The 55,287-nt window shown below is 63.3% G+C and carries 47 protein-coding genes and 1 tRNA gene; 15 read left to right on the forward strand and 33 right to left on the reverse strand.

Translation table 11 applies throughout. The features are described from left to right. Window positions 1-367: 367 nt before the first annotated feature. Window positions 368-2,575 carry a catalase/peroxidase HPI gene (katG, locus tag ACR0DA_RS18385; protein ID WP_480755198.1) on the reverse strand — a complete coding sequence of 736 codons (2,208 nt, stop codon included), beginning with the start codon at window positions 2,573-2,575 and terminating at the stop codon, window positions 368-370. 304 nt (window positions 2,576-2,879) lie between these two features. On the opposite strand from katG, the gene ACR0DA_RS18390 reads away from it, so the two are divergent. After that, the gene (locus ACR0DA_RS18390) at window positions 2,880-4,499 is read left to right on the forward strand and encodes a GMC family oxidoreductase (protein WP_480755200.1); all 1,620 of its coding nucleotides are present in this window, start codon (window positions 2,880-2,882) and stop codon (window positions 4,497-4,499) included. Here ACR0DA_RS18390 and ACR0DA_RS18395 read toward each other — a convergent pair whose 3' ends face one another. Then, window positions 4,500-5,360, reverse strand: coding sequence for an SDR family oxidoreductase (locus ACR0DA_RS18395; RefSeq protein ID WP_480755202.1), 861 nt, complete (start codon window positions 5,358-5,360; stop codon window positions 4,500-4,502). A 42-nt stretch (window positions 5,361-5,402) separates the two neighbouring features. Between ACR0DA_RS18395 and ACR0DA_RS18400 the strand changes: the two genes are divergently transcribed. Continuing rightward, window positions 5,403-6,083 carry a class I SAM-dependent DNA methyltransferase gene (locus ACR0DA_RS18400; RefSeq protein ID WP_480755203.1) on the forward strand — a complete coding sequence of 227 codons (681 nt, stop codon included), beginning with the start codon at window positions 5,403-5,405 and terminating at the stop codon, window positions 6,081-6,083. Between the two features lie 6 nt (window positions 6,084-6,089). Here the strand turns inward: ACR0DA_RS18400 and ACR0DA_RS18405 are convergent, their stop codons facing one another. From ACR0DA_RS18405 to ACR0DA_RS18415, 3 genes are read right to left on the reverse strand one after another with little or no spacing between them, the layout of a single operon-like run. Next, window positions 6,090-6,869 (reverse strand): carnitinyl-CoA dehydratase, encoded by a 780-nt coding sequence (locus ACR0DA_RS18405; protein WP_480755204.1) that lies wholly within the window; start codon window positions 6,867-6,869, stop codon window positions 6,090-6,092. After that, window positions 6,866-8,929, reverse strand: a complete 2,064-nt coding sequence (locus ACR0DA_RS18410) for an acetate--CoA ligase family protein (RefSeq protein WP_480755205.1) — start codon at window positions 8,927-8,929, stop codon at window positions 6,866-6,868. Before ACR0DA_RS18410 ends, ACR0DA_RS18405 begins: the two co-directional genes overlap by 4 nt. Window positions 8,930-8,931: 2 nt before the next feature. Then, entirely contained in the window at window positions 8,932-10,092 is a 1,161-nt protein-coding gene (locus ACR0DA_RS18415; RefSeq protein ID WP_480755206.1) for an acyl-CoA dehydrogenase family protein, read from the reverse strand. 78 nt (window positions 10,093-10,170) lie between these two features. On the opposite strand from ACR0DA_RS18415, the gene ACR0DA_RS18420 reads away from it, so the two are divergent. Beyond that, window positions 10,171-11,118, forward strand: coding sequence for a GlxA family transcriptional regulator (locus ACR0DA_RS18420; protein WP_480755207.1), 948 nt, complete (start codon window positions 10,171-10,173; stop codon window positions 11,116-11,118). Here the strand turns inward: ACR0DA_RS18420 and ACR0DA_RS18425 are convergent. Then, window positions 11,115-12,104 carry a sterol desaturase family protein gene (locus ACR0DA_RS18425; RefSeq protein WP_480755208.1) on the reverse strand — a complete coding sequence of 330 codons (990 nt, stop codon included), beginning with the start codon at window positions 12,102-12,104 and terminating at the stop codon, window positions 11,115-11,117. The two genes, ACR0DA_RS18420 and ACR0DA_RS18425, sit on opposite strands and share 4 nt — an antisense overlap. A gap of 11 nt (window positions 12,105-12,115) precedes the next feature. Further along, window positions 12,116-12,871, reverse strand: a complete 756-nt coding sequence (locus tag ACR0DA_RS18430) for a class II aldolase and adducin N-terminal domain-containing protein (protein ID WP_170600715.1) — start codon at window positions 12,869-12,871, stop codon at window positions 12,116-12,118. 114 nt (window positions 12,872-12,985) lie between these two features. Here ACR0DA_RS18430 and ACR0DA_RS18435 point away from each other — a divergent pair, with 114 nt between their 5' ends. After that, window positions 12,986-13,870, forward strand: coding sequence for a LysR family transcriptional regulator (locus ACR0DA_RS18435; RefSeq protein WP_480755209.1), 885 nt, complete (start codon window positions 12,986-12,988; stop codon window positions 13,868-13,870). A 3-nt stretch (window positions 13,871-13,873) separates the two neighbouring features. Here ACR0DA_RS18435 and ACR0DA_RS18440 read toward each other — a convergent pair whose 3' ends face one another. Then, entirely contained in the window at window positions 13,874-14,299 is a 426-nt protein-coding gene (locus tag ACR0DA_RS18440) for a VOC family protein (protein ID WP_480755210.1), read from the reverse strand. 127 nt (window positions 14,300-14,426) lie between these two features. Here ACR0DA_RS18440 and ade point away from each other — a divergent pair, with 127 nt between their 5' ends. The 3 genes from ade (at window position 14,427) to ACR0DA_RS18455 (ending at window position 18,107) form a co-directional block, all read left to right on the forward strand. After that, complete coding sequence (ade, locus tag ACR0DA_RS18445; protein WP_480755211.1) at window positions 14,427-16,229, forward strand: adenine deaminase; 1,803 nt, start codon at window positions 14,427-14,429, stop codon at window positions 16,227-16,229. Beyond that, window positions 16,226-17,689, forward strand: coding sequence for an AMP nucleosidase (locus ACR0DA_RS18450; RefSeq protein WP_480755212.1), 1,464 nt, complete (start codon window positions 16,226-16,228; stop codon window positions 17,687-17,689). Before ade ends, ACR0DA_RS18450 begins: the two co-directional genes overlap by 4 nt. 130 nt (window positions 17,690-17,819) lie before the next feature. Beyond that, entirely contained in the window at window positions 17,820-18,107 is a 288-nt protein-coding gene (locus ACR0DA_RS18455; RefSeq protein WP_170340577.1) for an HU family DNA-binding protein, read from the forward strand. A gap of 108 nt (window positions 18,108-18,215) precedes the next feature. On the opposite strand, the gene ACR0DA_RS18460 is transcribed toward ACR0DA_RS18455, so the two are convergent. Continuing rightward, window positions 18,216-19,412 carry a BCCT family transporter gene (locus ACR0DA_RS18460; RefSeq protein WP_170440363.1) on the reverse strand — a complete coding sequence of 399 codons (1,197 nt, stop codon included), beginning with the start codon at window positions 19,410-19,412 and terminating at the stop codon, window positions 18,216-18,218. A gap of 184 nt (window positions 19,413-19,596) precedes the next feature. On the opposite strand from ACR0DA_RS18460, the gene ACR0DA_RS18465 reads away from it, so the two are divergent. After that, on the forward strand, window positions 19,597-20,484 hold the full coding sequence (locus ACR0DA_RS18465) for a DMT family transporter (protein WP_170364266.1): 888 nt from the start codon (window positions 19,597-19,599) through the stop codon (window positions 20,482-20,484). Here ACR0DA_RS18465 and ACR0DA_RS18470 read toward each other — a convergent pair. Then, the gene (locus ACR0DA_RS18470) at window positions 20,460-20,981 is read right to left on the reverse strand and encodes a glutathione peroxidase (RefSeq protein ID WP_480755213.1); all 522 of its coding nucleotides are present in this window, start codon (window positions 20,979-20,981) and stop codon (window positions 20,460-20,462) included. The two genes, ACR0DA_RS18465 and ACR0DA_RS18470, sit on opposite strands and share 25 nt — an antisense overlap. A 145-nt stretch (window positions 20,982-21,126) precedes the next feature. On the opposite strand from ACR0DA_RS18470, the gene msrB reads away from it, so the two are divergent. Both msrB and msrA read left to right on the forward strand, forming a co-directional pair. Further along, complete coding sequence (msrB, locus tag ACR0DA_RS18475; protein ID WP_170360999.1) at window positions 21,127-21,576, forward strand: peptide-methionine (R)-S-oxide reductase MsrB; 450 nt, start codon at window positions 21,127-21,129, stop codon at window positions 21,574-21,576. Continuing rightward, a complete protein-coding gene (gene msrA / locus ACR0DA_RS18480; protein WP_170391424.1) occupies window positions 21,573-22,085 on the forward strand; it encodes a peptide-methionine (S)-S-oxide reductase MsrA in 513 nt (170 codons plus the stop codon). The genes msrB and msrA overlap by 4 nt, the downstream gene beginning before the upstream one ends. 3 nt (window positions 22,086-22,088) lie before the next feature. Here the strand turns inward: msrA and ACR0DA_RS18485 are convergent, their stop codons facing one another. The 8 genes from ACR0DA_RS18485 to ACR0DA_RS18520 form a co-directional block, all read right to left on the reverse strand. Further along, window positions 22,089-24,092, reverse strand: coding sequence for a hydantoinase/oxoprolinase N-terminal domain-containing protein (locus tag ACR0DA_RS18485; protein ID WP_480755214.1), 2,004 nt, complete (start codon window positions 24,090-24,092; stop codon window positions 22,089-22,091). Between the two features lie 71 nt (window positions 24,093-24,163). Beyond that, window positions 24,164-25,201 carry a tRNA epoxyqueuosine(34) reductase QueG gene (gene queG, locus ACR0DA_RS18490; protein WP_480755215.1) on the reverse strand — a complete coding sequence of 346 codons (1,038 nt, stop codon included), beginning with the start codon at window positions 25,199-25,201 and terminating at the stop codon, window positions 24,164-24,166. A gap of 75 nt (window positions 25,202-25,276) precedes the next feature. Then, window positions 25,277-25,942 (reverse strand): FtsZ-binding protein FzlA, encoded by a 666-nt coding sequence (gene fzlA, locus ACR0DA_RS18495; protein ID WP_170364267.1) that lies wholly within the window; start codon window positions 25,940-25,942, stop codon window positions 25,277-25,279. Window positions 25,943-26,001: 59 nt separating this feature from the next. After that, window positions 26,002-26,742 carry a monofunctional biosynthetic peptidoglycan transglycosylase gene (mtgA, locus tag ACR0DA_RS18500; RefSeq protein WP_480755216.1) on the reverse strand — a complete coding sequence of 247 codons (741 nt, stop codon included), beginning with the start codon at window positions 26,740-26,742 and terminating at the stop codon, window positions 26,002-26,004. Between the two features lie 40 nt (window positions 26,743-26,782). Continuing rightward, window positions 26,783-27,700: a Hint domain-containing protein gene (locus ACR0DA_RS18505; protein WP_170443780.1), complete on the reverse strand. Its 918-nt coding sequence runs from the start codon at window positions 27,698-27,700 to the stop codon at window positions 26,783-26,785. Between the two features lie 176 nt (window positions 27,701-27,876). Continuing rightward, window positions 27,877-32,409: a glutamate synthase large subunit gene (gltB, locus tag ACR0DA_RS18510; RefSeq protein WP_480755217.1), complete on the reverse strand. Its 4,533-nt coding sequence runs from the start codon at window positions 32,407-32,409 to the stop codon at window positions 27,877-27,879. Then, entirely contained in the window at window positions 32,406-32,843 is a 438-nt protein-coding gene (locus ACR0DA_RS18515) for a GFA family protein (protein ID WP_005979708.1), read from the reverse strand. Before ACR0DA_RS18515 ends, gltB begins: the two co-directional genes overlap by 4 nt. 28 nt (window positions 32,844-32,871) lie before the next feature. Next, the gene (locus tag ACR0DA_RS18520) at window positions 32,872-34,305 is read right to left on the reverse strand and encodes an NAD(P)-dependent oxidoreductase (RefSeq protein WP_170529472.1); all 1,434 of its coding nucleotides are present in this window, start codon (window positions 34,303-34,305) and stop codon (window positions 32,872-32,874) included. A 228-nt stretch (window positions 34,306-34,533) separates the two neighbouring features. Between ACR0DA_RS18520 and ACR0DA_RS18525 the strand changes: the two genes are divergently transcribed. Then, window positions 34,534-35,337 (forward strand): undecaprenyl-diphosphate phosphatase, encoded by an 804-nt coding sequence (locus ACR0DA_RS18525; RefSeq protein WP_170438847.1) that lies wholly within the window; start codon window positions 34,534-34,536, stop codon window positions 35,335-35,337. Here the strand turns inward: ACR0DA_RS18525 and ACR0DA_RS18530 are convergent, their stop codons facing one another. Then, window positions 35,338-36,321, reverse strand: coding sequence for a complex I NDUFA9 subunit family protein (locus ACR0DA_RS18530; protein ID WP_170342505.1), 984 nt, complete (start codon window positions 36,319-36,321; stop codon window positions 35,338-35,340). It lies immediately after the preceding gene. A gap of 211 nt (window positions 36,322-36,532) precedes the next feature. Here ACR0DA_RS18530 and ACR0DA_RS18535 point away from each other — a divergent pair. After that, a tRNA-Leu gene (locus ACR0DA_RS18535) sits at window positions 36,533-36,619 on the forward strand. A gap of 56 nt (window positions 36,620-36,675) precedes the next feature. On the opposite strand, the gene ACR0DA_RS18540 is transcribed toward ACR0DA_RS18535, so the two are convergent. The 12 genes from ACR0DA_RS18540 to ACR0DA_RS18595 form a co-directional block, all read right to left on the reverse strand. Continuing rightward, a complete protein-coding gene (locus ACR0DA_RS18540) occupies window positions 36,676-37,656 on the reverse strand; it encodes a hypothetical protein (RefSeq protein WP_480755218.1) in 981 nt (326 codons plus the stop codon). A 91-nt stretch (window positions 37,657-37,747) separates the two neighbouring features. Continuing rightward, window positions 37,748-38,200, reverse strand: coding sequence for an SRPBCC family protein (locus tag ACR0DA_RS18545; RefSeq protein ID WP_170370423.1), 453 nt, complete (start codon window positions 38,198-38,200; stop codon window positions 37,748-37,750). A gap of 106 nt (window positions 38,201-38,306) precedes the next feature. Beyond that, the gene (locus ACR0DA_RS18550) at window positions 38,307-39,119 is read right to left on the reverse strand and encodes an XdhC family protein (RefSeq protein ID WP_170600737.1); all 813 of its coding nucleotides are present in this window, start codon (window positions 39,117-39,119) and stop codon (window positions 38,307-38,309) included. 12 nt (window positions 39,120-39,131) lie between these two features. After that, complete coding sequence (locus tag ACR0DA_RS18555; protein ID WP_480755223.1) at window positions 39,132-40,322, reverse strand: vWA domain-containing protein; 1,191 nt, start codon at window positions 40,320-40,322, stop codon at window positions 39,132-39,134. Further along, the gene (locus ACR0DA_RS18560) at window positions 40,322-41,122 is read right to left on the reverse strand and encodes an AAA family ATPase (protein ID WP_254434022.1); all 801 of its coding nucleotides are present in this window, start codon (window positions 41,120-41,122) and stop codon (window positions 40,322-40,324) included. Before ACR0DA_RS18560 ends, ACR0DA_RS18555 begins: the two co-directional genes overlap by 1 nt. Window positions 41,123-41,290: 168 nt before the next feature. After that, window positions 41,291-43,708 carry an aerobic carbon-monoxide dehydrogenase large subunit gene (locus tag ACR0DA_RS18565; RefSeq protein ID WP_480755219.1) on the reverse strand — a complete coding sequence of 806 codons (2,418 nt, stop codon included), beginning with the start codon at window positions 43,706-43,708 and terminating at the stop codon, window positions 41,291-41,293. After that, the gene (locus tag ACR0DA_RS18570) at window positions 43,705-44,199 is read right to left on the reverse strand and encodes a (2Fe-2S)-binding protein (RefSeq protein WP_093963851.1); all 495 of its coding nucleotides are present in this window, start codon (window positions 44,197-44,199) and stop codon (window positions 43,705-43,707) included. The genes ACR0DA_RS18565 and ACR0DA_RS18570 overlap by 4 nt, the downstream gene beginning before the upstream one ends. A gap of 14 nt (window positions 44,200-44,213) precedes the next feature. Continuing rightward, window positions 44,214-45,047 (reverse strand): FAD binding domain-containing protein, encoded by an 834-nt coding sequence (locus ACR0DA_RS18575; RefSeq protein WP_222457837.1) that lies wholly within the window; start codon window positions 45,045-45,047, stop codon window positions 44,214-44,216. A 133-nt stretch (window positions 45,048-45,180) separates the two neighbouring features. Then, a complete protein-coding gene (locus ACR0DA_RS18580; protein WP_170365947.1) occupies window positions 45,181-46,257 on the reverse strand; it encodes an MHYT domain-containing protein in 1,077 nt (358 codons plus the stop codon). A 141-nt stretch (window positions 46,258-46,398) separates the two neighbouring features. Next, window positions 46,399-47,937 carry a tripartite tricarboxylate transporter permease gene (locus tag ACR0DA_RS18585; RefSeq protein WP_093963852.1) on the reverse strand — a complete coding sequence of 513 codons (1,539 nt, stop codon included), beginning with the start codon at window positions 47,935-47,937 and terminating at the stop codon, window positions 46,399-46,401. A gap of 9 nt (window positions 47,938-47,946) precedes the next feature. Then, the gene (locus ACR0DA_RS18590; protein ID WP_170340610.1) at window positions 47,947-48,378 is read right to left on the reverse strand and encodes a tripartite tricarboxylate transporter TctB family protein; all 432 of its coding nucleotides are present in this window, start codon (window positions 48,376-48,378) and stop codon (window positions 47,947-47,949) included. A 78-nt stretch (window positions 48,379-48,456) separates the two neighbouring features. Further along, on the reverse strand, window positions 48,457-49,425 hold the full coding sequence (locus tag ACR0DA_RS18595; RefSeq protein ID WP_170361035.1) for a Bug family tripartite tricarboxylate transporter substrate binding protein: 969 nt from the start codon (window positions 49,423-49,425) through the stop codon (window positions 48,457-48,459). Window positions 49,426-49,582: 157 nt separating this feature from the next. On the opposite strand from ACR0DA_RS18595, the gene ACR0DA_RS18600 reads away from it, so the two are divergent. Genes ACR0DA_RS18600 through ACR0DA_RS18610 form a run of 3 tightly spaced genes read left to right on the forward strand, consistent with a single transcriptional unit; the run spans window position 49,583 to window position 52,681 of the window. Beyond that, window positions 49,583-50,254 carry a response regulator transcription factor gene (locus tag ACR0DA_RS18600; protein WP_093963855.1) on the forward strand — a complete coding sequence of 224 codons (672 nt, stop codon included), beginning with the start codon at window positions 49,583-49,585 and terminating at the stop codon, window positions 50,252-50,254. Further along, window positions 50,247-51,644 (forward strand): sensor histidine kinase N-terminal domain-containing protein, encoded by a 1,398-nt coding sequence (locus ACR0DA_RS18605; protein ID WP_480755220.1) that lies wholly within the window; start codon window positions 50,247-50,249, stop codon window positions 51,642-51,644. Before ACR0DA_RS18600 ends, ACR0DA_RS18605 begins: the two co-directional genes overlap by 8 nt. Further along, window positions 51,641-52,681 carry an ABC transporter substrate-binding protein gene (locus tag ACR0DA_RS18610; RefSeq protein WP_480633862.1) on the forward strand — a complete coding sequence of 347 codons (1,041 nt, stop codon included), beginning with the start codon at window positions 51,641-51,643 and terminating at the stop codon, window positions 52,679-52,681. Before ACR0DA_RS18605 ends, ACR0DA_RS18610 begins: the two co-directional genes overlap by 4 nt. Here the strand turns inward: ACR0DA_RS18610 and ACR0DA_RS18615 are convergent. Together ACR0DA_RS18615 and ACR0DA_RS18620 are read right to left on the reverse strand one after the other, a co-directional pair. Beyond that, window positions 52,678-54,186 carry a heme biosynthesis HemY N-terminal domain-containing protein gene (locus tag ACR0DA_RS18615; protein ID WP_480755221.1) on the reverse strand — a complete coding sequence of 503 codons (1,509 nt, stop codon included), beginning with the start codon at window positions 54,184-54,186 and terminating at the stop codon, window positions 52,678-52,680. The genes ACR0DA_RS18610 and ACR0DA_RS18615 overlap by 4 nt on opposite strands. Before the next feature lie 10 nt (window positions 54,187-54,196). Beyond that, the coding region (locus ACR0DA_RS18620) for a COG4223 family protein (protein WP_480755222.1) at window positions 54,197-55,287 on the reverse strand (1,091 nt) is incomplete at its 5' end.

The raw sequence follows: 55,287 nt of genomic DNA on the forward strand, positions 1-55,287 counted from the left end.
CCGGTCTCTCCCAGGCGTCTCAACCGTCTTTCCAGTCCGTCAGGCCGTCCTTCCGACCAACCAACACCGCCTCAGCAGCGCCGGTGAAGGGGTATTTACGGATTAGGTCCGGGACCTGCAACCCCCATTTCGAAAAAACTTCGCAATTCTCGGCGGAATCTTTGCGGTGTTAATAAAAACAATAGGTTAGCTTAATAAATCCCACGGTATTCCCCATTATTGCGGTATGCGCCGTCCATTTTTCAGGGTCCCTCTACGCGGTGCGGATGGAATCGTCGCCGCGCGTCTTGGCAAGACCAGGACTCGGGCACGACAAACGCCGCCACGGTTTCCCCTGGCGGCGCTGATCATGGGAGCTGTTCCGCCCTCAAGTCAGGTCGAAGCGGTCCGCGTTCATCACCTTGGTCCACGCCGATACGAAGTCACCGACAAATTTGGCGTCGGCATCTTTCTGGCCGTAAACCTCGGCCAGAGCCCGGAGTTGTGAATTGGAACCGAATACCAGGTCAACGCGGGTTCCGGTCCACTTCACCTCACCCGAAGCCCGATCCCGGCCTTCATACACTCCTTTAGCGTCTGCCGCCGGCTTCCATTCGGTGCGCATGTCCAGCAGATTGACAAAGAAGTCATTGCTCAGAACCCCGACCCGGTCTGTCAGGACGCCATGCGCCGTGCCACCGAAATTCGCACCCAGAACGCGCATACCGCCGACCAGGACGGTCATCTCGGGTGCCGACAGGGTCAACAGTTGCGCCTTGTCCACCAGCAACTCTTCAGGAGACACGCTGTACTCCTTGCGCTGGTAATTCCGGAACCCATCCGCGATTGGTTCAAGCGGGGCGAAGGACTCGGCATCGGTCTGGTCCTGTGTGGCATCCGTACGGCCGGGCACAAAGGGAACATCGATGTCATGCCCGGCAGCCTTGGCGGCTTTTTCGATCGCCGCAACGCCGCCCAGCACGATTACATCCGCAAGTGAGACCTTCTTGTTGCCGGACTGCGCGGCATTGAACTCGGCTTGTACCGCCGCCAGAGCATCCAGCGCCTTGGACAGTTTCTCGGGCTCGTTGACGTCCCAGTCTTTCTGGGGCGCTAGCCGGATGCGGGCGCCGTTGGCGCCACCGCGCTTGTCCGAGCCGCGGAAGGTCGAAGCTGAAGCCCATGCCGTCGCGACCAGTTCCGACACCGACAGGCCACAATCCAGCAGCCGGGCTTTCAGGTCGGCCACGTCCGCGGCATCGATCAGATCATGGTCCACCGCCGGCACGTTGTCCTGCCAGATGAGCTCTTCTGCTGGCGCCTCGGGACCGATGTAGCGCGCCTTTGGCCCCATATCGCGATGGGTCAGCTTGAACCAAGCGCGAGCGAAGGCGTCGGCGAACTCGTCGGGGTTTTCGTGGAACCGCTTCGAGATCGGCCCATAGATCGGATCCATGCGCATCGCCATGTCGGCGGTGGTCATCATCGTCTTGACCTTTTTCGACGGATCATGCGCAGCTGGTGCCATGTCCTCTTCCTTGACGCCGACCGGCTCCCAGATCCACGCTCCGGCAGGGCTTTTGGTCAGGTTCCAGTCATAACCGAACAGAAGGTCGAAATAGCCATTGTCCCACTTGATCGGGTTCGCGGTCCAGGCGCCCTCGATTCCGCTGGTCGTGGTGTCGTCACCCTTGCCTGTGCCGAATTTGTTGATCCAGCCAAAGCCCATCTCTTCGATCGGCGCGGCCTCGGGTTCGGGGCCGACCAGCGCCGGGTCCCCGGCACCATGCGCCTTGCCGAATGTGTGGCCACCGGCAACCAGTGCGACGGTCTCTTCATCGTTCATTGCCATCCGGGCAAAGGTGTCGCGAATGTCACGGCCCGAGGCCAGCACGTCCGGCTCTCCGTCCGGGCCTTCGGGGTTCACATAGATCAGGCCCATCTGCACGGCGGCCAGCGGATCTTCCAGATCGCGCTCGCCCGAGTAGCGGCTGTGCGGGTTTTCGGTCGGGGCCAGCCATTCGGTCTCGGCACCCCAATAGATGTCCTCCTCGGGCGCCCAGATATCTTCCCGGCCGCCGGCAAAGCCGAAGGTCTTGCCGCCCATCGATTCAATGGCGCAGTTGCCGGCCAGAATCATCAGGTCGGCCCACGAAATCTGGTTGCCGTATTTCTGCTTGATCGGCCACAGCAGACGACGGGCCTTGTCGAGGTTGCCGTTGTCCGGCCAGCTGTTGAGCGGCGCGAACCGCTGGTTCCCGGTCGAGGCGCCGCCCCGCCCGTCAGCCGTCCGGTAGGTGCCGGCGCTGTGCCAGGCCATGCGGATGAACAGACCGCCATAATGGCCGTAATCCGCCGGCCACCAATCCTGCGAATCCGTCATCAGGTCATACAAGTCCTGTTTCAACGCGTCATAGTCGATCTTCTTGAACGCGTCGGCATAGTTGAAATCGGCCCCCAGCGGATTCCCGGCCGGCTGGTGCTGGTGCAGGATCGCCAGGTTCAGCTGGTTGGGCCACCAGTCCCGGTTCGATCGGGTTCCGGCGCCGTGCATGATGGGGCATTTGCCCGTGTTGGGGTTGTCGCTTCCGTCCATCTCAATCTCCGATCCTGGCTGGTGTCTGTCTGTTTGCGAGGCAACCGTGCGTATGGCACGTGAAAAAGGGGCGGACCGCAGTCCGCTTGAATACACCGAGTCATAGCAAATCACAGTCATGAGAAAAAATTTTGTTTTCAGATTGATTTGATAGCTATTGATTATGGCTCTGCCATGATCTTTCAAACCGATCCCCATTCACATGACGCGGCGTTCCCCGCCGCCCCGATTGCGTTTTGCCGCCGGTGCTTCAAACTGCGGGCCGTGACGCGCGACACCGCGCGGGCCACAGGGGAGGATCGCCATGCAATTCGACTACGTCATCGTCGGCGGAGGGTCCGCGGGATGCGTGCTGGCCAACCGTCTGAGCGCCAATCCGGGCACGCGGGTCTGCCTGCTCGAGGCGGGCGGGGGCGGCAACAGCATTCTGGTGCGGATGCCTGCCGCTGTGGTTGCCATGCTACCGGGGCGACCCAAGATCAACAACTGGGCCTTTGAAACGGTGCCGCAACCGGGGTTGAACGGGCGAACGGGCTATCAGCCGCGTGGCCGGGCCCTGGGCGGGTCCAGCGCGATCAACGCAATGCTCTATGTGCGCGGGCAGCGGCAGGATTATGACGGCTGGGCCGATCTGGGCTGCGAGGGCTGGGACTGGGACAGCGTTCTGCCCTATTTCAAACGGTCCGAGAACAACGAACGCGGCGCGGATGGCCTGCATGGCGCCGACGGCCCGCTTCAGGTGTCCGACCAGAAAGAAGAACGCCCGATCACGCGCGCCTTCGTCGAGGCCGCCGCCCAGTTGCAACACAAGGTGACCGACGATTTCAATCGTGGCGACAACGAAGGCGCGGGGCTGTACCAGGTCACCCAGTTCCATGACCCCGCCAAAAACGGCGAGCGGTGCTCGGCCGCCGCAGCCTATCTGTTTCCAGTCATGGACCGGCCCAACCTGACGGTCATCACCGGGGCGCAGGCGCGCGAGATCACCTTTGACGGCCACCGCGCCACGGGCGTGATTTATCGCCAGGGCGGCAAAGGCGCCGATCTCACCGTCACCGCCACGCGCGAGGTTCTGGTCTGCTCGGGCGCGCTGAAATCGCCGCAACTGCTGCAGCTGTCGGGCATCGGCGACCCCGAGGACCTGAGCCCGCATGGAATCGCCGTCCGCCACGCGCTGCCGGGCGTGGGCAAGAACCTGCAAGATCACCTGGATTTCATCCTGGCCTACAAGACAAAGGACACAGACAATTTCGGCATCGGCGCCGCCGGTACGGTGGGGCTGGTCAAACACCTTTTGCGGTGGCGCAAGACCGGTGTGTCGATGGCGGCCACCCCCTTTGCGGAAGGCGCGGCCTTTCTGAAGACCTCTCCCGATCTGGACCGCCCCGACATCCAACTGCATTTCACCATCGCGCTGGTAGATGACCACGCGCGCAAACTGCACCTGGGCTACGGGTTCAGCTGCCATATCTGCAAACTGCGCCCCGAAAGCCGCGGCACCGTTTCGCTGCACAGCGCCGACCCCTTTGCCGCCCCGGCGATCGACCCGGCCTTTCTGTCCGACCCGCGCGATCTGGACACGATGATCAAGGGCGCGCGGATGACGCGCGAAATCCTCGAGGCACCGGCCCTCGCCAAATACCGCCACAAGGAAATGTTCGGCACCGACACCGCCCGGACCGACCCGGATTGGGAAGGCCATATCCGCGCGCGGGCCGATACGATCTATCACCCCGTGGGCACCTGCAAGATGGGGGTGGACGATTTGGCAGTGGTCGATCCGCAGCTGCGCGTGCGTGGGCTGCAGGGGCTGCGGGTGGTCGATGCCTCGGTCATGCCGACGCTGGTCTCGGGCAACACCAACGCCCCCACGATCATGATCGCGGAAAAGGCCGCCGACATGATCCTGGCGGATGTGGTCTGATCAGTCGCCGTTCAACGTCTGATCCGCGTGCAGCGCATCAAGGCCCACGCGGTAGTTGGGATATTTCAACGTCACGCCCAGATCGGTCTTGATCCGGTCGTTCCGAACGCGCTTATTCTCGTTGTAGAAACTGCGGGCCATCGGCGTCAGGTCGGCCGTGTCGAAATCCACCGCAGGCGGCAGCGGCAGGCCCTGAAGTTGCGCGGCATAGCCGATCACGTCCTGCGGCGGCACCGGTTCGTCATCGCAGACATTGTAGATCGCGCCCGGATCGGGACGGCGCATCGACGCCTCGAGCACCTGTGCGATGTCCTCGACATGAATGCGCGAAAACACCTGCCCCGGCTTGATGATCCGCCGCAGCCCGCCTTTCTTCAGCTTGGAAAACGGCCCCCGCCCCGGCCCATAGATGCCCGCAAGGCGAAAGATGTGCAGCGGCAGGCCGGGGATCGCGGCCCAGTCCTGCTCGGCCTGCAACCGCCAGCGCCCGCGCTCGGCCGTCGGGGTCGCCGGCGTGGTTTCATCGACCCAGCCCCCTTGGTGGTCGCCATAGACGGCGGTGGTCGACAGGTACCCGACCCAGTCGAACTGCCCGGCGCGGGCGGCGATCTCATCCCGCAGGGCGGCCAGAACCGGATCTCCCTTGGCCGTGGGCGCGGTCGAAATCAGCAGATGCGTGACCCCGTCCAGATCGGGGGCCTCGCCTGGCCAGACCAGCGGTTCGGCTCCGGCGGCGCGGATGGCGTCCTTCTCGGCGGCATCGCGGGTGGTTCCGACGATGCCCCAACCCTTGGGGGCCAGCCGGCGCGACAGGGCGCGGGCAGTATAGCCGTGCCCGAATGAAAAAAGCGTTCCAGTCATGGCCCCTTGATGAGCGCGCCGTGGGCGGGATGCAAGCGCCGGATGGCCGCACTTGATTCGAATCCCCGCCTGCGCCTTCATGGTGGCATGAGTGATGACAAACCCAGCCTGCACGCGGCTTACGCGCTGAAAACTCCGGCAGACAACAAACGGCTCTATGCCGAATGGGCCGGAGACTACGATCGCGGATTCGCCGCGCGCGAGGATTACCAGCTGCATATCCACACCGCCCGCGCCTTTGTCGGCGCCGGGGGACAGGGTCCGGTGCTGGATGTGGGCGCGGGAACCGGCCTGTGCGGCGCGGTTCTCGCCGATCTGGGCGTGGGGCCGATCGACGCCACCGACATCAGCGCCGAGATGCTGGACGAAGCGATGCGCAAAGACATCTACCGCGACGCGATCGAGGCCAACCTGAACGAGGGCATCCCCGTTCCGCGCGACAGCTATTCGGGCATCGTGTCGTCGGGCACCTTCACCCACGGCCATCTGGGCCCCGAGGTTCTGCCCGCCCTGCTGCGGGTGGCCCGGCCCGGGGCGCAATTCGCCCTGTCGATCAACGCCAATCACTTCGAGGCGCTGGGATTCGCAACCGCCTTCGACAAGCTGCAGGCCGAGGGCCGGATCGAACATCTGACCCTGACCCCGGTCCGCATCTATGGCGATCTGGCCGCCGGCCCCAACAAGGACGACAACGCGCTGATCGCCCTGTTCGAGAAATCCTGATCCGCCTCAGCGGCCCTTCCAGACCGGGTCACGCTTCTCGGCGAAGGCGCGAGCCCCTTCCAGATTGTCCTCGGAGCCATAGAGCACATCGACCGTGCGCAGCTGGCGCTTGGTGATACGGTTCATGATGTCCTGAAACTTGGAATCTTCGGCCTCGCGCACGATCTCCTTGATCGCGGCATAGACCAGCGGCGGGCCGCTCGCCAGCAGGCGCGCCAGGTCCCATGCCCGGTCCATCAACTGGTCTGCCGGGACGATCTCGTTCACCAAGCCCCAGCGATGCGCTTCCTCGGCGTCGAACCAGCGGCCGGTCAGCAGCAGTTCCATCGCAATGTGATAGGGAATGCGCTTAGGCAGCTTGACGCTGGCCGCGTCCGCCACCGTGCCCGAGCGTATTTCCGGCAGGGCAAAGGTGGCGTGATCGGCGGCCAGAATCATGTCGGCGCTCAGGGCCAGTTCCAGCCCGCCGCCGCATGCGATGCCGTTCACGGCGGCAATCACCGGCTTGTTCATGTCGCGCAACTCCTGCAGGCCACCGAAACCGCCGACCCCGTAGTCTCCATCCACCGCATCGCCCTCGGCCGCGGCCTTCAGGTCCCAGCCGGGGCAAAAGAATTTTTTGCCGCCGCCCGTCAAAATCGCCACGCGCAGGTCGGGATCATCGCGGAAGTCGCGGAAGACCTCGCCCATGACGCGGCTGGTGGCCAGATCGATGGCATTCGCCTTGGGCCGGTCCAACGTGACCTGAAGGATTGCACCATCGCGGTAGGTCTTGATTGGGTTCATGAACATGCCTTTCGGATCAGGGCATCAACGGCGACCACACCGTCGGCCGCGCAGATGAGAGGGTTGATTTCAACTTCGTCCACGACCGCCGCGTTGGCAATGACGTAGTTCTGCACCGCCATGGCCACCCGCACGACCGCATCGATATCCACGCCGGGCTTGCCCCGATATCCGCTCAACACGGGCGCACAGGCCAGCTTGCCCAGCGCGTCGCGGACCGCAGACGGCGTGGACGGGATCAGGATCGAGGTCGAGTCGCGCAGGATCTCGGTCAGAACCCCGCCCGCCCCAAGGGTCAGCACATAGCCATGCGCCGGGTCGCGGGTGACGCCGATCAACAGCTCGACAATCCCGGCCGGGGCCATTTCCTCGATCAGAACCTCATCGGTGCCGATTGATCTCGCGACCTCGGGCAGATCTTGTGCAGAAATGCCCAGCCGCACCGCGCCATGTTCGGATTTGTGCGCCAGGCCAACGCCTTTCACCGCAAAGGACCCGCTCAGACCGTCCACCGCCTTTTCCGCCCGATCCGCCCGCGCGACGACCGAGCGGGGAATCGGCACGCCGCAAGCAGCCAGTTCGGCCTTGGCCTGGGCCTCGGTCAGAGCGGTTGTGGCCGCATTGGCGGCGGGCAGCAGAACCGGCTCCTGCGGTTGGGGATGCGGGCGGGCCGCAGCGCGTGTCGCCGCCAGCGCCTCACGCAGCCCGGCAAAGGGCACGACACCGCCCGCCATCAGCCGCTCGGCTACGTCCTCGGGCATCAGTTCCGGCAAGGTCGCGGCCACGGCAAAGGGACGACCGGTTTCGCTTGCGCAGGTCAACGCCGCACGGGTGGCGCAGTCCCAATCGGCGGCATCGGTGTGAGGGTAGTCAACGATCGAGATCGTCATCGCCACATGCGGCCCCGTCATCGCCGACCACGCCCGTGCCATCGCGTCAGCGTCGCGCCAGACATAGGTGTGGTAGTCCAGCGGATTGGCCAGCGCCACCATCGGCCCCAGCGCCGCGCGCAGGCCCGAGACCTGATCCGCGGTCAGCGGCGGAAAGTGCAGGCCGGATCCTTCGGCCATGTCGGCGGCCAAGCTGGCCTCGCCACCGGAACAGCTGATCGTCGCCACTCCGGTCCCGTCCAGCGGGCCGGTGACATGCAACAGCTTCAGTGTTTCCAGAAACTCGGGCACGTCCCCCAGCCGCGCGATTCCCAGCCGGTCCAGAAACGCCTGCGCCCCGGCATCGTCCCCCGCCAGCGATGCCGTGTGCGAAATGGTCGCTGCCTGCGCGTGTTCCGACCGCCCCACCTTGAGCGCCACGATCGGCACGCCACGGTCATGCGCCTTGGCGGCCAGCGCCTCCCACTTGCGCAGGTCGCCAAAGCCTTCGACATGCACGCCGATGGCGGTGATCCGGTCATCCTCCAGCAGCGCCATGGCGATCTCGGCCTGATGGGTTTGCGCCTGATTCCCGCAGGTCAGCATGAAGGCCAGTGGCAGCGCCCGGCGCTGCATGGTCATGTTGATGGCGATGTTCGAGCTTTGCGTCAGGATCGCGACGCCCCGGTCCACCGGGCGCATCCCGTGCTGGTCGGGCCAGATCGCCACCCGGTCCAACCCGTTGACGAAGCCGTAACAGTTGGGTCCGAGGATCGGCATGTCCCCCGCTGCAGTTACAAGCTGCACCTGCAAATCGGCCCCATCGGCGTCCTCGGCCTGCGCCTCGGTAAAGCCCGAGGCGAAACACACAGCCCCGCCCGCGCCGATGCGGGACAGAACCTCGACCGCCTCGATGGTGGCGCGGCGATTGATGCCGACAAAGGCCGCGTCGGGCGCTTGGGGCAGGTCCTCGATCGTGGCAAAGACGCGCTCGCCCGCCACCTCGTCGGCCTTGGGATGCACCGGCCAGACCGGGCCGGTGAAACCCAGTTTCCGCACCTGCCGGATGACCTCGGCGCACCATGCGCCCCCGCCAATCACCGCCAGCGAGCGGAACCCTAGCATCCGCCTCAGCGCGGCGAGCTTTCCCGGCGCGAGCGCACCCGCCGCGCCGCTCAGGCCCGGCGTCATGTTCACGCCCCCAACGCGCGCAGAAGATCGCGGCTGATGATGTGGCGCTGGATCTCGCTGGTGCCGTCCCAGATCCGCTCGACCCGGGCATCGCGCCAGAAGCGTTCCAGCGGATAGTCATCCATCAGGCCCATCCCGCCATGCACCTGGATCGCCGCATCGGTCACCCGCGCCAGCATTTCCGAGGCATAGAGCTTGGCCGAGGCGATCTCGCGGTTGGCGGGCAGGCCCTTGTCCAGCCGGTCGGCGGCGGCCAGGGTCAGCAGGTCGGCGGCGTCGATCTCGGTGATCATGTCGGCGATCTGAAAGCTGACGCCCTGAAACTTGCCGATCTTCTGGCCAAACTGTTCGCGGGTGGCGGCATAGTCCAGCGTATAGTCGAAGGCCCGGCGGGCGCGGCCCACGCACATGGCCGCCACGGTGATGCGGGTGGCATACAGCCAGGTGTTCATCACCTCGAACCCGCCATCGACCTCGCCCAGCACCTGCGCGTCGGGCAGGCGGCAGTCGTCGAAATCCAGCACCATGTTCTTGTAACCGCGATGACTGACCGATTTGTAGCCGTCGCGGATGGTGAAGCCCGGCGTGGCGCGGTCGACCAGAAAGGCGGTGATGCGCTTTTTGGGGCCTTTCGGCGTCTGATCCTCGCCCGTTGCGATGAAGACGATGATGAAATCGGCATGTTCCGCGCCCGAGATGAAATGCTTGGTGCCGTTCACCACCCAATCGCCGCCATCGCGCACGGCCGAGCATTTCATGCCCCGCACGTCCGAACCCGCGCCCGGTTCTGTCATCGCCAGCGCGTCCATCTTTTCGCCACGCACGGCGGGCATCAGATAGCGTTCGATCTGATCCCCCTGACAGGCCATCAGGATGTTCTGCGGCCGCCCGAAGAAATGGTTCAACGCCATCGACCCGCGCCCCAACTCGCGTTCGACCAGCGCGAATTCCAGATGGTTCAGCCCCGCGCAGCCGACGCTTTCGGGAAAGTTGCAGGCGTAGAAGCCGAGTTCGATCGTCTTGCGCTTGATCTCGTCGGCGATCTCTTTCGGCACCTCGCCGGTGCGTTCGACCAGCTCTTCATGGGGATAGATCTCATTTTCCACAAAGCTGCGGACGGTCGAGACGATCATCTCCTGCTCGTCGGTCAGGCCAAATTGCATCGCGGGTCTCCGATTCCTGGGCGTGCGACAATCCTGACGCGGCTTGAGGTCTCAATAATGCAGAACTAGACTTCAATCATGCAGAAATGGACCAAATCACCCGCCGCACTGCAGCGATTCGGGGTACTTCTGTTCGACGGGTTCTCGAACCATTGCCTGGCCAATGCGGTCGAGCCGCTGCGCGCGGCCAACACGCTGTCGGGGCAGCGACTGTATGACTGGCAATTCCTGTCACTGGATCCGAGGCCGGTCACGTCGTCCTCAGGGTTGCAGGTGGCACCCCATGCGGCGCTTACGGATGCGGATGGGGATATGCTGCTGGTGATGCCCTCCTACGGGTTTCAAGCACATGGTGGTTGGCGCACCCAGGCGGGGTTGCGTGCGGCGACGCGGCGCTTTCGCACCCTCGCCGGGCTGGACACCGGCAGTTGGTTGCTGGCCCAGGCCGGATTGCTGAACGGCCACCGCGCCACGATCCATTGGGAGGAACTGACCGCGTTCACCGAGCGATTCCCCGAAGTCGAGACCTGCCGCGAGCGCTATGTCATCGACGGTGACCGCATCACCTGCTCGGGCGCCATGGCCGCCTTTGATCTGGTGATGCACCTGATCGGCCAGGATCACGGCCAGGCTTTGGCACTGGAAGTCGCGCAGCTGTTCATGACCCGCGACTCCGCTCGGTCACATTCCGGCGGCGCAGGCTCGGCCAGTTCGCATGTCAACAAGGCGCTGGCACTGATGCAGGAAAATCTCGAGACCCCTCTGCCGATTCCCGAGATCGCCCGGCGCGCGGGACGGTCGCAAAAAGCGCTGGAATCCAGGATGCGGGCGGACTTGGGGGCCGGGCCGGCCAAGGTCTATCGTCGGATGCGTTTGAACCTTGCGCGCAAGCTGGCCGCGGAAACCGACCTGAGTGTCGCCGAAATCGCTCTGCGCGCGGGCTATGAGGACCCCAGCGCGCTGACCCGCGCCTTTCGGGCCGAGTTCGGTCTCAGTCCACGAGCCCTGCGCAGCCGGGCCCGCTAGGTATACATCTGTTTCTTGTAGGCCCGCGTCCGCGTCGTCGCCTCGGCCGATCCGTCGTGGTATGTGCCGAACCACTTGTCGAACGGAATCTCGGACGTGCCGTAGTTGCACTCGAAATACCGGTGGTGCAGCTGGTGAAAGAAATCGCCGGCCCGCGCGGCATCCGTGTTCCCTGCTTTCAGCTTTTCGAACCCCGAATGAGACAGGACCGGGCTGATCTGCTGAAAATAGACATGAAACAGCAGATGCAACGGGTTTGAGGGCACGACCAGGTGGATGAAATAGGTCGTGAAGTACAGAAGGTTCTCGTACCAATGGTTCGAGATGCCGGACCACGGCCCAACATTGACGTTGCGGTGATGCACGGCGTGCACATGCTTGTACAGTTTCGGGTGATGCTCCAGCCGGTGTACCCAATAGAAATGCAGACCCGACCACATCGGAATGAACAGCATCCAGACCACGCACCAAACAGGCGCGCTGGCCCAAGTGACCGTTGGCGCATACCCGTTGGCCATCGCCCAGTAGATACCCCATTGATAGACCGTCGCCACCGTCATGGCGCTGCCCAGGGTCCACCAGATGTTGTCCCAAACCTGATTGCGGAAGGTGAAGGTTCCGTTGTCGCGGGTCAGGTCGCGGCGATCGAACTTTTTGTACATATCCTGCCCCTTGCGCATGTAGAGCCACCAATGCAGCCCACCTGCAACAAGGATCTGAGGCACCATGTTCAGCAGCCAGATGCGGAACATCCAGCCCGGTGCAAAGCTCTGCATCGCTTCGAGCGGCGGCAGGAACAGCACATAAGCCGTCAGCGCCAACCCCATGCACAGGGTCAGCGCTGTGATCTGCAACCACGCACCTCTGTACCATTTCACAACCGCCATTGGTCTGGGCGGCCAGCTGAACAAAGGGTTCAACGCCACAGGGTCAGACGGCCGGTAGTGCCAGCGGGCGGCTTCGGGATCATGCGGGGCATCGGTCATGACAAAACCCTCTAGGTGGCGTAGTCCGAGCCTTCGGCATCCAGAACGGCCTTGATCTCGCGCAGATGCGCCTCGGCCTGCCCCGGATAGTCGTCCAGCTCCTGCGCGGTCTTTTCGGCGATCTCGTCTGACAGCACCCGCAATGGCTGGCCCGTCTGAAGAGCGCGGATATAGGTTTCGGCGGCGCGCTCGAAATAATAGAGTCTATTAAAGGCATCTGCAGCGTCGCTGCCGATCACAAGCACACCGTGGTTGCCCATGATCATGACCTTCTTTTTCGGGTCCTGCAGCATTGTCGCGCAACGCTCACCCTCGCTTTCAAAGGCCAAACCGCCGAATTCGTCATCAATGACATAGCGGTTGAAAAAGGTTGCAGTGTTCTGGTCGATCGGCGGCAGGTTGCTGTCGGCCAAGGAGGCCAGGACGGTGGCAAAAATCGAATGCACATGCATCACGCAACGCGCATGTGGGCATTTCCGGTGAATCGAACCATGCAGCCCCCACGCGGTGGGGTCCGGTGCGCCGGGCTTGCGCATCGTGTCGGGATCGTTGGCATCCAACAGCAGCAGGTCCGAGGCACGGATGCGCGCGAAATGCATCTGGTTCGGGTTCATCAGGAACTGCGTGCCATCCTCGTTCACGGCAAGGCTAAAGTGATTGGCGACCGCTTCGTGCATGTTCAACCGTTCGGTCCAGCGGAAGGCGGCGGCCATGTCCACGCGCTCCTGCCAATGGTCGATATTCGGTTTCAGACTGGTGACGGTCATCCGGGGGCTCCATTCGGCTTGGACAGGTGGCTGGTGAAAACCGTGCCGGGCCGGGGCGCACTTGACCAACGAAAAAATTGGCGTTTTGACATTAGCTGAACTTATGATTGGATTATGAAACCCCGGACTCCCCTTCCCCCGCTTGGCTGGCTGCGCACGTTCGAGGCCGCCGCCCGCCACCTGTCGTTCACCGGAGCGGCGCGCGATCTGAACATGACGCAAAGCGCCGTCAGCCAGCAGATCAAGTCGCTCGAGGGCTATCTGGGCCAGCCCCTGTTTCACCGGCGCCCCCGCGCATTGGAACTGACCGAGGCCGGAATCACCTATCTGCCCGTGGTGCGCGAGGCGTTCCGGACGCTGGTGCGTGGCACCCAGGCCGTGACCGGGCAGCAGGAAAATACCGTTCAGGTGCAGTGCAACATCACCTTCTCGGTCAACTGGCTGGCCCCCCGCCTGCCCGCCTTCCGCGCGCTGCACCCCGATGTCCACCTGAACATCTTCACCGAGTTGTGGGAGCCGCGCGAGATGGCCGAAGGCGCGGCGGTCGAAATCCGCTATTCCCTGCGCCCGGCCGACACGGTCCGCACCGAGCTTTTGCGCAGCGATCACTACTACCCCGTCTGCGCCCCCGACTATCTGGTCACACTGGAAAACCTTCAGCAGCAACCGCTGTACGACTGTTCGAATCTTCTGTCGAACTGGGCCAGCTGGGCCGAAGATCAGGATCTAAACTGGGGCAATCCACCGATTACCTATGCCACGACCTATATGGTCGGCCTGTCCGTCGCGATGGCCGGCGGCGGGCTTTGCCTGGCCCATGACACCATCGCAAAGCGCCTGCTGGACGAAGGCCGCCTGATCGCACCCTTTGAACATCGCGCGCCGATGCCCGAAGCCTATTACCTTCTGCTGTCGCCCCAGGCCGAGGAGACCCCGGGTGCCGTGGCCTTTGCCGAGTGGATCCGGGCGGAAATCGCGGCCGATCAAAACCACGCCTGACTTTCAGCCCTCCTTGGGGCGGCTGGCGACCCAGGCATAGCCGTTCTCGCACAGGATATAGGTCTCGCGCAGGCCATGGGGCTTGTCGGTCGGCTCCTGCAGCACGACCGCGCCTGCGGACCTGGCGCGCTCCGCCGCCTCGTCCGGGTCGGTGTCGTACAGGTGGATCTCGATCCCGCCACCGCGCGGCGGCGTTTCAGGAACCAGCCCCAGCAGCGGGTTGGAATGATAGGTGCCGTCCGAATGCAACTGAAACACCTGATCGCCATAGGTGACGATCGCAAAATCCGCCGCCACCTGATGGGATTTCAGGCCAAAAACGGTCTCCAAAAAAGCGCATTCCGCTGGAACGTCGCGCACTAGCAGGTTCAGCCCGATCCCGCGTAGGCTGCGGCCGAAACTGTCCGCATCTATGGTTTCGTAATCCATGTCCCTACCAGACCCCGCATCGCAGCGCGGATCAAGCATTTGCTGCCCCGCGCCCGGTCGGATGACGGTTTCATGAAGGTGGCACGGCAGGGGTTGCACCTTCCGATGCATTCGGGAAAGTTGTGCCATGGAATACGCACCCTTCCCATCCTGGCCCGACGTCGCCCCCCGCCTGATCGCCGTTGCCGCCGGCCGCGAAGCCGCCGACATGGTCATTCGCGGCGGGATCTGGATCAACGTGCACAGCCGCGAGGCGCTGCCCGATCACTCCATCGCCATCGCCGAAGGTCGCATCGCCTATGTCGGCCCCGACGCCAGCCACTGCATCGGGCCCGACACACAGATCATCGAGGCCAAGGGCCGCTACATGATCCCCGGCCTGTGCGACGCGCATATGCACATCGAATCCGGCATGCTGACCCCGGCCGAGTTCGCCCGCGCGGTGATCCCGCATGGCACCACGTCGATGTTCACCGACCCGCATGAAATCGCCAATGTCCTGGGGTTGGACGGCGTGCGGATGATGCATGACGAGGCGCTGATGCAGCCGGTCAACATCTTCACCCAGATGCCGTCCTGCGCGCCCTCGGCGCCCGGGCTGGAAACCACGGGCTACGAGATCACCGCCGAAGACGTGGCCGAGGCGATGACCTGGCCCGGCATCATCGGGCTGGGCGAGATGATGAACTTTCCCGGTGTGATCAACTCCGATCCCAAGATGCTGGCCGAAATCGCCGCCACCCAGCGCGCGGGAAAGACGGTGGGCGGACACTATGCATCCCCTTATTTAGGGCCTGATTTTGCAGCCTATGTCGCCGGCGGCCCGGCGGATGACCACGAAGGCACCTGCGAGGCCGACGCCATTGCCCGCGTGCGGCAGGGGATGCGGTCGATGATGCGGCTGGGCTCGGCCTGGTATGACGTGGAAAGCCAGATCACCGCCGTCACCGAAAGGGGGCTGGACCCGCGCAACTTCATCCTGTGCACCGATGACTGCCACTCGGGCACGCTGGTGAACGAGGGTCACATGAACCGCGTCGTGCGCCATGCCATCGCCTGTGGCTGCGACCCGCTGATCGCCCTGCAGATGGCCACGATCAACACCGCCACCCATTTCGGGCTGGAACGCGAGATCGGCTCGATCACGCCGGGCCGCCGGGCGGACGTGATCCTCAGCTCGAACCTGACCGACTTGCCGATCGAGATGGTCATCGCGCGCGGGCAGGTGGTAGCCGAGAATGGCGCGATCACGGTGGATTGCCCGCACTACGACTGGCCCGACCGGGCGCGCAACACGGTGCATCTGGGCCATGCTCTGACCGCCGCCGATTTCGAGATCCCCGCGCCCGAAGGCGCCAATCGCGTGCGTGCAAACGTGATCGGCGTGGTCGAGAACCAGGCCCCCACCCAGGCGCTGAAAGCCGAGCTGCCGATCATCGGCGGGCTGGTCGAGGGCGAAGGCGATGTCTGCCAGATCGCGCTGGTCGAGCGACACCGGGCCACGGGCGGCGTCACCAACGCCTTCGTCTCGGGCTTTGGCTATCAGGGCCGGATGGCCATGGCCTCGACCGTGGCGCATGACAGCCACCACATGATCGTGGTCGGCACCGACCGCGATCAGATGGCGCTGGCCGCCAATCGTCTGGCCGAAGTGGGTGGCGGCATCACCATCTTCCGTGATGGCGAAGAGCTGGCGCTGGTCGAACTGCCCATTGCGGGCCTGATGTCCGACAGCCCGGCCGCGGACGTCGCGGCCAAGGCGCAGAAGATGGTCGAGGCGATGCAGGCCTGCGGCTGTCAGTTGAACAACGCCTATATGCAGCACTCGCTGCTGGCCCTTGTCGTCATCCCCGAACTGCGGATATCCGATCTGGGACTGGTGGATGTCCGAACATTCGAAAAAATTGACCTTCTGGAACCCCTCGCATGACAAAAATAACAACTCCCGACCCACGGGACCCCGAGATTTTCACCGATGCCGCCGCAGCCGTTGCCCGGCTGGAAGAGCTGTATAACGAGGCCACCGCCTTTCTGTGCGAAAGCTTTGCCGAGGCGATGGAAAGCGGCGCGCCCAAGGTCCGGTACAGAGCCTATTACCCGGAAATCCGTATCCGTACGGCGTCCTACGCGCATGTGGACAGCCGCCTGAGCTTTGGTCACGTGTCCGAGCCGGGGGTTCATGCCACTACCGTGACCCGCCCGGATCTGTTCCGGTCCTACCTCACGCAGCAGATCGCGCTGCTGATCAAGAATCACAATCAACCGGTGACCATCGGCCCCTCGACCACGCCGATGCCGGTGCATTTCGCCGTGGCCGGCAACCCCGATCTGGTGGTGCCGCATCAGGGAGCGGCCGGGTTCACCCTGCGAGACGTGTTCGACGTGCCCGACCTGACCACCACCAATGACGACATCGTCAACGGTGTGCACGAACCGCAGGATGGCGTCGGCCCGCTGGCCTTGTTCACCGCGCAGCGCATCGACTATTCGCTGGCCCGGCTAGCCCACTATACCGCCACCGATCCGGACCATTTCCAGAACCACGTTCTGTTCACCAACTACCAGTTCTATGTCTCGGAATTCGAGAACTACGCCCGCGCGCAACTGGCCGACCCGAACAGCGGCTATACCAGTTTCGTCTCGACCGGGAATGTCCAGATCACCGATCCCGACGCGCCGCTGGAACAGCCGCTGAAACTTCCGCAAATGCCGACCTATCACCTGAAACGCGCCGACGGGTCGGGGATCACGCTGGTCAATATCGGCGTCGGCCCATCCAACGCCAAAACCGCCACCGATCACATCGCGGTGCTGCGACCACACGCCTGGCTGATGGTCGGCCACTGTGCGGGGCTGCGCAACACGCAGGCTCTGGGGGATTTCGTGCTGGCCCATGCCTATCTGCGCGAAGACAAGGTGCTGGACGACGATCTGCCCGTCTGGGTGCCGATCCCGCCGCTGGCCGAAGTTCAGGTCGCGCTGGAACGCGCCGTAGCCGAAGTGACCGAGCTGGAAGGCTATGAGCTGAAGCGGATCATGCGCACCGGCACGGTGGCTTCGGTCGACAACCGTAACTGGGAACTGCGCGACCAATCCGGCCCGGTGCAACGGTTGAGCCAGTCGCGCGCGATCGCGCTGGACATGGAAAGCGCCACGATCGCCGCAAACGGCTATCGCTTCCGCGTGCCCTACGGCACTTTGCTGTGCGTGTCCGACAAGCCCCTGCATGGAGAATTGAAGTTGCCCGGCATGGCGTCCGAGTTCTATACAACCCAGGTCAGCCGCCATCTGGCGATCGGAATCCGCGCGATGGAACACCTGCGAGGCATGCCGCTGGAACGTTTGCACAGCCGGAAATTGCGCTCGTTCGACGAAACGGCCTTCCTCTGACGCAAAAAAGCAACGAAATCCCCATATTTTTTGGGGTTTCGGTGCTACTATTCGTTGTGTTCGCCCACAATATCCCGTTACAGTTACGCGGTGAGGCCCAATAGATCGGGCACGTTAAGGAGACCAAGAAATGGCAAAGCCTATGACGAAGACTCAGCTGGTTGCTGCTCTCGCTGAGGAAATGGGAACCGACAAGAAATCCGCGAACGCGGCGCTGGAGGCGATCACTGGCCTGATCACCCGCGAAGTTTCGGCCGGTGGCGCCGTGACCCTGCCGGGCGTCGGCAAGATCTACTGCCGCGAGCGCCCCGAGCGTCAGGTTCGCAACCCGGCCACTGGTGAGACCTTCACCAAAGAAGCCGACAAGGTTGTGAAGATGACCATCGCCAAGGCCCTGAAGGACAGCGTCAACAGCTGATCCGCGCCTTAGGGAAAACGATCAAGGGCCGCGATTTCGCGGCCCTTTTTCTTTGGTATTTGTTTACCGGGCCCGTTGGACCAGACCCGGTGTTGTCGTGTGCCGAGGTCAGTGAACAGTCTCGACCTTGTGGAAATCCAGATCCCGATCTTCGGGCATCGAGTCGATGCTCATCACCTCTTTGCGCTTGGCGATCAGGATATAGACCACGCAGGCGAGGTAGAGGCCAACCACCACGGCGCCGATCCACTGAATCTGCAGCCACTGGCTCTGGAACAGAAGCGTCAGCACAAACAGAAGCACTACGTTTCCGGCAACATAGGCCGTCTTGCCGAAGCGTTCGACCGTCATGTTCAGATTGTCGGTATAGAGCCTGATCAGCGAGTCCAGTGAGTTGATCACGAAGGTCACGCCGACGATCACCATCGCGATGTTGGTGATGCCTGCGGTGCTGATGCCGTTCAGGTGATAGTAGTAAAGCACGCTGAACCAGATCGCCAAGGGGATCGACGGAAAGATCAGCAGCGCCGCCAGCAATTGCCAGGTGGTCAGCCCTCCGACAAAGCGCGAGGTGAACTGACCGATCATGATCGACCAGGCAAACCACCAGAACAGGTAGAAGGCGTGATAGTCGGTCAGAGGCAGTATGAACTTGTGGATATTGGCGAAATACGCCCCGATATTGCTGCTGGTTTCCACGAAACCCGCAACGCCCATACCGGCCGCGGCCCACATGCCAAGGATCAGCGCCAGAAACAGAAACGTCGAGCCGACAGAAAGAATCCGCACGTATTTGAGGTCAGTCGAAGAATAGGCTGCGGCCAGAATGACGACAAACACGATGATGTAAAACGTGGTCACTACGGACTCGCCATCGCCAACTTCGGGCAGGTATCCGGGCAGGTAGATCAGGAACAGGCTGGCGGTGAAAGCGCAGGTCCCGATGATCACCACATTGTTGATCAGCTTGACCACCGGGATTTCAAAGAACTGCACTCGGGGCTCGATGACGCAGAAATAGAAGGCCGTCAGGAAATAGAAGGCCCAGATCAGGAAACCCCAGAACCCGAACTCGATCGCCAGCGGGTTTGCGAACGCATAGGCCGGATCTTCGGCATAGCCTCCGAATTCGGTGAGCGGGAACATGATCAGCCCGACATCCAGGCCGGATGTGAACAGGATCGCGATGAAAGTGAACAGATGTACAGGTGTCACGCCCACGCACCGCAGGTTCCACCATTTCACGACGAAGAACGCTACCAGCCCAAGAGCAAGCAGGACCCCGAATGACAGGATGTATTCCAATAGCACCGACAAACCTCCCTTTAGATGTCAGATCACCGAGCGGATATCTTTAATTGGCTAGTCAATCAATAAAACCGGCACCCACGGAAAACTTGCGCGCTCCATGTGTCTTTTTTGACGCTCGGGCGCTTGTGGCCCGAGAGAAAATCGGAAACAGTCGCCGCACATTCAAACAGGAGCGGTCATGGATCTGCGCGCCATCGCCATGGGGCTGGCCTTTGCCTTCATCTGGTCGTCGGCCTTTACATCGGCGCGGATCATCGTCGCGGATGCCTCGCCGCTGTTTTCACTGGCGGTTCGCTTCCTGATTTCCGGCCTCCTGGGTGTCGCCATCGCCGCGGCCATGGGCCAGAGTTGGCGCCTGACGCGGTCGCAATGGTACGCGACCATCCTGTTCGGAATCTGCCAGAATGCCCTGTATTTGGGTCTGAATTTCTATGCAATGCAAACGGTCGAAGCCTCGGTAGCGGCGATCATCGCCTCGACAATGCCACTCTTGGTGGCGCTGGCCGGTTGGCTGCTGTTCGGGGAACGGTTGCGTCCGCTGGGTGTTCTGGGTCTGCTGGCCGGGTTCGCTGGCGTGGCCCTGATCATGAGCAGCCGGATCGGCGCAGGGATCGACCTGTTTGGCGTTGCCCTCTGCGGGCTGGGCGCGCTGGCGCTGACCTTCGCCACGCTGGCCGTGCGAGGGGCGACCTCGGGCGGGAATTTCATGATGGTCGTCGGTTTGCAGATGTTCGTCGGCTCGGCGGTTCTGTTCGTCGCCGCCCCGTTGTTCGAGACGATCTATGTCCGTCCAACCTGGCCGCTGGCGCTGGCCTTCACCTACACGACCCTGTTCCCCGGCCTGTTGGCCACGCTGATCTGGTTCCTGCTGCTCAACCGGATCGGGCCGATCCGCGCGGCCACCTTCCATTTCCTCAACCCGGTGTTCGGGGTCACGATCGCCGCGATTCTGCTGGGTGAACGGTTGGGCGCAATGGACGCCGTTGGTGTTGCGGTTATCACGCTGGGCATTCTGGCCGTGCAGTTGTCACGCCAGCCAGTTCAGCGCAGCAGCGCCTCGACCTGACTGCGCAGCTTGAGAGAGTCCGGCCGGGTCGTCGACCCAAAGGTCGCCACGACCTCGCCATCGGGGCTCAGCAGGATCTTGTTGAAATTCCAGCCCGGCACAAACCCGGTTTCGGCCGCGACCGCCTTGTAGAACGGGTGGGCCTGCGGGCCGGTCACGGGGGTGATGTCGGTCATGGGCAGGGTCAGGTCATAGTTCAACTCACAGAACTCCTTGACCTCACTGGCGGTTTCCAATTCCTGATTGAAGGAATCCGACGGGACCGCCAGAACCACCAAACCTTCGGGTCCATAGGTGTCCTGCAGCTTTTGCAGCCCGGAATACTGCCCGGTAAACCCGCATTGCGAGGCCGTGTTGACCACCAGAACCGGCTGGCCGCGCCAGTCCGACAGCGACAGCGTGCCGCCATCGATCGAAGGGAACTCTCCGGACACGGGCGCGGCCTGCACCGTTCGACCGATCAACAACAAGGCAGACAACAGCAACATTCTGAACATGGCGTGACCTCCTCTTTGATATTGATACGCTCGAACTACGGCGGCAGATCACCCGCACGATCGCGCGAGCCGGGTGAAACAGGGCTTTGCTTTTGTCGCGGCGCACCCCAAATATCTCGGCAACGTATGCAATGCCGGAGGACCCATGCCCAAATATACCAAAGATCCATCGGTTGTCGCGGCCCTGTCGCCCGAGGAATTCCACGTTACCCAGCGCAACGGGACCGAACGCCCCGGCACCGGAAAACACCTGAACAACAAGGAACCCGGCATCTACGTGGATATCGTATCGGGCGAGCCGCTATTCGCCTCGACCCACAAATACGAATCGGGCTGCGGCTGGCCCAGCTTCACCAAACCCATCGTGCATGACCACGTCACCGAGCTGGAGGACCGCTCGCTGGGCATGATCCGGACCGAGGTCCGCTCGAAACACGGCGACAGCCACCTGGGCCATGTGTTTCCCGATGGTCCGCTGGATCAGGGTGGGCTACGTTACTGCATCAACTCCGCCGCGCTGCGGTTCGTCCATCGTGACGACATGGAGGCCGAGGGCTATGGCGAATACCTCGATCAAGTGGAGGACCCGAAATGACCGAACAACGCGCCGTTCTGGCCGGAGGCTGCTTCTGGGGCATGCAGGACCTGATCCGCAAGCTGCCCGGCGTTCTGCGCACCCGCGTCGGATATACCGGCGGCGACGTGCCCAACGCGACTTATCGCAACCACGGCACCCATGCCGAAGGGATCGAGATCTGGTTCGACCCCGCGCAGATCACCTATCGCGATCTGCTCGAGTTCTTCTTCCAGATCCACGACCCGACCACCGTGAACCGTCAGGGCAATGACATCGGAATGAGCTATCGCTCGGCCATCTATTACTGCGACGAGACGCAGAAACAGATCGCGCTGGACACGATCGCCGATGTGGATGCCAGCGGGCTGTGGCCCGGCAAGGTCGTGACCGAGGTCGAACCCGTGGGCGATTTCTGGGAGGCCGAGCCCGAGCATCAGGACTACCTTCAGCGTATCCCCAACGGCTATACCTGCCACTTCCCGCGCCCGGACTGGGTTCTGCCCAAACGCAGCAGCGCCGCCGAATAAAGGTCAGCCAGCGGCCACCCGCGGGCGGCCGCTGGCTTCGACGGTCAGCATCGCCTCGACGAAGACATCCTTGCCTTCGATCCGGGCGGTGCGGATGTCACGGTTGACGATCACGCGGATATCCTCGGCCCCGGCTTCGCGCACGGCGCTTTCGGTCTCGCGCCGCAGTTCGGCCTCCAGCAGGTCCAACGCGGGTTCGGGTTCGGGGAAATCCTGCGGCCCGTCGTTCAGATGCACGCGGTACCGGCCTTCGGACGGGGCGGTCACCGTGCCCGCCCGCCGCATGGTCAGCCGCCCCACGACGGCCCCGATCGCGTTGGCCACCCCGGCATGGTCGGGCAGCACCATGTTGCAGCGCAGCCGCTCGCCGACCGCCGGGTAATAGCTCGGCGCCGAGGCTCCCAGCCCGACCACATCCACGTTCAGCCTCGTGTCCAACGCCAGCAGACCGCGATGCCCGCGCAAGCCCCGCCGCGTCAGCACATGGCGCGCCAGATCCTCGGGCGGCAGGCCGAACGCCTCGGCCTCTTCCGCAAAAGCAGTCTCTAACAAGGTTAAAACGGTCTGCTCGGTCAACTGATCCACGATCATCCCGGCCAGTTCATCGGCCGAGCCCGCCAGCCGGTCGCCCGACCCCACACGACGGCGCGCAATCAACTCCAGCGCCTTGCGCGCGGCATCGGCATCCCAATCGGACAGGCGCCCCAGAACGTGGCTGGCATCCGACGGCGTCACCCCCGAAACCTGAACGATCCCGCGATCCACCAGCCGGGTCAGAGCACCGTTTTCCATCCGGGTGCGCAACAGGGCGCTCAGGGGCAGAACCTTGTCCCCCAGCCGCTCCAGCAGCCCCGCCTCGCGCGGGCCCAGACCCTCGGCGTGGATGCCGGGCACGCGGCGGGCGAAACGGGTGTCGTGCTCGCCCACCGTGGTCGCGCGCAACTGCTCGTCCAGCGCGGCATGGACCACCCCGGGCGCCTGGGCCGCGATCAGCGACACCGGCAGCACCCGGCGCGGACCCAGGAACACACCGCCGCGCAGGCCCTCCGTCACCACATGCACCTGGCTGTCACCGCCCAGACCATGGGTGCGCATCGCCACCGCCTCGACCATGGTGCGGAACCCGCCAACCCGGGCGCCCGCCGGGTCGATCGCCGGCTTTCCGTCGCGGATCAGAGCCACATCGGTCGTCGTCCCTCCGATATCCGACACCAGTGCGTCCTGAACTCCGGTCAGCCAGCGCGCCCCCACGATCGAGGCCGCCGGACCGCTGAGAATCGTTTCGATCGGCCGCTCCCGCGCCTGCTCGGCGCTCATCAAGGCGCCATCACCGCGCACCACCATCATCGGCGCGTCGATGCCCAGCTCGAGCAGAACATCCTGCGCCCGGCCGATCAGGCGGTCGATCATTCCGATCAGACGTGCGTTCAGCACTGCCGTCACCGCACGTTTCGGCCCGTTCAACTTGGCCGACAACTGATGCGAGCAGGTCACCGGCGCGCCGGTCTTTGCGGCGATGATCCGCGCGACCTCAAGCTCGTGCGCGGGGTTGCGCGTGGCGAACTGGGCTGCGACCGCGAACCCGGAAATCCCGGACTGCTGGTCCAGAAATTCGGTCAACGCCCCTGTATCCAACGGCGCGGCCTCGGCCCCGGCATGGCTGTGCCCGCCCGCGATCACCAGCGCCGGGTCACCCTTCAGCGCATCGCGCAGCCCATGCCTGTCCAGATCGCCGTCCCGAAACCCGACATAGATCAGCGCAACGCGCCCGCCCTGCCCCTCGACCAGCGCGTTCGTGGCCAGCGTCGTCGACAGCGACGCCATCGAGATCTGAACGGGCGCGACCTGCGCCTGGTCCAGCACCGCCCGGATCGCCCGCCCGACGCCGATCGCCAGATCCTCGCGTGTGGTCAGGGACTTGGCCGAGGCGATCACCTCTTCCTCGTCTCGGATCAGCACCGCATCGGTGTAGGTTCCACCGGTATCCACGCCCAAAGCCAACGCCATCGGGATCTCCATCCTGTTCGCAGTCACGGGTGTAGCGGTTTGAACCGACGCGTCCAGCCTGTTTGCGGCATTCACGACAGTTGTTCGACCGCCCAGCGCGCCGCGTCGGCCACCGTGGGGTCGGCATCCTCGATCAACGCCTGCGCGACCGGAATCAACTCCGACGACCCGGAATTGCCGATGGCATACAGAACGTTTCGCACGAACCGGTCGCGCCCGATCCGCTTGATCGGAGAACCCGAGAATCTGGCCCGGAACGCCGCATCGTCCAACCCGGCCAGTTCCGCCAACGGCGGCGCCATCAGGTCTTGGCGCGCGGCATATCGGATGTCACTGGCCGCCACCGCGAACTTGTTCCACGGACAGGCGGCCAGGCAATCATCACAGCCATAGATCCGGTTGCCCAGCTTGCCGCGCAACTCCTGATCCACCGGCCCCTTGTGCTCGATGGTCAGATAGGAAATGCAGCGCCGCGCATCCAGTTGATAGGGCGCCGGAAAGGCATCCGTCGGACAGGCATCCAGACAGGCCCGACACGACCCGCAATGATCCACTTCCGGCGGGTCCGTCGGCAGGTCCAGAGTGGTGAAAACAGACCCTAAAAAGGCCCAATTGCCCCACTCCCGGCTGACCAGATTGGTGTGTTTGCCCTGCCAGCCCAACCCGGCCGCATGGCCCAGTGCTTTCTCGGGCACCGGCGCGGTGTCGACGAACACCTTCACCTCGCCCCCGGCTTCGGCAATCAGCCACCGGGCCAGCCGCTTCAGCCTCTTTTTGACCAGATCATGATAGTCTTTGTTCTGAGCATAGACCGAGATCGCCCCGCGATCGGGTCGGCCCAGAACCTCGGTCGGATCATGATCCGGCGTGTAACTCTCGGCCAGCATGATGACCGAGCGCGCCTCAGGCCACAGCTCCGCCGGATCCCCCCGCCAATGGGCCCGCTCGGCCATCCAGTCCATCTGCCCGTGATAACCGGCCGCCAGAAAGGCGGCCAACCGCGTAGGCACTTCCGGCACGTCCCAGGGTCGGCAGATCCGGCACGACACGAACCCCTCGGCCCGGGCCTGCGACACCAACCTGTCCTTCAATGCCGTCGCGCTGTTCATCTGGCCCAAAATATCCTCGGGGGTGAATTGGCCCAATGGGCCAAGAGGGGGCAGACCGCCCCCTGCCCCAACCTATCAGAAATCCAGGTCGGCGTAATGGGCGGGCGGGCGGAAGCCCGGCACCTGATCCGCCAGAATCGACCGGAAGGCCGGGCGAGACTTGATCTTGGCGTACCAGTCCTTGACCACATGGCTGCGATTCCAGTCCACGTCCGAAATATAGTCCAACGCCGACAGATGCGCGGCAGCCGCAAAATCGGCCAATGTCATCTGATCCCCCGCCAGCCAGCGCCGCTGATCCAGCAGCCAGGCCATGTAATCCAAGTGGAACTTGATTGCCCGCGCGCCTTCCTTGACGTTCTTGCTGTCGGGATAGCCCTGACCGGTCACTTTTTTGTTCACCCGCTCGTACAGCAGCTTGGATGTCACCTCATGGTGAAATTTGTCATCAAACCAACTGACCAGACGGCGCACCTCGAACCGTGCTTCCGGAGTTTTTGGCATCAATGCGGGTTCCGGCCGCGTCTCTTCGATGTATTCGCAGATCGCCGCGCTTTCTGACATCACCCGGCCATCCAGCCGCAGAACCGGGACCTTGGCCGCAGGGTTTCTGCGCAAGAAGTCCGGGGATTTTTCCCAGTACTTTTCCTCGACCAATTCGACTTCGATCTTCTTTTCCGCCAGGGACAGGCGGACTTTTCGACAAAAGGGGGACAGGGGAACGTGAAACAAACGCGCCATGTGGATCCATTCGAACCAATTGAGTACCGCTCAGCAATAGCCGCTGACGGGCAGAAGTTTCAATCCTCGAAGCAATCTGCGCGACCATCTGCGCGGATGGTGGCCGCTCCATCGCGGATCGCGGCGGCTCGTCTGCGGGTGTAAACCGACGGGTCCGTGACCGAACGGTTTCGCGGTGACGGAAGGATTGCCGCCAGCCGCGCCGCCTGCACCGGGCTGAGTTGGGCGGAACTGACTCCAAAATTCTTGCGGGCGGCCGCCTCGATCCCGAACAGGCCCTCACCGGTCTCCGCCACGTTCAGATACACCTCGAGTATGCGCTTCTTGCTCCAGAGGATTTCGACGACCGGGGTCATGGAGGTCTCAAGCGCCTTGCGCACCCAACTGCGCCCCTGCCACAGAAAGACATTCTTGACCACCTGCTGAGAAATGGTCGACGCCCCGCGGTTGCCACCATCTTCAAGCGCATCGCGGATCGCGTTTACGTCAAAGCCCCAATGCAGGCAGAAATTCGCATCCTCGGCCGCAACGACCGATCGGGCCATGACCGGAGACATATCCTCGATCGCGACCCATTCCCGGTCCACCTTGCCGAGGCGGCGCCACTCGGACCAGATCGTATGGGTGATCGGCGGGTTGACCACGGTGTAAAGCAAAACAAGCGCCACGAACGCCGCGGCCATGGCACCGACGACACGCAGTGCCCACCGCCGAATCCGAACGATGAGCGTTTCCGTTTTCCGAGACCGGGTTGCCTTTTTGGACTTACCGCGGGATTTGCGCGCTGCTTTCTTCGCCATGTTCCTGCTATACGCCGCAGCACCGGTATTTGGAACGGAATTATGACGCGATCAGCCGCCCTTCGCGCGGGCGCACCACCGGACGGGCGGTTTTCGGACCACCATCTTCCACCGCTGCCAACTGCGGGAACAGTCGCAACAGCTCGGCCTGGGTTTCCCGGTCAGACCGCGTAACGGCGTGGCCGGGATAGTAGCTTTCGCTTTTGGCGCCGTTGGCAATGACGATCTCGTGTTGGTCGAACAACAGGTGGAAATACTCGATCTCTCCACCTTCGACCCGCGTCACCGTCGTGCCGTTGACCAGGGAATGTGCGGCAACCAAAACCTCGGGGTGGCCGTAGAAATAAGCCGCGCGCCAATCGTCGATCAGCATCCGGTGCTGGGGCGAGAACAGAGTGTCACGGTCCAGTCCCAAAACCCCTTCGGCAAAGCGGATCGGTGCGGCGTTGCCCTCGGCCGCGACGGTGGTTCTGCCGACCCAGATCAGGGCCCGCGCACCATTGTCGACCGTCGTGACCAGGTCACCGGCCTGCAGATCCTCGACGCGGCGCAATCCATCGGGTGTCTTTATCATTGTTCCGGCAGAAAAACACGGCGGCCCAAGCTCACCCGGAACCACCAAGGGACCTTCGGTATTGACGAAAGTCGTCGAGACTAGCGTCCCCTCTTGCAGCACCTGACCGTCCGTCGGGGTGAACACGCGGCTGCCATCAGCCAGATAGAAGGTGATTCCCGTGTAGGTGACGTTGCCCACACCGGACACGTTGATCGTCACCGTGTCGCCCGGCCAGGATCGGGTGACATCAATGCCGTTGACCGAGTCATTGTCGGAACTGTCGATGTCGCCATCGTCGTTCTGGTCGACCAGATTGTACTTCTCAACCGTCAGAAGGGTCCCCGTTGCCGGCGGGCTGGCCGGATCCATGGCAAAGAACTGGTCAAGATAGGTCGTGGGCATGCGACGACTCCCTGGCGAAATTGGCGGCAAGCGGAAGCATTGGCGAAATTTCCAAACTTTCCGTGTACAGGCCTAGCGGCACGCAATGTTTTTTCAAGAAATCCGGAAACGGGAGGGCAGAAAACGAAAACCCCGCGTGTCTTTTCAAACACGCGGGGCAGGCTTCACAGGCGGTCTTACTCGGCCGGAACCGCCGCTGCCTCGTGGCTCAGCGGGTGGCTGAGTTTGTTCAGCATTTCCTTCGGGCAGACCTGCAGGAAGTTCGACAGCTCGACATCCCAGTGCTGCAGGATATCGGCGGCCTTGCGGCTGCCGGTCTCCGCGGCGTGGCGCTCGATCAGCGACTTCAGCTGCATCTCCCAATGCTCGACCGTTACGGGGCAGGTCACCAGGGTTTCCATGTTCATCAGCAACTGCGCCTTGCCTTCGGGGTCGTACAAATAGGCCATGCCACCCGTCATCCCCGCGCCAAAGTTCGCACCGATGTCACCGAGGATCACCGCAACGCCGCCGGTCATGTACTCACACCCGTTCGAGCCGCAGCCCTCGACCACCACGGTGGCACCCGAGTTGCGCACGGCAAAGCGTTCACCAGCACGGCCAGCCGCGAACAGGTACCCGTCGGTCGCGCCGTACAGGACCGTGTTGCCGATGATCGTATTCCGGTCGGCCTGTAACGGGCTGACCTGCGGCGGGCGCACGACGATGGTACCGCCCGACAGGCCCTTGCCCACATAGTCGTTGGCGTCGCCCGACACTTCCAGCTTGAGCCCCGGCGCGGCGAAAGCGCCCAACGACTGACCGGCCGAGCCCTGCAGTTTCACATGCAGGTGGTCCGGCTGGAACGTGTTGCGCATGCCAAAGTTCTGCACGATGTGGCTGGACACGCGGGTGCCGACCGTCCGGTGCGTGTTCTGCACGGCATAAGACAGCTGCATCTTCTCGCCATCCTTCAGGAACCGCGCAGCGTCGCGCACGATTTCAGAGTCCAGCGTATCAGGCACCGCGTTGCGGGGCTTGTCACGGTCATAGACGATGTTTTGCGCGCCATCGACGGTGATCAGCAGCGGATTCAGGTCCAGATCGTCCAGATGCGCCGAACCGCGGCTGACCTGCGCCAGCAGATCCGCCCGACCGATGATTTCGTCGACCGACCGTGCGCCGAGGCTGGCCAGGATCTCGCGCACTTCCTGTGCGTAGAAGGTGATCAGGTTCACCACCTTGTCGGCATTGCCGGTGAACTTGGCGCGCAGGGATTCATCCTGCGTACATACGCCCACCGGGCAGGTGTTTGACTGGCACTGGCGCACCATGATGCAACCCATCGCGATCAGGGCGGCGGTGCCGATGCCGTACTCCTCGGCCCCCATCATCGCCGCCATGACGATGTCGCGCCCGGTGCGCAAGCCGCCATCGGTCCGCAGGGTTACCCGGTCGCGCAGGTTGTTCATCGCCAGAACCTGATGCGCCTCGGTCAGGCCCATTTCCCACGGCAGGCCGGCATATTTGATGCTGGTCGCGGGGGATGCCCCGGTGCCGCCATTGTGGCCCGAGATCAGGATGATGTCGGCCTTGGCCTTGGCCACCCCGGCGGCGATCGTGCCCACGCCCGAGGACGCCACCAGTTTCACCGTCACCTTGGCGCGCGGGTTGATCTGCTTGAGGTCATAGATCAGCTGCGCCAGATCCTCGATCGAGTAGATGTCGTGGTGCGGAGGCGGCGAGATCAGCGTCACGCCCTTGGTCGAGTGACGCAGGCGCGCGATCAGATCGGTGACCTTCATGCCGGGCAGCTGGCCGCCCTCGCCGGGCTTGGCACCCTGGGCCACCTTGATTTCCAGCTCTTCGCACTGGTTGAGGTATTCGGCGGTCACGCCGAACCGGCCCGAGGCCACCTGCTTGATCTTGGCCGAGGGGTTGTCGCCATTCGGCTCAGGCACGAAGTGAGCGGGATCTTCCCCACCTTCACCCGAGTCGGATTTCGCACCGATCCGGTTCATCGCCACGTTCAGCGTCTTGTGCGCCTCGGGGCTGAGCGCACCCAGCGACATGCCCGGGGTGACAAAGCGCTTGCGGATCGAAGTGATCGACTCGACCTCCTCGATCGGGATCGGCTTGCCCAGCGGTTTGAAATCCATCAGATCGCGCAGATGGATCGGCGGGTTGGCCTGCATCTTGGCCGAGTACTGCTTCCACAGCTCGTACGAGGCGCGGTTGCAGGCCATCTGCATCATGTGCATCGAGGTCGCTTCCCACGCATGGGTCTCACCCGATTTGCGGGCCTTGTAGAAGCCACCGATAGGCAGAACATCCAAGCCACTCTCCCAGCCTTTGGCGTGGATTCCTTCAGCCTTGGACTGAATGCCGGTGACGCCGATGCCGGAAATCCGGCTGGTCATGCCGGGGAAATATTCGGCCACCATGGCGCGGCTCAGGCCCACGGCTTCGAAATTCAGGCCGCCGCGATACGACGAGATCACCGAGATGCCCATCTTGGCCATGATCTTCAGCAGGCCCTGGTCGATCGCCTCGCGGTAACGCGCGACGTTTTCAGTCAGGCTGCCTTCCAGCAACCCGCGTTCGATCCGGTCGGCCAACGAATCCTCGGCCAGATAGGCGTTCACCACGGTCGCGCCACAGCCGATCAGCACCGCGAAATAATGCGGGTCGATGCATTCCGCCGAGCGCACGTTGAGCGAGCAGAAGGTCCGCAGGCCCTGACGGATCAAGTGCGAATGCACCGCGCTGGTGGCCAGGATCATCGGCATCGCCACTTTGCCGGGGCCGGAATACTGGTCGGTCAGCACCAGGTGACCCGCGCCCGAACGCACGGCCTCCTCCGCCTCGGCGCGGATGCGCGCCAGCGCGGCGCTCAGCGCGCCGTTGCCGGGTTCGAAGGTGCAGTCGATCTCGGCCAGCGGCGCATCGAAATTCGCCACCAGTTCTTCCCACTGGGCGTTGCCGACAAAGGGGCTTTCCAGCACCACGATCTCGGTCTGGCTGCTGTCCTCGTCCAGCACGTTCTTGAGGTTGCCGAACCGCGTCTTCAGCGACATCACGCGGTATTCGCGCAGGCTGTCGATGGGCGGGTTGGTCACCTGGCTGAAGTTCTGGCGGAAGAAATGGCTGAGCGGCCGGTACTGTTTGGACAGAACCGCCGAGGGCGTGTCGTCGCCCATCGAGGCGATCGCTTCTTTGCCATCCTCGGCCATCGGGGCAAGTATCTGCTCCAGTTCCTCGACCGTGTAGCCCGCCGCGATCTGGCGCTTGCGCAGCTCTTCACCGGTAAACAGCGGCTTTTCGGCAACCTTCGCCAGCTTTTCGTCCAGATCGTTGATCTTGCTGACCCATTCGCCGAACGGCAGGGCCGCGGCCAGCTTGTCCTTGATCTGCTTGTCGCGGTACAGCTTGCCCTTCTTCATGTCGACGGCCAGCATCTGGCCCGGACCCAGCGCGCCTTTTTCCTTAACGCTGGCCTCGTCGATCGGGACCATGCCCGCCTCGGACCCGGCGATCACCAGACCGTCGCCGGTGACGACATAGCGCATCGGGCGCAGGCCGTTGCGATCCAGCCCGGCGCAGACCCAGCGGCCATCGGTCATGGCCAGCGCGGCGGGGCCGTCCCAGGGCTCCATCACCGAGTTGCAGTAGGAATACATGTCGCGCCAGGACTGCGGCAGTTCCACCGCCTGTTTCGACCAGCTTTCCGGCACCAGCATCGTCTTGGCCATCGGGGCCGAGCGGCCCGCGCGCACCAGAACCTCGAACACCGAATCCAGCGCCGCCGAATCCGACGATCCGCCCGCAATGATCGGCTTGATGTCTTCGGCATAGTCACCAAAGGTCGCCGAGGCCATGCGGATCTCGTGGCTTTTCATCCAGTTGATGTTGCCCTTCAGCGTGTTGATCTCGCCATTGTGGGCCAGCATGCGGAACGGCTGCGCCAGCCACCATTGCGGGAAGGTGTTGGTGGAATAGCGCTGGTGATAGATCGCAAAGGCGGATTCGAAACGCTCGTCCATCAGGTCGGGGTAGAACACAGCGACCTGCTCGGCCAGCATCATGCCCTTGTAGATGATCGACCGGCAGCTGAGCGAGGCCAGGTACAGACCCGAAATCCCCGCGGCGGCGGCGGCTTTCTCGATCCGGCGGCGGATGACGTACAGCTCGCGCTCGAACGTGTCCTCGTCAACGCCCTTGGAATTCGAGATCAGGATCTGCTCGATCTCGGGCCGGGTCGCGTTGGCCTTTTCACCCAAGCAGGTGACATCCACCGGCACGTGTCGCCAGCCATAGATGTAGTAACCCATCCGCAGAACTTCGGTTTCCACGATGGTCCGGCAGCGCTCTTGCGCGCCGAAATCGGTGCGCGGCAGGAACACCTGCCCCACGGCGATCAGCTCGTCCATCTTGGGCTCGTGCCCGGTGCGGCGGATCTGGTCATAGAAGAAGGGGGCCGGGATCTGCACATGGATGCCCGCGCCGTCGCCGGTCTTGCCGTCGGCATCCACCGCGCCGCGGTGCCAGATCGCCTTGAGCGCATTGATCCCGGCCTCGACCACCTTGCGGCTTTTCTTGCCGTCAACCGAAACCACCAGGCCGACCCCGCACGAGGAATGCTCTTCCTGCTCGGAATACAGGCCATTTTCGGCCATCCACTTGCGCTTGGCTTCCTCGGCCCGGACCCAATCGGCATCATATTTCGTCATTGGCTGTCTCCTTCTTCCGACGGGGCGTACATGGCCATGACCTCGGCTTCGGTCATCTGGCGGCGTTCACCTGCGAACGCGTAACCCTCGGGCTTCTTGTCGATGTAGAGTTCAAGTTTGAGCGTGTTGCCGGCCGCGTTGTCGAACAGGCCGGCCGCGATCTGTGTCTGGCCGTGCATCTCGCCCGGCAGGGTGATCCGGTACCACAGGGCCGAGCCGCACTCTTCGCAGAAGGCGCGTTCGGCCCAATCGGACGAGGTGAAGGTCTTGACCGGCCCCAGCGCCGCATAGCCCGGCTGCGCCGGAAAGGTGACCAGCGCGCTGCTGGTCCAGCGGCGGCACATGTCGCAATGGCAGGCGCCCAGCGCGTCGCGTGCGGGGGTCGCGGTCACGGTGACCGCACCGCACATGCATTGGCCTTGCAATTCGGGCATCCTGTCCCTCCTGTCGCTGGGCTGTAGGTTATTCTGCGGCGAGCGCAGCCTTGCCGTTGAACCGGTCGATGATGGCTTGCGCGCAGTCGCGGCCGTCGCGGATCGCCCAGACCACCAGCGAGGCGCCGCGCACGATGTCACCGATGGCATAGACGCCGTCCATCTCGGTCTCGCCGGTTTCGAACGCGGCCTTGATGGTGCCCCAGCGGGTCACCGGCAGGTCGGGCTGGCCGAACAGGGTGGGCAGGTCCTCGGGCTCGAAGCCCAGCGCCTTGATGACCAGATCGGCTTCTTCGACGTAATCCGCGCCTTCGATCACTTCGGGGGCCTGGCGGCCGGTGGCATCGGGCTGGCCCAGGCGCATCTTCTGCACCATCACGCCGGTGACCCGCTCATCGCCGACAAACCCCTTGGGCGCGCTGAGCCATTCAAAGATCACGCCCTCTTCCTCGGCGTTCTGTGTTTCGCGCTGCGAGCCAGGCATGTTCGCCCGGTCGCGGCGATACAGGCATTTGACCGAGGTCGCGCCCTGGCGGATCGAGGTGCGGACGCAATCCATCGCCGTATCACCGCCACCGATCACTACCACCTTCTTGCCCTCGGCGTTCAGGCGGCCATCGTCGAACTCGGGAACCTCGTCACCAAAGCTTTTGCGGTTCGAGGCAGTCAGGAAATCGATCGCCTTTTCGATACCGGGCAGGCCGCTGCCGGGCATAGACAGATCCCGCGACTTGTAGACGCCCGTCGCAATGATCACGGCGTCATGTTTTGCGTGGATTTCGGCGAACTTGGCAGCGTCGACGTCACAGTTCAGTTCAAAAGTGACGCCACCCTCGGCCAGAAGGTCGTTTCGGCGTTGAACCACGTCCTTTTCCAGCTTGAAGCCCGGAATACCGTACATCAGCAGCCCGCCCGCGCGATCATAGCGGTCATAGACCGTGACCTGAATCCCGGCCCGGCGCAGCATGTCTGCTGCCGCCAGACCACCGGGCCCACCCCCGATGATGCCTACGCTTTCCGGGCGTTCGGCGGTTGGAGCGACAGGCTTGACCCAGCCTTCCTCCCACGCGGTGTCGGTGATGTATTTCTCGACCGCACCGATGGTGACAGTGCCATGGCCCGATTGCTCGATCACGCAGTTGCCCTCGCAAAGGCGGTCCTGCGGGCATATACGTCCGCAGATCTCGGGGAAGGTATTGGTGGCCTGGCTTGTCTGATAGGCTTCTTCCAGCCGTCCGGTGGCGGTCAGGCGCAGCCAGTCGGGGATGTTGTTGTGCAGCGGGCAGTGCGACTGACAGTACGGCACACCGCATTGGCTGCAACGGCTGGCCTGCTCGGCGGCTTTTTCGGCAGCGTATTCGGCATAGATTTCATGAAAGTCCGCTCTGCGATCGGTTGCGGCGCGCTTTTCAGGCATGTCACGATCGATCTGCACAAATTTCAGCATTGGTTGCTTGGCCACGGTCAGACTCCATGAATTGGCTTGGTCGGATTTCTTTATGCGAAGCCAATTCGGATGAAAAGTCAATTGTGCTGACCTAAATTGGAAAAAATCGGAAAGATCGATCTCTTTGGGCGACTTTCTGTTCATTTTTAGGACCACTTCGGACCTAAATCCTGACTTTCCTTTTGCTGATCGCGCTTATACGCCTTGAATGCAAAGAACACGGGCGCAAACACGGGCGGGCAGATGAGTCTTTTTCAGCTGATTCTGGTGGCGATCATCCAGGGGATCACCGAGTTTCTGCCGATTTCGTCATCAGGCCACCTGATCCTGCTGCCAAGCCTCACCGGAATGGAAGACCAGGGCCTCGCCATCGACGTCGCGGTGCATGTGGGCACATTGGGCGCGGTGGTTCTGTATTTCTGGAGCGACGTGAAACTGGCCCTTGCGGGCCTGCCACGTGCTTTGCGCGGGCGCATCGACACCCCACAGTCCCGACTGGCCCTGGCGTTGATCGTGGCCACCATCCCGACCGTTATCGTTGGTGCCATCCTGCACCTGACCGGCCTCAGCAGTGCGATGCGGTCCGTGGCGGTGATCGGGTGGACGATGCTGGGCTTCGGATTGCTGCTGTATTGGATGGACCAGAAGAGCCCCCAGACCAAAGAGGCCGCAGATTGGGGGCTGCGGGACGCCTTTGTCCTGGGTTTGTGGCAGGTCCTGGCGCTGATTCCCGGAACCTCGCGGTCGGGGATCTGCATCACCGGCGCGCGGTACTTGGGGTATACCCGCGAGGACGGCGCGCGCATCGCGATGCTGATGTCGATCCCTACAATCATCGCCTCGGGCGCGCTGCTGTCGCTGGACGTGATCGGGCAGGCCAACGCTCAGCTGGCCAAGGACAGCGCCATTGCAGCCGTGTTCGCCTTTGTTTCGGCCCTGTTGGCGCTGAACCTGATGATGCGTCTGCTGCGTAGCGTCAGCTTCACGCCATATGTGATCTATCGCGTGATCCTGGGTACGATCCTGCTGATTGTCGCTTACAGCTGATCAGATGCGCAGGTTCCGGGCCGAGTTCTGGATGTCGTCGTACTGACCCGACGGGCGGAATTTCCACAGGTATTCCGGCAGAACCGATTCCAGCGAAGCAGGCTCGATCCCCAGATCGGCAAAACCCTTCGCTCCTTCGGACACCACATTGTCACGGCGCAGGTTCTTCAACTGGTCGCGGGTCAGGATGTTGTTCGGAAACAGCTGGAAGCTGATGAATTTCAGCATGTCCAGAACCCCCGCCATGATCCGCCCAACCCAGAACGGCAGACCGATGATGATGCGGCGGCGGTGGATCACCCCGAGCATCTGCTGCATCAGCTCACGGAAGGTCTTGGCCTCAGGCCCACCCAATTCGTAGACGCCCGGTGCGGCCTGACCCAACACACCCTTGACCGCGGCCTGCGCCACGTCATCCACAAACACCGGCTGGAACCGGGTGTCGGCACCAAAGATCGGTAGGAAGGGCGAGATACGGGTCATGCCGGCGAAACGGTTGAAGAACTGATCTTCGGTCCCGAAGATCACCGAGGGTCGCAGGATCACGGCATCGGGGATATGGGTCAGCACGGCAGCCTCACCTGCCGCCTTGGTGCGGGCGTATTCGCTGTCGGAATTCGCGTCAGCACCGATGGCCGAAATGTGGACCATGCGGGAAATGCCTTGCTCGGCCGCCAGACGGGCGATGCGGCCCGCGCCTTCGGCTTGCACGGCGCCAAATCCATTCTTGCCCAGTTCGTTCAGAACGCCCACGCAGTTGACGACCGCATCGGCGCCATGCATCGCACTGGCCACCGAGGCATCGTCGCGGATATTGCACAGAATGGGCTCGACCTGGCCCACGACGCCATAGGTCTTGACGAAGATTGCCTCGTTCGGACGGCGGACCGCCACCCGTACACGCCACCCTTCGTTCGCCATGCGTCGCGCGATATAGCGGCCGACGAATCCCGATCCACCGTAAATCGTGACCAGTTTGGACATGGTTGGGCTCCTGCTGTGTAGGTCTTGTTCCGATCTACCGCTCCAAAGCCCGGCAAACAAGGCGCAATAACGCCGCGCATAAGGCAAAAAACACTGCCGGAACCGACGGGATCGCGCCGCGAGAAGGTGACCGAAAAAAAACTTTCGATAATCCGTTCGAATCCTGTTGACGCCCTCGGCGAGTAGGCTTAAACGCCCCTCCACGACACCTGCCCAGGTGGCGGAATTGGTAGACGCGCTAGCTTCAGGTGCTAGTGTCCGTATGGACGTGGAGGTTCGAGTCCTCTCCTGGGCACCATATCCCCGAAAAGATTTGACGACCGCGCAATCCACCCTCGAACGGGTGGTCGGCTCTCATTCCGTCTTCTGCAAGTCCTCCATCTCGCGGCGACGGATCTTTGCCTGAGACCGCGCCCGCTTGATGAATTGCTGGGGAAGGTCCGGTCCGCGCAGCGCCGCGTAGGCCTCGCTGGTCGGGTCGCCGATCAGGTCGGCGTATTTGACCCATGTGCAGAAGGCGAAGACATCGCGCAGGCTCACATGCCCACGGGTGTTGCTGTCCCGGGCCTGTGCCAGAAGCTTGATCGACCTGAAATAGGCCTTTTCGATAGCGGGCCATTGCGGATCGGGAACGAACTCGGGCGCGTCATCGGTTTCCGGAAATTTGAATGCTGGATACTTCTGCCCGTATTCCGAACATCCGTGCGAGATCTTGCTGCTGATTCCTTCAATGCCATGCTTGGCCTGAAGATCGCGGAACGCCTGCAGGCAGGCGCGCACGTCATCAACCGTGTCGCAATAGATATAGGCCTTGTACGGAAATTTGATCCCGTCGCGCAGCTCGATCATGCATTTGCGGGCATTGTCATTGGGTAGATCCAGCTTCAGCAGCAGAGCATAGGTCTGGAACATTGCACGCAGGTCATGCGGCAAAATCTGCACCTTGTAGCAGTCATTGCACAACGCCGGGATGGCGCCGGTCTCTTTGAAGAAGTCCAGAAAAACGCCGCAATAGGCGTTCTGCCCGCTTACTTTGAGGACGCGCCCGGAAAAGACCTGCCCGATCGGCACCGCTTGCGAAACTCCGCGGCTTCGCAATGCAGCCAACCATGCGCGGTACTGTTTGACCATGTGCTCGGGCTCAAATAGATCCGCCTGCCAATCGGCGCCCAGCGAGGTCACGATGTCCGCTTGCGCGGCAGAAAAACGACCGGCCGAACCCGGAGCCTTGGGCGCATGTTCCAGCCGTGTGACCAGCTGACGAATCGACTTGAGGTCAGCGGGCTTCATCACCAGCCAATTCTCAAGTTCGGCAATTTTCGAGGTGGGGGGCACCACTGTCTCCTGCTGCATCAGCGCCAAATACTATGCAGGTGCATACCCCCCTCACGCAATTCGTCAACCGGAACGGCGCCGGGCGCCTGCCTCAGGCAGCGGTTTGCGCGGATACGACCTCGCCGAACCGGGTGAAGAACTTGCCCGAGAGCTTCTTGGCCGTCCCGGCGATCAGACGACTGCCCAACTGGGCGATCTTGCCCCCGACATCAACCTTGGCGGTATAGGTCAGAACGGTCTCGTCACCATCTTCGGTCAGCGTGACGTCCGCACCACCCTTGGCAAAACCTGCGGCTCCGCCCTTGCCCTCGCCCACCAGCGAAAACCCGTCGGGGGCGTTGGTCTGGTCCAGCGTCACCTCGCCAGCGAACCGCGCCTTCACCGGACCGATTTTCAGAACCACCTTGGCCTCAAGCTCGTTGGGGGCGGTCTGGGTCAGCTCTTCGCAGCCGGGGATGCATTCACGCAGAACCTCGGGATCGTTCAGCGCGCGATAAACCGCGTCCCGGGGGGCCGCAATGCGAATTTCGTCAGTCAGTTCCATTGGGTATTCCTCTGCTCAGCAACATCTGGGAAAGACGCGCAGCGCCTGTTCCGCGGCATCCTCGGGGGTTTGAGCGGGCCGGGGCGGCCATAGCCGCGCCACCCAGCTACGCAAGTTTTTCATCATGAGTTGTCTCCTCGGCGGTGTCCGCATTTCGCCAGCGCACGATCTCGGCCAGGATCGACAAGGCGATTTCATGCGGATCAATGGCCCCGATATCCAGCCCGGCAGGCGACTTCAGGCGCGCAACCTTCTCGGTGTCCATGCCCTGCGATACCAACCTGGCCGACAGCACCTTTGCCTTGCGCTGGCTGGCCACCATCGACACCCGCCTTGCCGGCGTACCCAGCGCCGAGGCCAACGCGGCCCTGTCGTTCTGGCCTTGCGAGGCGACGACCACAAAATCGCGGGGCTCAACCCCCAACGCATCCGCGTCGTTTGGGTCGAAACATGATTGCGCCGCTTCGTCGCTGGCCTCAAACGAAACGAATACGCGCAACCCGGCCAATGCCGCATGAGCCGCCAACGCATGGGCAATCGGGGTATCGCCAAAGATCACCAGGCGGGGTGCGTGTTGATAGGGTTCGACCAGCAGATCGACCGTACCGCCGGATGGGCAGCCACTCTTGAAGGTCTGAACGCCATCCGGATCGGTCATTGCCACCACCTTGTCCGAGGGTTTCACGCGGATCATCCGCGACGCACCGCTGGCCAGCGCTTCCTGTGCCGAGGCGCGCACCGCCCGCTGGACACAGGCTCCGCCCAGATGGCCGAGAATCCGCCCGTCCCGGGTGATCGCCGCCTTGGCGCCCGCCTTGGCCGAAGTCGCATCTGCCGTCCGCACCACCGTTGCGACGCAGAACGCCTCACCGCTGCTGCGCAACTGGTCAATCGTGTCGAAAATGTCGAAACCAGGCATGATCGGTTCCTCTCACAACTTTTGAAACTCGGGCTCCAACGCGGCCAGCGCGTCGAGCGTGTTTGCCGGAAGGTGCGCATCAAGATGGGGCAAGGCGGCCTGCATGGCGGCGGCAACGGGCTGATAATTCTCCCAACCTTTCAGGGGGTTCAGCCAGACGATCCGGCACGCCTTGCGCCGGATCCTCGCCAAAGCCGCGCCCAGCGCCTGCGGGTCAGAACTGCAATAGCCATCCGAAAGGATCAGCACGATGGTGCGCCCATTCAGCGCCCGCGCACCATATCCGTCCAGAAACCTTTCGAGACTGCCGGAGATGTCCGTGCCGCCGCCAAAACCTTCGGCCATCAGCGACAACCGCCCAGCGGCGCGCAAGCTGTCGTGGTCCCGCAATGCATCGGTGACCCGCATCAACCGCGTGTGAAACAGATAGGCATCCGCATCCGTTCCGCTGGCCACAAGGCCCTTGAGAAAGGCCAGAAATACACGCGAATAGACGGTCATGGACCCGCTGACATCGCACAGCGCGACGATCCGCATCGGGCGTGGCGGTCGGGCACGGCGAAACAGCTCCAAAGGCTCGCCTCCGCGCGCAAGGCTCGCCCGCTGGATGCGACGCATGTCCAGCGCCGGACCCCGCCGCGCCTGTTTGCGCCTGCGCGAACGTCGATCCCGGATCGCCCGCGCCAGGGCAAGCGCCGCGGCTTCGGCCCGGCGCAGGGATTGCTCATCCATCAACTCGCGCAGATCGCGGCGTGACAGGTTGTCGGTCCGGGTTGCGATCAGCTTCCCGTCCGTTCCTTGGGCCTGTCCATCCCCGGAATCCGGGGTGCTGGCATCCTGCGCATCGGGGGAATCGTCAGCGCAATCTCCGCGATCTTCGGTCTGCCAGATCATCGGCTTGGCCGACTGGACCTTGACATGGGTGTTCTGTGCGACACCGTTCCGCTGCTTGCCCGCGTTGAACCAATAGGCATCGAACAAATCGTCAAAGCGCCGCCAATCCTCGGCATCCCCGGACATCAGGGCACACAAGGCATCCCGCGCCTGTCCGACATCGGTGGCCTCGACCGAGGCCAGTGCGGCCAGCGCATCTCCGGTCTCACGCGGTCCGACCCGCAAACCGTTCCCGCGCAGATGCGCCACGAATCCCGCCATACGGTCGGCCAATCCGTGCGCTCGCGATGGAAACCGTGTTACCTGCATCACGCGACCTTTCCGATCAGGCGATCCATCACCTCGGGTGGAACGGCATCATAGTCCGCAGCGGTCTTCAGCAGACAGACCAGAGTGGCCTGTACGGCCTCGGGTGATTGGGACAGATCGTTGACGCCAAGACCCGAGAGGGCCGCGGCCCAGTCGAGCATTTCGGCAATGCCGGGTGTCTTTTCCAGATCTTCCTTGCGCAGGTTCTGAACCACTCCGATGATCTGGCGCGCCAACAGCCCTTCGACTTCGGGCATCCGTGCCCGCAGGATGGCCATTTCGGTCTCGCCGGACGGGTAGTTCAAAAAGCTGTACAGACACCGCCGCCGCAGCGCATCCGAGAGATCGCGCGTACCGTTCGCGGTCAGAATGACGATGGGTCGCGTTTTGGCGGAAATCGTCCCCAGTTCCGGGATCGTGATCTGAAAGTCCGACAGGATTTCAAGCAGGTAGGCCTCAAATTCTTCATCCGCCCGGTCAATCTCATCGATCAGCAGAACGGGCGGATCATCGGCGCTGATCGCCTCCAACAACGGCCGCTTCAGCAGATAGTCATCAGAAAACAGCTGGGCCTCGCTGGTTCCGCCGCGCGCCTCGGAGGCTCGGATGGCCAGCAGCTGCCGCTGGTAGTTCCACTCATAGATCGCGTGACTGGCGTCCAACCCTTCGTAACACTGCAAGCGGATCAAACGGGCGTCGCGCCACGCCGCCAAAGCCTTGGCCACTTCGGTCTTGCCGACACCGGCCGGACCCTCCAGCAGCAGCGGTCGTCCTAGGGTCTGGGCCAAATGCAACGCCATCGCCAACCGGTCGTCGGCAACATAGCCCTGCTGGGCCAAACCGTTCTGAACGTCACTCAGTGTCACACCAGGGTCCAATCTTCGTTTGACCAAAATATCCCGAGGGGGTCGGAGGGGGTCAGCACCCCCTCCGTTCGGTCGGACCGGGCCTCGCCGGTCCGAAACCGACTACCCGTGCATCCCCAAACCGTTGGCGATCTTCCAGATCCGCCAATGGTCATGCGGCATGTGGCTCTGAACCAGGCCAAACGGCCGGAACGCATCGTGCACCGCATTCGAGAACGCCGGCACGCCACCCACATTCGGGCTTTCGCCGACACCCTTCGCGCCGATCGGATGATGCGGCGAGGGGGTCACCGTGTGATCGGTCGTATAGTTGGGCGTTTCCCACGCGGTTGGCAGGAAGAAGTCCATCAGCGTGCCGGTCTTGACGTTGCCCATCTCATCATAGGCAATCTCTTGACCCATCGCGATGGCCAGCGCCTCGGTCACACCGCCATGAACCTGACCTTCGATGATCATCGGGTTGATCCGGGTTCCGCAATCGTCCAGCGCATAGAACTGCCGGACTTCCCATTCGCCGGTATCGACATCGATCTCCATGACACAGATATAGGCGCCGAACGGATAGGTCATGTTGGGCGGGTCATAGTAGCTGACGGCCTCCAGACCCGGCTCCAACCCCGGGATGGCCTGGTTGTAGGCGGCAAAGGCGATCTCTTTCATCGTCTTGAACCGCTCGGGCGCGCCTTTGACCGCGAACCGGTCCACGTCCCATTCGACATCGTCGTCGTGAACCTCAAGCAGGTAGGCCGCGATCATCTGCGCCTTGGCGCGGATCTTGCGTGCAGCCATGGCCGTTGCAGCCCCCGCAACCGGCGTGGACCGAGAACCATAGGTGCCCAAGCCATAGGGCGCGGTGTCGGTGTCTCCTTCCTCCAGCGTGATGTCGTCGGCTGGAAGACCGATCTCGCTGGCGATGATCTGGGCAAAGGTCGTGGCGTGACCCTGGCCCTGTGAGATCGTCCCCAGCCGCGCGATGGCTGACCCGGTCGGGTGGATGCGGATTTCGCAGCTGTCGAACATCCCCAAGCCCAGAATATCGCAGTTCTTCACAGGCCCTGCCCCGACGATTTCGGTAAAATGCGTCAGACCAATCCCCAGAAGCTTGCGCGTCTTGCCGGCCTTGAAGTCCTCGACCCGCTGTTCCTGTTCGGCACGCAGATCCTCGTATCCAACCGCAGCCAGCGCCTTGTCCCAGGCGGTGTGGTAATCGCCCGAGTCATATTCCCATCCCAGCGCGGACTGATAGGGGAACTGGTCGGCCTTGATGAAATTGATCCGGCGCAGCTCGGCCGCGTCCATGTTCAACTTGATGGCCAGAACCTCGATCATCCGCTCGATGAAATAGGCGGCCTCGGTCACGCGGAAGGAACAGCGATAGGCCACACCCCCCGGAGCCTTGTTGGTGTAGACGCCGTCCACGGCCAGATAGGCGGTCGGGATGTCGTAGGACCCGGTGCAGATGTTCATGAACCCGGCCGGGAACTTGGTCGGGTCGGCGCAGGCGTCGAACCCACCGTGGTCCGCGGTTGTATGACACCACAGGCCCGTGATCTTGCCGTCTTTGGTGGCGGCGATCTTGCCCTGCATCCAGTAGTCGCGGGCAAAGGCGGTGGACATCAGGTTTTCCATCCGGTTCTCGACCCATTTCACCGGCTGACCGGTGACGATCGAGGCCACGACCGAACAGACATAACCCGCATAAGCGCCCACCTTGTTGCCGAAACCGCCGCCGATATCGGGGCTGATCACCCGGATATTGTGCTCGGCCAGGCCCGAAATCAGGGACACGACGGTGCGGATCGCATGCGGCGCCTGAAAGGTGCCGTACAGCGTCAGCTTGCCGGTCACCTTGTCCATGCTGGCCACGCAGCCGCAGGTCTCAAGCGGACACGGGTGGGTCCGGTGGTAATAGACCATTTCCTCGGCCACCACATCGGCTTCGGCCAGAACGGCTTCGGTCGCGTCCTTGTCGCCCTGTTCCCAGGTGAAGATGTGGTTGTGATGCTTGCGCGGCCCGTGGGCGCCTTCGGTCTGACCTTCCAGATCTTCACGCAGCACCACGTCAGATTTCAGCGCCTCGAACGGGTCGGTCAGAACCGGCAGTTCCTCGTATTCGACTTCGACCAGTTCGACGGCATCTGCGGCGACATAGCGGTCTTCTGCAACCACATAGGCCACCTCCTGGCCCTGGAACAGGACCTTGCCGTCGGCCAGCACCATCTGCTTGTCGCCGGCAAGCGTGGGCATCCAGTGCAGGCCCAGCGGCGCCAAGTCCTCGGCCGTCAGAACGGCCACGACACCGGGCACGGCCAGAGCGGCCTCTTTGTTGACGCTGACAACGCGGGCATGGGCATAGGGTGAACGGACAAAGGCGCCGAACAGCATTCCGTCCAGCTTGATGTCATCGACGTAGTTGCCCTTGCCTTGGGTAAAGCGCACGTCCTCGACGCGTTTGCGAGAACTGCCCATCCCCTTGAGGTTGGCGGCGCGTTCTTCGGGGGTCATGGTCTGGTCGTTCATTCCGCGGCCTCCTTCTGCGCGTTCAGCATGTCAGCCGAGGCCGAGATTGCCTTGACGATGTTCTGGTACCCGGTACAGCGGCAGAGATTGCCGGCCATGCCAAAGCGGATTTCTTCTTCGGTCGGGTTGGGGTTTTCCTGCAGCAGGCGATGCGCGCGGGTGATCATGCCCGGCGTGCAGAAACCGCACTGAAGCCCGTGATGCTCGCGGAACATTTCCTGCAGCACACCAAGGCTGCCGTCGTCGTTGGTCAGCCCTTCGACGGTCGTGATATCGGCCCCGTTCACCTGCGCCACGAAGGTTGTGCAGGATTTGACGGATTTGCCGTCGATATCCACCGTACAGGCTCCGCAGTGGCTGGTTTCGCAACCGATATGCGGGCCGGTGATTTTCAGATCTTCCCGCAGGAAGTGGATCAGCAACGTGCGCGGCTCGGCCAGGCCTTCGACCTGCTTGCCGTTCACGGTGAGTTTGACATGCATCTTCGACATCTGTGTTCCTCCCCTCAGCCCGCGCGGCTCTGCGCACGGTCGATGGCGCGGCGCAGCATCACGGCGGCCACGTGTTTCTTGAATTCGACGGGTCCGCGGTTGTCGGCCACCGGGTCGATCGCCTCGAGCATCGCGGCCACGCAGCCGTCGACATCGCCCGAAGCCAGTGCCGCGCTGGCCGCGTCAGACCAGACGGGCGTGTCGGACAGGTTGGTCATCGCCACCGATGCCTGACCGTTGCCAACCATCACTGCGGCAGCCGCGGTTGCGTAGTCGCCGATCTTGCGTTTCTGCTTTTCATAGGCCTGCCCGACACCGGGGCCGGGAACAGGGATGGAAATCCGTGTCAGGATCTCCTCGTCCTCGCGGGCGGTAAAATAGGCCGCCTCGTAGAAATCGCGGGCCGGGACGCTGCGGGTGCCGTCAGGTCCGGACAGTTCGAACGACGCGTTCAGGCACTGCATCAGACCCGGCATGTCATTGCCCGGATCCCCGTTGGCCACGTTCCCGCCGACCGTACCCATGTATCGCACCTGCGGATCCGCGATCTGCAGCGCCGCTTCGCGGATCAGCGGGATCGCGTCGGCCAGACCGTCGTGAGTGATCAACTCGTGCTGCGTGACCATCGCGCCCAGGGTCACAGTATCTGACCCGACCTCGATGCCTTTGAGTTCCTCGATGGCCTGCAGGTCGACCAGATGGCCCATCTCGGCCATGCGCAGCTTCATCATCGGGATCAGGCTGTGCCCGCCTGCGATCACGCGCGCTTCGTCCCCGTGTTCCTGCAGAATGCCGATGGCCGAGGCGATGTCGCCTGGCCGGTGATACTCGAAACCGGCTGGTATCATGTTTTCCTCCCTTGGCCCGTTCACGTCGGGGCCTTGGGATCAAGCAAAGTCCTGAGGGCGTGCGCAGGCTATCGCGCAGGAACGGGGGGCGCGGGTTGTTTCACGAAATGCGAATGGGCTGCACGAGTTGCGATCAGAGGCCCAGCGCCTCGCGGATGTCCGTCAGGCGGGATCGGCTGACCGGCACCTTGCTGAGCGCATCGACCTGGTCGAAATAACAGGTGCCGTTGTCCTTGTGCCGCTCAAACCGGGAAACGTGTCTGGGGTTCACAAGGTAACTTCGGTGGGCCCGCAAAAAGCCGTCTGGTTTCAGGCGGGTTTCGGCCTCGGTGATCGACCAAGGGCAGAACAGTTTCTCGGCGCCCATGTACAAAACGGTGTAGTGCCCCTCGGCCCGAATGGCGGCGACGCGCGCTGGTTCGGTGAAAAAGGTCTGGCCCTCGCGCTCGAACGGGACGCCGGCGCGCAGAGCCGGTTCCGGCTGCGGCGCTTCGACCGCCGGCTCGGGCCCGATAAAGGTGATCCCGGTCAGCAGAAATGCCCCGCAAATCAGGAACACCGCAACGGTCACCCCCATCGCAAGAACCTGATTGTTCAAAGCCGGGCCCGCGCCACCTGCGTTGTCACTCGCGGTAAAATCGGTCAGGCCCGTGGCGACGAAGTGCATGGTGAACACGGCCAGGCCGAAACAGACGGTGCCCAGCAGGATATTGCGCTGGGTGCGATTGTCGTAGGCAACCCAGATCGCCAGCACTGACAGCACCACCGAGGCCACGGTCGCGATCGCAACGTCCGATGCGGTGTAGACGGGGCGGCACAGCTCCATCCCGGCCATGCCGATATAGTGCATCACCACGATACCAAGACCCACGATCACACCCGCGCCGACAATCGTGCCCGGGCTACGCGCGCGAAAATGCAACAGCAGCAGCGCCAGCCCGACCATCAGAATGGCAACCAGGGCCGAGATCAGAGTGATCAACGCGTCATAGTAAAACAGGATCGGCAGTTGCAGGCCCAGCATGGCCACGAAATGCATCGACCAGATGCCGCCGCCCAGAATGACCGCAGCCAGGGCGACGACGAACTTCCGCCTCTGGTCATCCAGCTTTGAAGCACCATGCGTCAGATACAGGCCGGTGAAACCGGCCATGAGTGCGACGGCCAACGAGGCCGCTACGAGCCAAGCGTTATGCGAGTAATCCAGCATTTCGGTTTGCACGCCCTCCCCGACGCGAGAGTGACGTTAGCAAAGCGAAGTGTCTGGGACAATCGGCAGGCCGACCCTGCGGGTCACGGGCCGGCAATCGATCCGCCGCCCGACCATCTCGGCGGGCGGCGGACAGGCAGATCAATCGCTGATCGCGCCTTCTTCGTCACGACGCTGGTGCATCTTGGCCTTCACCCGGGCGCCCACGATCAGGGGCAGGACAAAGCCGATGATCGCGATTGTCCACAACCCGATGGACAGCGGGCTGTCGATCAGGGTCCACCAGTTGCCATTGTCGATGGTCACGGCGCGACGCAGGTTGTTCTCCATCGCGTTGCCCAGCAGGGTACCCAGAATGATCGGCACCAGCGGCACGTCCAGCTTGCGCAGGACCCAGCCCATCACGCCGAACCCGATCATCACCAGCAGGTCAAAGCTGGACCCGGAAATGCCATAGATGCCGACAAAGCTGACCATGGCCACGATCGGCATCAGGATGCGCGACGGGATCATCAGCACGCGGGTGAATAGGCCCACCATGGGGATGTTCATGGCCAGCAGCATGAAGTTGGCGATGAACAGCGCCGCGATCAGGCCCCAGACCACATCCGGGTTCTGGGTGAACAGCAGCGGCCCGGGCGTGATGTTCAGCGCCAGCAGCACCGCCAGCAGTACCGCCGTGGTACCCGACCCCGGAACGCCCAGCGCCAGCATCGGTACCAATGCGCCTCCGGCGGCGGCGTTGTTGCCAGCCTCGGGCGCGGCCACGCCGCGCGGATCACCGGTGCCAAAGGTGTTTTTCTTGTCCACCAGCCGCTTTTCCATCGAGTACGAAATGAACGACCCCAGTGATGCCCCGGCCCCGGGAAGAACCCCGGCGATGAAGCCCAGGAACGAGGTGCGCAGCATCGTCGGCGTGCAGCTCTTGATCATCGACATCGGAGGGTAGAGCTTGCCGATTTTCAGCTTGCTGCCCTCGGCGTCAGACCCGCCATGCCGGTGTTCGAGGAAAATGAACACCTCGGACAGGGCAAACAGGCCGACGATGGCCACCAGGAAATCGATCCCGTCGTACAGATGCACTTCGCCATAGGTAAAGCGCGGCACGCCCGTTTGGGTATCAACGCCGATGGTCGCCAGCCCAAGCCCCAGCGCGGCGGCAAAAGCCGATTTGGCCTGGTTGGTCGACGACACACCGCCCAGCGTCATGAACGCCAGCGCAAAAAGGGCAAAATATTCGGCCGGGCCGAACAGCAATGCCACTTTGACCAGCTGAGGCGCCAGCAGGATCAGACCCCAGGTCGCCAGGAACGCGCCGACAAACGAGGCGATACCCGACAGCGAAAGAGCCTCCCCCGCCAGGCCTTTTTTGGCCATGGGATGCCCATCCAGACAGGTCATCATCGCAGGCTCGTCGCCGGGGATGTTCAGCAGGATCGACGAGATCCGCCCCCCGTACATCGCCCCGTAATAGACACTGGTCAGCAGGATCAGCGACGGCGTCGCGCCCAGCCCCAGCGTGAAGGCCAGTGGGATTAGGATGGCCACGCCGTTCGACGGGCCAAGGCCCGGCAGCGCGCCCATGACCGTACCCAGAAAGCAGCCCAACAGGGCCAGCATCAGGTTCTGCCAAGTCAGCGCGATGGCGAACCCATCGGCCAAGGATGCAAAAGTTTCCATGATCGCCCCCTAGAAACCCAGCGGCCCTTTGGCCAGAGACAGGCCCAGAACCAGGTGGAAAATGACGTAGATGCCAACCGAGGTACCCACGCCGACCAGAACGCTTTCGATCGGGCCGGACCCCAATCGCCAGGCCAGGTAGGCCGCGGCAAAGGCCGTGGCGATGACGAAGCCCAGCTCGGGCAGCAATTCGGCATACAGGATCATGACCACCACCGCGGCGGCGATCTCGACCAGACGGCCAAGGGCCGGCCATTCCGGCTCGGCGTCCGGGCGCAGGGCGATCACCGCGCTGGACACGCCCAGAATGGCGGCGATGATCAAAGGAAAGGCCTTGGGCCCAACGGCATCGGACAGAAAGCTTTCTTCGATCGCCAGCGCGGATATCGCGAAACCAATGGCAAGAAGAAGTCCGACAACCCCGAAGATGCGGTCACTCATCGGTGTCTCCTGTTGTTCGGGAAAAAAGAGTGCGGGCGCCACGCTGTCGCGGCACCCGCCTGCACGTGAGTGGTGCGGTTACTTGATGATCCCGATCTCTTTCGAGATGGTCTGGATCTGACCGACGGACTCGGCAACGAAGTTCTGGAAGTCCTCGCCCTGCAGGTCCAGCGGAGCCAGACCGTTGGCGGCCATCACTTCTTTCCACTCGTCCGACGCATACAGGTCACCGATTTTTGCGACCCAGTCGTTGTAGGCCTCGTCCGACATGCCGCCCGGAGCGTAGAAACCGCGCCAGTTGGCGCCGATGGCATCCACACCCTGTTCCTTGGCGGTCGGGAAGTCAGCGAATTCACCGGGCAGACGCTCGGGCGCCAGAACCGCGATCACTTTGATGTCGCCGGAATCCACGAAACCCTTGGCTTCGGAAATGTCACCGGTAAAGGCCTGGACCGAGCCGGCCAGCAGCTGGGTCACCGCCTCGCCACCGCCGTCAAAGGCGATGTACTTGACCGAGCGGACATCGTCGATGCCATAGGCGTTGGCCGCGATCAGCACCTTCAGGTGGTCCCAGCCGCCCACGGCCGAACCGCCAGCAACCGAAACCGAAGCCGGGTCGGCTTTGATCTGGTCCAGCAGCTCGGGCAGGGTGTTGACGGGGCTATCGGCAGCCACGGCGATCACGCCATAATCGGCGCCGATCGCGGCCAGCCAGCGGACTTGATCCATGGTGTTGCCCGGATAGGCGCCCTGGGCCAGACGGGTTGCAGTTGCGGCACTTGCGGCGACAATCAGGTTGTTGTCGTCATTGCGCTTGTTCACCACCTCGGCAAATGCCACGCCACCGCCGCCACCGGCCAGGTTCACGACCTGCATGGTCTGGTCGATCAGGCCCAGATCCTGCAGCGACTTGCCCACCTGACGGCAGGTAAAGTCCCAACCACCACCGGGGTTGGCCGGTGCAATGCATTCCTGAGCGCTGGCGGCAAAGCCGGTCAGGGCGAATACGGCAGCGGCTACGACGCCGCCGGTTCCAAACAGTTTCATTTGGTTCTCCTCCTAGGGTCTTCTTGGCCTGCTGTTACACAGACGAAACCGGTCCCTGCAGGGAGCCGGGCGCGCAGCCCTTCCTTGCAGGTTGATTTTCTTTAACGAATAATGCTGTCACGAACCTGTCATGTTGCGACGGGCGTTCGGGGGGACAATGCGCGTATTGATGATCGAGGATGCCGAGGATCTGGCCGAGGGCGTCGTGGCCCATCTGGGCCGGTCCGGTGTCGTGTGCGATCTGGCGACCTCGGTCGAGGCAGCGCGCGATTTCCGCGCGGTCCAGGGCTATGACGCGATCCTGCTGGACATCAACCTGCCCGACGGGTCGGGCCTGGGCTTTCTGGACGAAATCCGTGGCGGGGGTGACCGCATTCCAGTCTTGATGCTGACCGCACTGACTGCGGTCGAGGACCGGGTCGCTGCGCTGGACAAAGGAGCCGACGATTACCTGGGCAAACCCTTCGACCAGCGCGAGCTCGAGGCGCGGCTGCGGGCGCTGGTGCGCCGAGATGCCGACCGCAAGAGCGAGCAGATCACGCTGGGCCCGCTGGTCTATGCCCCCAAGGACCGCAGCGCCACGCTGGGCGGCAAACGCCTGAACCTGACCGCGCGCGAGGCCGCCGTGCTGGACGCCCTGATCCGGCACGAGGGGCAGTTCCTGTCCAAGGCGCGGCTGTACGACTCGCTTTACGGGTTCGAGGATGCCGATGTGGGCGTGAACGCGATCGAGCTGTATATCGCGCGGCTGCGCAAAAAATTCTCGGGCAGCGGCGTGGCCATCACAACCCAGCGCGGGGTCGGGTACCGGATCGGCCTGCATGGTTAAGCCAACCTTGCCCCACAGCCTGACCGCCCGGGTGCTGAGCGCGGTGATGCTGATCCTTATTCTGGGCGGCGTGCTGGTCGGCCTGTCGATCTGGGCCAACGGGCGGCTGGCGGCCCGTCAGGCCTATGACCGGCTGCTGCTGGGCGCCGCCAGCGACATCGCCGAATCCGTGCGCATCCAGGACGGCCAGCCTATCGTCGACCTTCCGGTTTCGGCGTTTGAGCTGCTGGCCCAGGCCCCGGATGACCGGATCTATTACGCGGTGCGCGGGCCCGACGGGCGCTTTATCACCGGGCTGGACCCGGACACTGTGATCGCGCCCCCGCAACCCTTCAGCCAGTCGGCCCAGTATTTCGCGGCAGACCTGAACGGGGAACCAGCCCGGTTCGTCCGTGTGCCCCGCCTGTTCGCCGAGCGGGACTTTTCCGGCGAAGTCGAAATCGTGGTCGGGCAGACCTTGCTTGCACGGCGCGCGATGACCGCCGGCCTGATGCTAGATGCCCTGCTGCCGATGGCGGTTGCCGGCGCGTTGCTACTGATCATGTCGTGGTTCGTCACCCGTTCGGCGCTGCGCCCGCTCGAGGCGATGTCGGACGACCTGATCCGCCGCGACCCCTACGACCTGACGCCCGTGGCCAGCGATGGGCTGCCGCGCGAATTGCAGGTCATGATTGCGGCGATGAACCGGTTCATGGGGCGGCTGGACAGGCAGGTTCTGTCGATGCGCAATCTGATCGCCGACACCGCGCATCAGTTGCGCACCCCGGTCGCGGCGATCCGGGTCCAGGCCGAAATCGCGCAGGCGGATCCGGATGCCCCGGCTCGCCACCGCGCGTTGGACCGGCTGCTGAACCGTACGCGGTCGCTCGGGACACTTCTGGATCAGCTATTGTCGCGCGCGATGGTCATCCACCGCATCGACAGCGCCCCGCGCCTGCCGGTCGATCTGCGCGAAGTGGCGCTCGAGGCGCTGGAGCAGAGCGACCACGAGGTGATCGCCCCCGGCGTCGAGGTGAATCTGAAAATCGGGGAAGACCCGGTCTGGGTGCGGGGCGATGCGTTTTCGCTGGGCGAGGCCACCAAGAACCTGCTGGGCAACGCGCTGCGCCACGGCAAGGCCCCGGTCAGCATCGGGGCTAGCCTGGATGGTGACCGGGCCATTCTGTGGGTGCGCGACAGCGGCCCGGGGCCGGAAACGTCGGTCTCTGCCCGGCTGGGCGACCGGTTCAACCGGAACGCAGGGTCGGGCGAGGACAGCAGCGGGCTGGGCCTGTCGATCGTCAAATCCACCGCCGAGGCCTTTGACGGCACCGTCGAGATGACCCGCACCGATGACGGGTTTCGCGTATCGCTGAACTTTCCGGCCGCCACCGAAGGAACAGGCGCATGATACGGTTTCTGATCCCGCTGGCCCTGTGCCTGCTGACGTTGGGTACCCGCACCGCGGCGCAGGAAGCAGTTACCGAATTCGGCACCGGGCCCACCCCCCTGCTTGTGCGCTCGACCACGGATATCGGCATTATCCGCCCGGTGATGGAACAGTTCGCGGCGCAGAACCCAGACCTGACCATCACCTATGAACAATGGGGCTCGAACGCGCTGTTCCAGCACAGCAAGACGGCCTGCAAGACCGGCCACAGCCCGGCCGATGCGGTGTTTTCCTCGGCCGTTCAGCAGATGGTCTGGTTGGTCAATGCCGCCTGCGCCCACCGCTACAGCTCGGCCCAGACGCAGGCGCTGCCACCGGCTCGGCGCTGGCGGGACGAGCTGTGGGGGATCACCACCGAACCCGCCGTCATCGTCTACAACAAGGACCGTCTGGACGACCTTGAAGTGCCGCGCAGCCGCTTTGCCCTGCTGGACGCGATGCGCACCCGCCCCGACCTGCTGCGCGGCCGGGTGGCGACCTATGACATCGCGGCCTCGGGGCTGGGGTATCTGTTTGCCTATGGAGACAGTCTCGAGGCGACCACCTTCGGGTCACTGATCGAAGGTTTCGCGCGCATAGATGCCATCGCCACCTGTTGTTCCGCCGAGATCATTCGCGACGTTGCCGAGGGCCGGTTCCTGATCGCCTACAACGTGCTTGGCTCATATGTCGCGAATGCCCAGGACCCGGCAGTTGGGGTGATCCTGCCCGAGGATTACACCCTCGTCCTGTCCCGCGCCTTTCTGATCCCGAAGAATGCAGGCAACAGCGCCGCCGCAGCCCGTTTGCTGGATTTCCTGCTCTCTGCCCAGGCACAGGACTTGCTCGCAACCTCGGGGCTTGTGTCCCGGATGGACTCGGCCGAGACCGGGCTGACGCCCAGCGCACGACGGTTCATCCCCCTTTCGCCCGCCCTTCTGGTGGCCAGCGACCCGAACCGCCGGGCAGAGTTGTTCAAACTGTGGAACGACGCCTTTGACGTCGAAACCGCCCGCTAGGCTGGTTTCGGTCCGGCGTCTTCGGTCGCAGGCTCTTCGGGGGCCTGGTCTGCCATGCTGGCATCGAAAATCTCAGGCTCGGGGATATCCGCGATCTCGGCGTCCTCGGCCATATCCGAGCGGTCTTCCAACGCCCCCACGATCAGAGGCAGCATGTGAACACCCGTCGCCGTGGCGATCTCGGGGGTTTTGGGCGTCTGCCAGCTGAGCGTGTCAAAGCTGTGACAGTTGGGGCAGACCGGCGCCCATTCAGCCTCGATGTCATGGCAGTTGTCGCAAACCCATTGCGGCCCGCGAGGCGCATTCAACGCTTTGGCCAGCCAGCCCTGTACCACCGCGTCCGAGGCCCCTTCGCCGCGCTCGATGGCGGCCATCAGGGTATAGGCTCGGGCATCGGCACCTTTCTCGACCACATCTCCAAGCGCCCGGCGGGCCTCGGGAAAGTCTTCGGCGACGATGTTCAGCTCGGCCAGGATTAGGCGGGTTTCCAGATGTTCGGGATGGATGCGCGTCAATGCCGTAAAGCGCTTGACCCGTTCCTCGGCGGTTTCGTCGGGCACGATCTCGGCAAAGGCATGGGCCAGATCCGGATGCGGCTGCGCCTCCCATGCCTTTTTGAGAATCTTTGTCGCGGCGCGCGGCTTGCCCTTGGAGATGTAGGCCCGTGCGGCCATAGCCGCCGCCGGCACCAGGTCGGGTGAGAGGCGGTTCGCCTCGATCGCGCGCTCCTGCTGTTCGACACTGGCGGTTTCATCCAGAATTCCCTTGGCCTCGGACAGCGCCAGAACAGCGTCGCGTCGCTTGAACACATCACGCGGCAGCGCGCCCGACTTCAACTTGGCGGTCAGGGTCGACCGTGCGCCGGCCCAGTCCTGCGCCTTGGTCTGCAGTTTCAGAAGCACATCCTGCGTTTCCTGATGCCGCGGCTTTAGCGCCAGTGCTTTCTCGGCGAGTTTGCGCGCGGTTTCATCATCGCCCTCGGCCAACTTCTGTTTCATGATTCCGCGCACGCCGACGAAACGTGTGGCCTGATCCGTCACCAGTTTCTTGTAGGTTTCCGAGGCCTTCTTGGTGTCACCGACCATTTCGGCCGCCTGGGCCACCAGAAGGTTGGTCAGCTCCGGCTTGTTGAGCAGCCGTTCGGCCTTGTGCGCCATCGTCATGGCCGTCCGCCCCTCGCCCGAGGCCAGCGCCATCAACCCGTCAGCCAGCGCCTGATAGCCCCGTTTCTCGCGGCTGCGGTCGAAATAGCGCGAAAGGGCAGTTTCATCACCGTTGAGGAATTTCAGGGTCGCAATCAGCAGGTTGAGCAGCTTGAAGAACAGCCAAACCGCCAGAACCAGCAGGCCCAGAGCGATCACCGACTGCAGCGGGCTGAGCGTGACCTCGGTTCCCATCGCGGTGATCTGGATGCCACCGCTGGTTTCCATCAGAACGCCTGCCCCCATGGCCAGAAGGCCGACGATCGCGACAAAAACCAGGATCTTCAACAATGACCAGAGCATGGCGGGCCCCTCATTTCGAGTTCACGCTTGTCACAAGCGCATTGGCGGCTTCGACCGCGGATTGGCGGGTTTTGGCAGCCGCGATCCATTCGGCCATAGCTGGCTGCGCCGATTCCGGAAGCGCGCCCAGCTCGGTCAGGGCCGTGCTGATGTCACCTTTGCCCAACGCGGCCTCCGCTCGTGACAGGATGGCGTCGGGATCATTGCCGTCTTTTGGCGAAACGGACCGGGCGCCGGTCTGCCGCTGAAGAAAGGCGACGAGGCCCGTTCCCTTGTCGGCTTCGCGCGCATCTGCCAGCGCAGTTCGGGCGGCAGGCGCAAAACTCTCGCGCAGATCCGTCAGTGTCGGCACACCTTCGCCGGCCGGAGCGGACAGGGCTTCCGGCACCTGCACGCCGCCGGTCTGCAACTGGGCCACCAGATCGGCATAGGGTGCGCCGGCATCCAATTGACCCTGAACCTTGGACAGCACGGCCAGGTTCTCTGCCGCCTGTGCCCGGGCTTGGGCCTGCGCGTCCAGGGTTTGCGCTTCGGCGACCATCTTTTCGACTTCGGCACGCTGGGCGGCCAGCGAATCCTGCAGCTTTTTCAGCTCGGCCTCGACGGCCGCAACCGTTTCGGGCGAGGCAGCGTCGGTCAACGGTCGTGCCTCAAGCTGTGCGACGCGTTGCGCCAAGGGATCAACCTTGCCGGACAGATCGTCGACATTGGATTTGAGCGCGCCAAGATCGCTTTCGATCGGCGTCAGCTTGGCGCTCAGCGCCGCGATATCAGCGGACGGGTCGGGAACTTCAGACAATTGCTTGCTCAGGTCAGCCAGTTGCTGAGCCTGGTCGGACACCTTGGTCTCAAGCGCTGCAATCGCCTCGGACGGATCGGACCCCGCCGGCCAAAGCAGATCGCTGCGTCCGGCGGCGAACCCCAGCGCCGCCGCGATGACGCCACCGATCAGCGCCGGCATGAACCCGCTTCGCTTGGCCTCAGGTTGCTGATCGGTTGCCGTAGCCCGATCGGCTTCGGCTTCGGCTTCGGCTTCGGCTTCGGCTTCGGCTTCGGCTTCGGCTTCGGCTTCGGCTTCGGCTTCGGCTTCGGCTTCGGCTT

Source organism: Ruegeria sp. CI8, from assembly GCF_056536865.1.

Coding starts and splice junctions, on each gene's coding strand:
- ACR0DA_RS18580 (WP_170365947.1), bottom strand. CDS start 46,257: ATGCTGGATTACTCGCATAACGCTTGGCTCGTAGCGGCCTCGTTGGCC.
- ACR0DA_RS18440 (WP_480755210.1), bottom strand. CDS start 14,299: ATGGATTACGAAACCATAGATGCGGACAGTTTCGGCCGCAGCCTACGC.
- ACR0DA_RS18590 (WP_170340610.1), bottom strand. CDS start 48,378: ATGAGTGACCGCATCTTCGGGGTTGTCGGACTTCTTCTTGCCATTGGT.
- ACR0DA_RS18410 (WP_480755205.1), bottom strand. CDS start 8,929: ATGACGCCGGGCCTGAGCGGCGCGGCGGGTGCGCTCGCGCCGGGAAAG.
- ACR0DA_RS18565 (WP_480755219.1), bottom strand. CDS start 43,708: ATGAACGACCAGACCATGACCCCCGAAGAACGCGCCGCCAACCTCAAG.
- ACR0DA_RS18395 (WP_480755202.1), bottom strand. CDS start 5,360: ATGACTGGAACGCTTTTTTCATTCGGGCACGGCTATACTGCCCGCGCC.
- katG (WP_480755198.1), bottom strand. CDS start 2,575: ATGGACGGAAGCGACAACCCCAACACGGGCAAATGCCCCATCATGCAC.
- ACR0DA_RS18530 (WP_170342505.1), bottom strand. CDS start 36,321: ATGTCCAAACTGGTCACGATTTACGGTGGATCGGGATTCGTCGGCCGC.
- gltB (WP_480755217.1), bottom strand. CDS start 32,409: ATGACGAAATATGATGCCGATTGGGTCCGGGCCGAGGAAGCCAAGCGC.
- ACR0DA_RS18415 (WP_480755206.1), bottom strand. CDS start 10,092: ATGCAATTTGGCCTGACCGACGAGCAGGAGATGATCGTCTCGACCGTC.
- ACR0DA_RS18425 (WP_480755208.1), bottom strand. CDS start 12,104: ATGACCGATGCCCCGCATGATCCCGAAGCCGCCCGCTGGCACTACCGG.
- ACR0DA_RS18550 (WP_170600737.1), bottom strand. CDS start 39,119: ATGCCTGGTTTCGACATTTTCGACACGATTGACCAGTTGCGCAGCAGC.
- ACR0DA_RS18585 (WP_093963852.1), bottom strand. CDS start 47,937: ATGGAAACTTTTGCATCCTTGGCCGATGGGTTCGCCATCGCGCTGACT.
- msrA (WP_170391424.1), top strand. CDS start 21,573: ATGACCGAACAACGCGCCGTTCTGGCCGGAGGCTGCTTCTGGGGCATG.
- ACR0DA_RS18435 (WP_480755209.1), top strand. CDS start 12,986: ATGAAACCCCGGACTCCCCTTCCCCCGCTTGGCTGGCTGCGCACGTTC.
- ACR0DA_RS18465 (WP_170364266.1), top strand. CDS start 19,597: ATGGATCTGCGCGCCATCGCCATGGGGCTGGCCTTTGCCTTCATCTGG.
- ACR0DA_RS18605 (WP_480755220.1), top strand. CDS start 50,247: ATGGTTAAGCCAACCTTGCCCCACAGCCTGACCGCCCGGGTGCTGAGC.
- ACR0DA_RS18390 (WP_480755200.1), top strand. CDS start 2,880: ATGCAATTCGACTACGTCATCGTCGGCGGAGGGTCCGCGGGATGCGTG.
- ACR0DA_RS18505 (WP_170443780.1), bottom strand. CDS start 27,700: ATGCCCACGACCTATCTTGACCAGTTCTTTGCCATGGATCCGGCCAGC.
- ACR0DA_RS18555 (WP_480755223.1), bottom strand. CDS start 40,322: ATGCAGGTAACACGGTTTCCATCGCGAGCGCACGGATTGGCCGACCGT.
- fzlA (WP_170364267.1), bottom strand. CDS start 25,942: ATGGCGCGTTTGTTTCACGTTCCCCTGTCCCCCTTTTGTCGAAAAGTC.
- ACR0DA_RS18470 (WP_480755213.1), bottom strand. CDS start 20,981: ATGTTCAGAATGTTGCTGTTGTCTGCCTTGTTGTTGATCGGTCGAACG.
- ACR0DA_RS18400 (WP_480755203.1), top strand. CDS start 5,403: ATGGCCGCACTTGATTCGAATCCCCGCCTGCGCCTTCATGGTGGCATG.
- ACR0DA_RS18485 (WP_480755214.1), bottom strand. CDS start 24,092: ATGGCGTTGGCTTTGGGCGTGGATACCGGTGGAACCTACACCGATGCG.
- ACR0DA_RS18430 (WP_170600715.1), bottom strand. CDS start 12,871: ATGACCGTCACCAGTCTGAAACCGAATATCGACCATTGGCAGGAGCGC.
- ACR0DA_RS18545 (WP_170370423.1), bottom strand. CDS start 38,200: ATGGAACTGACTGACGAAATTCGCATTGCGGCCCCCCGGGACGCGGTT.
- ACR0DA_RS18455 (WP_170340577.1), top strand. CDS start 17,820: ATGGCAAAGCCTATGACGAAGACTCAGCTGGTTGCTGCTCTCGCTGAG.
- queG (WP_480755215.1), bottom strand. CDS start 25,201: ATGAACAGCGCGACGGCATTGAAGGACAGGTTGGTGTCGCAGGCCCGG.
- ACR0DA_RS18420 (WP_480755207.1), top strand. CDS start 10,171: ATGCAGAAATGGACCAAATCACCCGCCGCACTGCAGCGATTCGGGGTA.
- ACR0DA_RS18575 (WP_222457837.1), bottom strand. CDS start 45,047: ATGATACCAGCCGGTTTCGAGTATCACCGGCCAGGCGACATCGCCTCG.
- msrB (WP_170360999.1), top strand. CDS start 21,127: ATGCCCAAATATACCAAAGATCCATCGGTTGTCGCGGCCCTGTCGCCC.
- ACR0DA_RS18570 (WP_093963851.1), bottom strand. CDS start 44,199: ATGTCGAAGATGCATGTCAAACTCACCGTGAACGGCAAGCAGGTCGAA.
- mtgA (WP_480755216.1), bottom strand. CDS start 26,742: ATGGCGAAGAAAGCAGCGCGCAAATCCCGCGGTAAGTCCAAAAAGGCA.
- ACR0DA_RS18405 (WP_480755204.1), bottom strand. CDS start 6,869: ATGAACCCAATCAAGACCTACCGCGATGGTGCAATCCTTCAGGTCACG.
- ACR0DA_RS18600 (WP_093963855.1), top strand. CDS start 49,583: ATGCGCGTATTGATGATCGAGGATGCCGAGGATCTGGCCGAGGGCGTC.
- ACR0DA_RS18610 (WP_480633862.1), top strand. CDS start 51,641: ATGATACGGTTTCTGATCCCGCTGGCCCTGTGCCTGCTGACGTTGGGT.
- ade (WP_480755211.1), top strand. CDS start 14,427: ATGGAATACGCACCCTTCCCATCCTGGCCCGACGTCGCCCCCCGCCTG.
- ACR0DA_RS18560 (WP_254434022.1), bottom strand. CDS start 41,122: ATGGCGTTGCATTTGGCCCAGACCCTAGGACGACCGCTGCTGCTGGAG.
- ACR0DA_RS18595 (WP_170361035.1), bottom strand. CDS start 49,425: ATGAAACTGTTTGGAACCGGCGGCGTCGTAGCCGCTGCCGTATTCGCC.
- ACR0DA_RS18615 (WP_480755221.1), bottom strand. CDS start 54,186: ATGCTCTGGTCATTGTTGAAGATCCTGGTTTTTGTCGCGATCGTCGGC.
- ACR0DA_RS18515 (WP_005979708.1), bottom strand. CDS start 32,843: ATGCCCGAATTGCAAGGCCAATGCATGTGCGGTGCGGTCACCGTGACC.
- ACR0DA_RS18525 (WP_170438847.1), top strand. CDS start 34,534: ATGAGTCTTTTTCAGCTGATTCTGGTGGCGATCATCCAGGGGATCACC.
- ACR0DA_RS18450 (WP_480755212.1), top strand. CDS start 16,226: ATGACAAAAATAACAACTCCCGACCCACGGGACCCCGAGATTTTCACC.